The sequence below is a fragment of the Cobetia sp. LC6 genome (assembly GCF_030264805.1).
Lineage (GTDB): Bacteria > Pseudomonadota > Gammaproteobacteria > Pseudomonadales > Halomonadaceae > Cobetia.
The window spans coordinates 173,015-229,392 of sequence record NZ_JASSPL010000006.1 but is presented as its reverse complement, the minus strand read 5'-3'; the positions used below and the strand labels follow the sequence as shown (position 1 = coordinate 229,392).

The 56,378-nt window shown below is 63.6% G+C and carries 48 protein-coding genes; 27 read left to right on the top strand and 21 right to left on the bottom strand.

Annotation, left to right across the window (positions count from 1 at the left end):
* Nucleotides 1-669 precede the first annotated feature (669 nt).
* Nucleotides 670-3,219 (bottom strand): heavy metal translocating P-type ATPase, encoded by a 2,550-nt coding sequence (locus QQF40_RS09730; RefSeq protein ID WP_285461185.1) that lies wholly within the window; start codon nucleotides 3,217-3,219, stop codon nucleotides 670-672.
* A gap of 257 nt (nucleotides 3,220-3,476) precedes the next feature.
* A complete protein-coding gene (locus QQF40_RS09725; protein ID WP_285461178.1) occupies nucleotides 3,477-3,932 on the bottom strand; it encodes a MerR family DNA-binding protein in 456 nt (151 codons plus the stop codon).
* Nucleotides 3,933-4,375: 443 nt separating this feature from the next.
* Here QQF40_RS09725 and QQF40_RS09720 point away from each other — a divergent pair, with 443 nt between their 5' ends.
* Nucleotides 4,376-5,629: an OmpP1/FadL family transporter gene (locus tag QQF40_RS09720; RefSeq protein WP_254627089.1), complete on the top strand. Its 1,254-nt coding sequence runs from the start codon at nucleotides 4,376-4,378 to the stop codon at nucleotides 5,627-5,629.
* Between the two features lie 169 nt (nucleotides 5,630-5,798).
* Here QQF40_RS09720 and QQF40_RS09715 read toward each other — a convergent pair whose 3' ends face one another.
* The 6 genes from QQF40_RS09715 to QQF40_RS09690 all read right to left on the bottom strand — a co-directional run bounded on the left by QQF40_RS09715 (nucleotide 5,799) and on the right by QQF40_RS09690 (nucleotide 14,324).
* On the bottom strand, nucleotides 5,799-6,881 hold the full coding sequence (locus tag QQF40_RS09715; RefSeq protein ID WP_285461177.1) for a porin: 1,083 nt from the start codon (nucleotides 6,879-6,881) through the stop codon (nucleotides 5,799-5,801).
* Nucleotides 6,882-7,234: 353 nt separating this feature from the next.
* On the bottom strand, nucleotides 7,235-8,830 hold the full coding sequence (locus QQF40_RS09710) for an ABC transporter ATP-binding protein (protein ID WP_285461184.1): 1,596 nt from the start codon (nucleotides 8,828-8,830) through the stop codon (nucleotides 7,235-7,237).
* Nucleotides 8,831-8,977: 147 nt separating this feature from the next.
* Nucleotides 8,978-9,901, bottom strand: coding sequence for an ABC transporter permease (locus tag QQF40_RS09705; RefSeq protein WP_285461176.1), 924 nt, complete (start codon nucleotides 9,899-9,901; stop codon nucleotides 8,978-8,980).
* 14 nt (nucleotides 9,902-9,915) lie between these two features.
* Nucleotides 9,916-10,842, bottom strand: a complete 927-nt coding sequence (gene oppB, locus QQF40_RS09700; RefSeq protein WP_285461175.1) for an oligopeptide ABC transporter permease OppB — start codon at nucleotides 10,840-10,842, stop codon at nucleotides 9,916-9,918.
* Between the two features lie 59 nt (nucleotides 10,843-10,901).
* A complete protein-coding gene (locus QQF40_RS09695; protein WP_285461174.1) occupies nucleotides 10,902-12,548 on the bottom strand; it encodes a peptide ABC transporter substrate-binding protein in 1,647 nt (548 codons plus the stop codon).
* A 150-nt stretch (nucleotides 12,549-12,698) separates the two neighbouring features.
* Nucleotides 12,699-14,324 carry a peptide ABC transporter substrate-binding protein gene (locus QQF40_RS09690; RefSeq protein ID WP_285461173.1) on the bottom strand — a complete coding sequence of 542 codons (1,626 nt, stop codon included), beginning with the start codon at nucleotides 14,322-14,324 and terminating at the stop codon, nucleotides 12,699-12,701.
* 419 nt (nucleotides 14,325-14,743) lie between these two features.
* On the opposite strand from QQF40_RS09690, the gene prfB reads away from it, so the two are divergent.
* From prfB to QQF40_RS09660, 6 genes are all read left to right on the top strand, one after another.
* A protein-coding gene (gene prfB, locus QQF40_RS09685; RefSeq protein WP_175089705.1) for a peptide chain release factor 2 occupies nucleotides 14,744-15,842 on the top strand; the annotation gives its coding sequence in 2 pieces (ribosomal slippage) (nucleotides 14,744-14,818 and nucleotides 14,820-15,842; 1,098 coding nt in all).
* 164 nt (nucleotides 15,843-16,006) lie between these two features.
* The gene (gene lysS, locus QQF40_RS09680; protein ID WP_175089704.1) at nucleotides 16,007-17,545 is read left to right on the top strand and encodes a lysine--tRNA ligase; all 1,539 of its coding nucleotides are present in this window, start codon (nucleotides 16,007-16,009) and stop codon (nucleotides 17,543-17,545) included.
* Nucleotides 17,546-17,912: 367 nt separating this feature from the next.
* Nucleotides 17,913-18,296 carry a hypothetical protein gene (locus tag QQF40_RS09675; protein WP_043336300.1) on the top strand — a complete coding sequence of 128 codons (384 nt, stop codon included), beginning with the start codon at nucleotides 17,913-17,915 and terminating at the stop codon, nucleotides 18,294-18,296.
* Nucleotides 18,297-18,525: 229 nt separating this feature from the next.
* Nucleotides 18,526-18,837 (top strand): BolA family protein, encoded by a 312-nt coding sequence (locus tag QQF40_RS09670; RefSeq protein WP_043336297.1) that lies wholly within the window; start codon nucleotides 18,526-18,528, stop codon nucleotides 18,835-18,837.
* 2 nt (nucleotides 18,838-18,839) lie between these two features.
* Nucleotides 18,840-19,808 carry a hypothetical protein gene (locus tag QQF40_RS09665; protein WP_175089702.1) on the top strand — a complete coding sequence of 323 codons (969 nt, stop codon included), beginning with the start codon at nucleotides 18,840-18,842 and terminating at the stop codon, nucleotides 19,806-19,808.
* The gene (locus tag QQF40_RS09660) at nucleotides 19,805-20,323 is read left to right on the top strand and encodes a GNAT family N-acetyltransferase (RefSeq protein ID WP_285461172.1); all 519 of its coding nucleotides are present in this window, start codon (nucleotides 19,805-19,807) and stop codon (nucleotides 20,321-20,323) included. Before QQF40_RS09665 ends, QQF40_RS09660 begins: the two co-directional genes overlap by 4 nt.
* Before the next feature lie 184 nt (nucleotides 20,324-20,507).
* Here QQF40_RS09660 and zapB read toward each other — a convergent pair whose 3' ends face one another.
* Nucleotides 20,508-20,768 carry a cell division protein ZapB gene (gene zapB, locus QQF40_RS09655; RefSeq protein WP_175089700.1) on the bottom strand — a complete coding sequence of 87 codons (261 nt, stop codon included), beginning with the start codon at nucleotides 20,766-20,768 and terminating at the stop codon, nucleotides 20,508-20,510.
* Between the two features lie 182 nt (nucleotides 20,769-20,950).
* Nucleotides 20,951-21,625, bottom strand: a complete 675-nt coding sequence (rsmD, locus tag QQF40_RS09650) for a 16S rRNA (guanine(966)-N(2))-methyltransferase RsmD (RefSeq protein ID WP_285461171.1) — start codon at nucleotides 21,623-21,625, stop codon at nucleotides 20,951-20,953.
* A gap of 397 nt (nucleotides 21,626-22,022) precedes the next feature.
* On the opposite strand from rsmD, the gene ftsY reads away from it, so the two are divergent.
* The 5 genes from ftsY (at nucleotide 22,023) to QQF40_RS09625 (ending at nucleotide 29,143) form a co-directional block, all read left to right on the top strand.
* Nucleotides 22,023-23,438, top strand: a complete 1,416-nt coding sequence (gene ftsY, locus QQF40_RS09645) for a signal recognition particle-docking protein FtsY (protein ID WP_438940924.1) — start codon at nucleotides 22,023-22,025, stop codon at nucleotides 23,436-23,438.
* Nucleotides 23,435-24,103, top strand: coding sequence for a cell division ATP-binding protein FtsE (gene ftsE, locus QQF40_RS09640; RefSeq protein WP_043336289.1), 669 nt, complete (start codon nucleotides 23,435-23,437; stop codon nucleotides 24,101-24,103). The genes ftsY and ftsE overlap by 4 nt, the downstream gene beginning before the upstream one ends.
* Complete coding sequence (gene ftsX / locus QQF40_RS09635; RefSeq protein WP_285461170.1) at nucleotides 24,100-25,182, top strand: permease-like cell division protein FtsX; 1,083 nt, start codon at nucleotides 24,100-24,102, stop codon at nucleotides 25,180-25,182. Before ftsE ends, ftsX begins: the two co-directional genes overlap by 4 nt.
* A 258-nt stretch (nucleotides 25,183-25,440) precedes the next feature.
* Nucleotides 25,441-26,316: an RNA polymerase sigma factor RpoH gene (gene rpoH, locus QQF40_RS09630; RefSeq protein WP_175089696.1), complete on the top strand. Its 876-nt coding sequence runs from the start codon at nucleotides 25,441-25,443 to the stop codon at nucleotides 26,314-26,316.
* A gap of 196 nt (nucleotides 26,317-26,512) precedes the next feature.
* A complete protein-coding gene (locus QQF40_RS09625) occupies nucleotides 26,513-29,143 on the top strand; it encodes a putative bifunctional diguanylate cyclase/phosphodiesterase (RefSeq protein ID WP_285461169.1) in 2,631 nt (876 codons plus the stop codon).
* A gap of 132 nt (nucleotides 29,144-29,275) precedes the next feature.
* Here the strand turns inward: QQF40_RS09625 and slmA are convergent, their stop codons facing one another.
* The 5 genes from slmA to coaBC all read right to left on the bottom strand — a co-directional run bounded on the left by slmA (nucleotide 29,276) and on the right by coaBC (nucleotide 34,510).
* Complete coding sequence (gene slmA, locus QQF40_RS09620) at nucleotides 29,276-29,893, bottom strand: nucleoid occlusion factor SlmA (RefSeq protein WP_175089694.1); 618 nt, start codon at nucleotides 29,891-29,893, stop codon at nucleotides 29,276-29,278.
* Nucleotides 29,894-30,005: 112 nt separating this feature from the next.
* Nucleotides 30,006-30,923: an acetylglutamate kinase gene (gene argB, locus QQF40_RS09615; protein WP_043336279.1), complete on the bottom strand. Its 918-nt coding sequence runs from the start codon at nucleotides 30,921-30,923 to the stop codon at nucleotides 30,006-30,008.
* Between the two features lie 230 nt (nucleotides 30,924-31,153).
* Nucleotides 31,154-32,536, bottom strand: a complete 1,383-nt coding sequence (locus QQF40_RS09610) for a phosphomannomutase/phosphoglucomutase (protein WP_285461168.1) — start codon at nucleotides 32,534-32,536, stop codon at nucleotides 31,154-31,156.
* 171 nt (nucleotides 32,537-32,707) lie between these two features.
* Nucleotides 32,708-33,166, bottom strand: coding sequence for a dUTP diphosphatase (gene dut, locus QQF40_RS09605; protein ID WP_043336274.1), 459 nt, complete (start codon nucleotides 33,164-33,166; stop codon nucleotides 32,708-32,710).
* A complete protein-coding gene (gene coaBC, locus QQF40_RS09600) occupies nucleotides 33,167-34,510 on the bottom strand; it encodes a bifunctional phosphopantothenoylcysteine decarboxylase/phosphopantothenate--cysteine ligase CoaBC (protein WP_175089692.1) in 1,344 nt (447 codons plus the stop codon).
* A gap of 298 nt (nucleotides 34,511-34,808) precedes the next feature.
* On the opposite strand from coaBC, the gene radC reads away from it, so the two are divergent.
* The 11 genes from radC (at nucleotide 34,809) to QQF40_RS09545 (ending at nucleotide 45,706) form a co-directional block, all read left to right on the top strand.
* Nucleotides 34,809-35,483, top strand: a complete 675-nt coding sequence (radC, locus tag QQF40_RS09595) for a RadC family protein (protein WP_043336272.1) — start codon at nucleotides 34,809-34,811, stop codon at nucleotides 35,481-35,483.
* A gap of 441 nt (nucleotides 35,484-35,924) precedes the next feature.
* Complete coding sequence (gene rpmB / locus QQF40_RS09590) at nucleotides 35,925-36,161, top strand: 50S ribosomal protein L28 (protein WP_043336270.1); 237 nt, start codon at nucleotides 35,925-35,927, stop codon at nucleotides 36,159-36,161.
* A 92-nt stretch (nucleotides 36,162-36,253) separates the two neighbouring features.
* On the top strand, nucleotides 36,254-36,409 hold the full coding sequence (gene rpmG / locus QQF40_RS09585; protein WP_016417370.1) for a 50S ribosomal protein L33: 156 nt from the start codon (nucleotides 36,254-36,256) through the stop codon (nucleotides 36,407-36,409).
* Nucleotides 36,410-36,565: 156 nt separating this feature from the next.
* The gene (mutM, locus tag QQF40_RS09580) at nucleotides 36,566-37,381 is read left to right on the top strand and encodes a bifunctional DNA-formamidopyrimidine glycosylase/DNA-(apurinic or apyrimidinic site) lyase (protein WP_175089691.1); all 816 of its coding nucleotides are present in this window, start codon (nucleotides 36,566-36,568) and stop codon (nucleotides 37,379-37,381) included.
* Nucleotides 37,382-37,512: 131 nt separating this feature from the next.
* Entirely contained in the window at nucleotides 37,513-38,703 is a 1,191-nt protein-coding gene (locus tag QQF40_RS09575) for a class I SAM-dependent rRNA methyltransferase (RefSeq protein ID WP_175089690.1), read from the top strand.
* Between the two features lie 192 nt (nucleotides 38,704-38,895).
* Nucleotides 38,896-39,252 carry a putative signal transducing protein gene (locus QQF40_RS09570; RefSeq protein WP_175089689.1) on the top strand — a complete coding sequence of 119 codons (357 nt, stop codon included), beginning with the start codon at nucleotides 38,896-38,898 and terminating at the stop codon, nucleotides 39,250-39,252.
* Nucleotides 39,249-39,755, top strand: coding sequence for an acyl-CoA thioesterase (locus tag QQF40_RS09565; RefSeq protein WP_175089688.1), 507 nt, complete (start codon nucleotides 39,249-39,251; stop codon nucleotides 39,753-39,755). The genes QQF40_RS09570 and QQF40_RS09565 overlap by 4 nt, the downstream gene beginning before the upstream one ends.
* 143 nt (nucleotides 39,756-39,898) lie before the next feature.
* A complete protein-coding gene (ald, locus tag QQF40_RS09560) occupies nucleotides 39,899-41,020 on the top strand; it encodes an alanine dehydrogenase (protein WP_285461167.1) in 1,122 nt (373 codons plus the stop codon).
* 186 nt (nucleotides 41,021-41,206) lie between these two features.
* Nucleotides 41,207-42,220 carry a tryptophan--tRNA ligase gene (locus QQF40_RS09555; protein ID WP_285461166.1) on the top strand — a complete coding sequence of 338 codons (1,014 nt, stop codon included), beginning with the start codon at nucleotides 41,207-41,209 and terminating at the stop codon, nucleotides 42,218-42,220.
* A 250-nt stretch (nucleotides 42,221-42,470) separates the two neighbouring features.
* The gene (locus QQF40_RS09550; RefSeq protein ID WP_285461165.1) at nucleotides 42,471-43,715 is read left to right on the top strand and encodes a YeeE/YedE family protein; all 1,245 of its coding nucleotides are present in this window, start codon (nucleotides 42,471-42,473) and stop codon (nucleotides 43,713-43,715) included.
* A 311-nt stretch (nucleotides 43,716-44,026) separates the two neighbouring features.
* Nucleotides 44,027-45,706 (top strand): NAD-dependent malic enzyme, encoded by a 1,680-nt coding sequence (locus tag QQF40_RS09545; RefSeq protein ID WP_175089685.1) that lies wholly within the window; start codon nucleotides 44,027-44,029, stop codon nucleotides 45,704-45,706.
* Between the two features lie 118 nt (nucleotides 45,707-45,824).
* Here QQF40_RS09545 and acnA read toward each other — a convergent pair whose 3' ends face one another.
* On the bottom strand, nucleotides 45,825-48,584 hold the full coding sequence (gene acnA, locus QQF40_RS09540) for an aconitate hydratase AcnA (RefSeq protein WP_285461164.1): 2,760 nt from the start codon (nucleotides 48,582-48,584) through the stop codon (nucleotides 45,825-45,827).
* 377 nt (nucleotides 48,585-48,961) lie between these two features.
* On the opposite strand from acnA, the gene QQF40_RS09535 reads away from it, so the two are divergent.
* The 3 genes from QQF40_RS09535 (at nucleotide 48,962) to trxB (ending at nucleotide 51,524) form a co-directional block, all read left to right on the top strand.
* On the top strand, nucleotides 48,962-49,327 hold the full coding sequence (locus tag QQF40_RS09535; protein WP_175089683.1) for a zinc ribbon domain-containing protein: 366 nt from the start codon (nucleotides 48,962-48,964) through the stop codon (nucleotides 49,325-49,327).
* Nucleotides 49,328-49,613: 286 nt separating this feature from the next.
* A complete protein-coding gene (locus QQF40_RS09530) occupies nucleotides 49,614-50,216 on the top strand; it encodes a peroxiredoxin (RefSeq protein WP_043333044.1) in 603 nt (200 codons plus the stop codon).
* A 351-nt stretch (nucleotides 50,217-50,567) separates the two neighbouring features.
* A complete protein-coding gene (gene trxB, locus QQF40_RS09525) occupies nucleotides 50,568-51,524 on the top strand; it encodes a thioredoxin-disulfide reductase (protein ID WP_176678057.1) in 957 nt (318 codons plus the stop codon).
* Nucleotides 51,525-51,658: 134 nt separating this feature from the next.
* On the opposite strand, the gene QQF40_RS09520 is transcribed toward trxB, so the two are convergent.
* Nucleotides 51,659-51,910 carry a SlyX family protein gene (locus QQF40_RS09520; RefSeq protein WP_285461163.1) on the bottom strand — a complete coding sequence of 84 codons (252 nt, stop codon included), beginning with the start codon at nucleotides 51,908-51,910 and terminating at the stop codon, nucleotides 51,659-51,661.
* Nucleotides 51,911-52,512: 602 nt separating this feature from the next.
* Between QQF40_RS09520 and QQF40_RS09515 the strand changes: the two genes are divergently transcribed.
* Complete coding sequence (locus tag QQF40_RS09515) at nucleotides 52,513-52,977, top strand: cold-shock protein (RefSeq protein WP_043333039.1); 465 nt, start codon at nucleotides 52,513-52,515, stop codon at nucleotides 52,975-52,977.
* 96 nt (nucleotides 52,978-53,073) lie between these two features.
* On the opposite strand, the gene QQF40_RS09510 is transcribed toward QQF40_RS09515, so the two are convergent.
* From QQF40_RS09510 to QQF40_RS09495, 4 genes are all read right to left on the bottom strand, one after another.
* A complete protein-coding gene (locus QQF40_RS09510; RefSeq protein WP_043333036.1) occupies nucleotides 53,074-53,487 on the bottom strand; it encodes a hypothetical protein in 414 nt (137 codons plus the stop codon).
* Nucleotides 53,484-54,683 carry a succinyl-diaminopimelate desuccinylase gene (gene dapE / locus QQF40_RS09505; protein ID WP_282627907.1) on the bottom strand — a complete coding sequence of 400 codons (1,200 nt, stop codon included), beginning with the start codon at nucleotides 54,681-54,683 and terminating at the stop codon, nucleotides 53,484-53,486. Before dapE ends, QQF40_RS09510 begins: the two co-directional genes overlap by 4 nt.
* Nucleotides 54,684-54,839: 156 nt before the next feature.
* On the bottom strand, nucleotides 54,840-55,865 hold the full coding sequence (gene dapD / locus QQF40_RS09500) for a 2,3,4,5-tetrahydropyridine-2,6-dicarboxylate N-succinyltransferase (protein WP_285461162.1): 1,026 nt from the start codon (nucleotides 55,863-55,865) through the stop codon (nucleotides 54,840-54,842).
* Nucleotides 55,866-55,905: 40 nt separating this feature from the next.
* The gene (locus QQF40_RS09495) at nucleotides 55,906-56,262 is read right to left on the bottom strand and encodes an ArsC family reductase (RefSeq protein WP_043333033.1); all 357 of its coding nucleotides are present in this window, start codon (nucleotides 56,260-56,262) and stop codon (nucleotides 55,906-55,908) included.
* Between the last annotated feature and the right edge of the window lie 116 nt (nucleotides 56,263-56,378).

Here is a 56,378-nt window from a genome sequence, read left to right as displayed (position 1 = left end):
CTCCATGTGAGAGTAGGTCATCGTCAGGCACTTATACTGAACCGCCCCTGTAGCCTTGCTGCAGGGGCGGTTCTCTTTGTGCTCAGGAAAAATCATAGGCGCGAAGGTCATGCGTGGGAGAAGCCATGTGTGACATGTGTGGAAAGGCATGCATAGAGACGTCAGCAGATCCGCTGTGCAGAAAGAAGGCCAAAGGAAGCGCCCCTGTCACTGATGTGGCAGGGGCGTTTTTGCATTAACGGCACCTTGATCAAGCGGGATAAATAAGAGGCACGCGGGGTAAAGTAGAGCAAAGCGGCTGTGGAAAACTCAAGACTCGGCAGTGCAGGAGCTATCCATACGAACTCGCGACAGCTATTTTCCCTCCAGTGTGCTGCCGGGGGCCCAGGCCTCGGAGTTGCCGGGCGGCATGCCATGAGCACTCTCGTTGCGAGTCTTGCGAGAGCCGTCTGGTGCTCTTTTAGGCAGGAAGAGGTCACGAAAAAAGCCCTGCCACACAGCGTGTGACAGGGCTTGGAGGTGATAATCTGATTGCCTTTGTGCGATCGCCTTGCGCAACTACAGGACTACAGAGCAAGGCTGGGAGTGTGTTTCATGACTTGGCGAGCCAGAACCACCAGACAATGGCGGCAATCAGGCCGAGTCCTAGCAGATTGATGGCCATGCAGATCATGCTGACGCTCCTTGTGAGGTGGTGGCGGTATTCTCGGGGCTACCCGTTGCGGATCCAGCTGCGCTCGGGGGCGTATATCGACGCAGACGATTGGCATTGGTCACGACGGTGACCGATGACAAGGACATGGCCAGCCCCGCGATGACCGGCGACAGCAACATGCCCGTGAAGGGGTAGAGGATGCCCGCGGCAATCGGGATGCCGATCAAGTTGTAGCCGAAGGCTCCCACCAGGTTCTGCTTGATGTTGCGCAGGGTGGCCTGGCTGATCGCGATCGCATCCGCGACCCCGCCCAGCGACGGATGCATCAACGTGATACCGGCGGTCTCGATGGCAACGTCAGTACCTTCGCCCATCGCGAAGCCGACATCGGCCAGCGCCAGCGCCGGCGCATCATTGATGCCATCGCCGACCATGCCCACTACATGACCTTCCTGCTGCAGCCGCGCGATCTCATCGTGCTTGTCATCCGGTGAGACGCCAGCACGGTAATCATCGATACCTGTCTCGCGCGCCACGGCCGCTGCCGTGTGAGGGTTGTCACCGGTCAGCATGATCACCTTGAGGCCGATGGCATGCAGGCGAGCAATGGCATCGCGACTATCGTCACGCAGCGGGTCGGCCAGCCCGAAGACGGCGAGCAATTCATCGTCGCGAGCCATCAGAATCAAGGTGCGCGCATTGTCTTCCAGCGCCGTGATCTGCTCGCTGAGGGGAGCAAGGCTGATGCCTGCCTCTTCCAGCATGGCAGCGTTGCCCATGCGCCAGGTGCGACCTGTATCGTCCTGGGCCTGAATGCCGCGCCCGCTGATGGTCTGGTAGTCATGGAAGGCCTTGCTGCGCGAGGCATCGGGGCGTCTGGCTTCGATATGTGCCAGCAGCGCCGCGGCCAGCGGGTGCTCGGAGCCCCGCTCCAGTGCATATGCTGCATCCAGCACGGCTTCCTCGTCTTCCCCTTCGAGGAGCGAGACCTCGGTGACTTCCGGCTTGCCGCGCGTCAGGGTGCCGGTCTTGTCGACCACCAGTGCGGTCAAGCGACTGGCGGTCTGCAGTGCCTCACCACTGCGTACCAGCACGCCATGCTCCGCTGCCTTGCCTACCCCGATCATGGTCGAGATCGGCGTCGCCAGACCCAGTGCACACGGGCAAGCGATGACGAGTACCGCCGTCGCGACCACCAACATATGGACGCCGGTCGGCGCAGGCCCGAAATTGAACCACACCAGCGCCGCGACGATGGCGATGATCATCACGCTGGGCACGAACACGCCGGAGATGGTGTCAGCCAGCCGGCCAATCGGCGGGCGCGAATTCTGCGCCTGACGCACCTGGCTGATGATGCGTCCCAGGCGCGTCTCGCTACCGACGCGCTCGACCTCGAAGACCAGGCTGCCACGCGTATTGAGCGTGCCGGCGGCTACTTCATCGCCGATACCGCGTGACACGGGCAGCGGTTCACCGCTGAGCATCGATTCATCGATATGGCTCTGGCCCTCGATGACCCTGCCGTCCACCGGAATGCGCTCACCGGGGCGAATGCGCACCTGGTCCCCGCTGCGGACCTCGTTGATATCGATCTCGTGCTCTTCACCGTCGCGGATCACGCGGGCAGTGCGAGTCTGCAGATCAAGTAGCGCGCGCAGCGCCTGCTGAGTACGGCCCCGGGCGCGGACTTCCAGCGCCTGCCCCAGGCTGATCAAGCCGATGATCATGGTCGAGGCTTCAAAGTAGAGTCCGCGCGCCGCCGCGGGCACGCTGTCGGGGAACAGCAGCACGCCCATGGAGTAGATCCATGCCGCTCCGGTACCGAGCGCCACCAGCGTGTCCATGTTGGCCTGATGGTGCGTGAAGGCCTTCCAGGCGGTGGTGAAGAAGCTGCGTCCTGCCGTGGCGAGCACGCCTAGCACGGCGACGCCGATCGCCAGCCACACCCCGCGCTCGAGCCCCTCGAAGCCGGGGTGATGGAAGAACATGCTGATCATCAGGGGGACACCGATGCCCAGCGACAGCACGCTGTCGCGGACACGAGAGCGATACTCCTGATCGGCGTCTTCCTGCTGTTGCTGCTCACCGGCCTGCGCGTCTTCCACCAGGCTTGCCCCGTAGCCGACACCTTCGATGGCAGAGACGATCTCGTCGGTAGCGAGGCGGCTCGTGACCTGGGCGGTGCGTGAGGCGAAATTGACCTGCGCCTGCTCCACACCGTCCAGGCCATCCAGTGCCTTCTGGATCGTCGCCACGCAGCTGGCGCAGGTGACGCCGGACAGTGAGAACTCGGTGCTTGCGCTATCGGCTGGCTGGCTCGCAGTCGCTGCCTTGTTTGCAACGGCCGGGGTATCAGCAGCCGACGCGACTTGAGCTTCATCCTCCTCGGCGGGGGCCTCAAGCGAATAATCCGTCTCGAGGATGATGCTCTCGAGCAGTCCGCGCGGCAGACAGGTGTCCACGTCGAGAATGTCTTCTTCTGGCGTACCACTGACTTTTGCAGCCTCATCCCAGTGCTGGATGGCCTCGCGCAATCTGGCGACGCACTTCTGGCAGTGCATGCCGTACACCGACAGATCGTGATGGGCGCGTTCCGGCAGGGCTTTCTCCTTGAGGGGGTAGCCGCAGTCTTCCGCGACTTCCTGCAGTGCCGTGGATGATAGCTGGCTTTGCATCAGCAACAGCTCCGCGTCAGGCGCGCCGAGCAACTCGGCCTGCGGGTCCTGCGCCTGCAAGGCACGACGAATCCTGCTGACACAGCCCTGACAATGGACGCCTGGTGCCTGCATAAGTCGCGTCTCGGGAAGTGACGGGGTCATCATGACTGCCCCCCGTCGCGATGTTGAGAAGTGGAAGCGGTGTCGGGCACGTCCTGTGGAAAGCCTTCGATAAGACAGCACACGCTGTTGCCGTCCGGCACGCCATCCGGCAGGTCCTGCCAGCAATCCAGCGCATGCTCCATGCGCCCTGCCAGGGCTTCCAGCTCACGAATTCGCTCGCGCACTCTCGGCAGGTGCTGCCGCAGCAGGTCACGAACCAGTGGGCACGGCGAGTCGTGCTGATCCGCCTGCTCGAGAATCTGTTTGATGTCGGCAAGGCTGAAGCCCAGCTGGCGTGCCTGACTGATGAATTTGAGGCGTACCAGCGCCTGCTCATCAAAGCGCTGATAGTTGTTGACGGGATCACGTCGGGCCGTGATCAGCCCCTGGCGCGTGTAATGGCGAACGGTTTCGGCGGTGACGCCCCCCGCGCGGGCCAGTTCGGCGACTTTCATTGCATCATCTCCTGGTGATCGAGAGTGGCGGAGAGCGCATTCGGCTGCCCTGTAGGTCTGTCGGCAGCCAATGTTCCGTGACTGATCATCAGTGTAAGACTTATGTGTTGCACATAGGTCAAGCGAGCCGATACATACGAAAAATCTGATGTTCGACCAATAGGCTAGAGGGGGGAGAAGAGGGGGCTGTCGTGTTTTAAACGCTGGCGACAAGGCACTAAATCGTCGTCAGGTCATGGGCTTAGCAGCACGTGACAGTGCAGGCATGAATGAAAGTTCCCTGAATACTAGAAACCTCCCTATTCAAACAAACGTTCGCCCTTGACTTGAACGCACGACTCGCCCAAAACGTAGATGACAGAGCTATGCATCAACGAATGATAACAACAACATGCGGCTCTCCAGCCACCTGCAATGGGACGCCATCCATAATGAAAAACAAGATGAACAAACTCACCCTCGGGGTCGCTCTGGCAACGGTAGCCACGGCTTATGCCGGTGGCGTTCACGCGGGGGCCTTCCAGCTGAACGAGCAGAGTGTCAGTACCCAGGGCACCTCCTTCGCCGGGCGCGCCTCGAATGCCAATGATGCCTCCACCGTGTTCGGCAACCCCGCCGGCATGTCCTTCCTGGATCGTGCCCAGATCACCGGCGGTGTGACCTATCTTGACGTCAATACCGATATTGATGTCGCCAGCGCGAATGATGCACTCGGTCGGCCAGTCTCTGGCGGAGATGACGGCGACATGGTGCCGGGGGCGGCAGTGCCTTCCTTCTATTACGTGCAGCCGATGAATGATCGGGTAGCACTGGGCTTCGGGGTCTACGCACCCTTTGGCGTGATCACCGATTATGGTTCTGATTTCCGCGGCCGTTATTTCGCCAATTACAGTGAAGTCGAGGTGGTCACCGCCCAGCCGACCATCTCCTACCGCATCAATGACAAGTGGGCCATCGGTGCCGGTGTGACCTACAACAGCATCAAGGGTGAGCTGACGTCAAATACTCTCGATGTCGGCGCAGGCGATGGCAAGGTCAAGATCAAGGGCGACGATGCCGCCTGGGGCTATAACGTCGGGGTCATCTTCCAGCCGGTGGAAAGTACCCGCCTCGGTCTGTCCTATCGCTCCAAGGTGGATTACAGCCTGGAAGGCGAGGCCAAGTACAACAATGTCTTCACTGGCACGGGCTTCGTTAATACCGAGCAGGATGCGTCGCTGGATGTGACCCTGCCGGAAAGCATCGACTTCTCCGTGACGCACAAGCTGGATGATCGCTGGACGCTGATGGCAGGCGTGACCTGGGTGCACTGGAGCCGCTTTGACGAGATCGCGGTGGAAGTCGACAACATGAGCGACATCGTCGAGGAGCAGGGCTACGAGGACAGCTGGCAGTATGCGGTGGGTCTGAGCTATCAGCTCAATCCGCAGTGGGTGCTGCGCACCGGCATGGCCTTCGATGACAGCCCGACCGTGGATGAGCATCGCAGCGCGCGTATCCCGTCCGGGGATCGCACCATCTTCTCGCTGGGGGCCGGCTGGACGCCGATGCCGGAGCTGACCATCGACATGGCCTACACCTACCTGTGGGAAGAGACGGCCACCGTCAGCCTGAGCGAGCCCAACCGTGGTACCTATGAAGCCGATTATGAGAATGAAGCGCATGGCTTCGGTCTCGGCGCGACCTATCGCTTCTGAGTACGTAAGCGGCTGAAACGCTGAGCTGATCTCGGGACAATCGATACAAAGAACGCCCGGTCATATGACCGGGCGTTTTCTTGTCGTCCTGCCGGGTTCATCAGGCAAGGGCGGAACTATCGCCTCAGCGCGAGCATTGGCGAACCGTCACCAGCGTCTGACATGACGATCAGAAGTCGTAACGCGCCAGGAACATCAACTGGTCGCGGTCGGCGCTGTACTCGCTTCCGTCTGACTGGCGGCTGTTGTCGAAGCGATACTCGGTGGCCAGCGTCAGGTCCTTGACACGCCAGGCTGCGCCCAGAATCTGATAGGCGTAGCGTGCTTCGCTGTCGGCGTCTTCCAGGTGGTTCAGGCCGCCATAGAGCTCGACACTGTCATCACCCCAGATGACCTCCTTGAACTTGTAGTTGACCACGAATTCCGCGCCGCGCGCCTTGTCGACGAAGCTTTCCGAGGAGTCCAGGGTGCTGCCGGCGATGTGATTGCGATATTCCCCGCCGACGAGGGCGATGTACCAGTTGCCCGGCGACCAGTGACCACCGAGCAGCCAGGCATCGATATCGCCGTTCTCGCTGTTGCCGCTCTCGTAGTCGCTCAGCTCCGTATGGTGGAAGACCCCGCCTACCGTGAAGTCCTCGTTCGGGTGCCAGTTGAGCGCGGCTTCATAGCTGTAGTCACGCTCATACCCCGAGTACTCGGTCTCGGTGGTGAAGACGCCATCCTCGAAGAGTGAGGCCTCGTTGCTGTGCTGGCCGTTATGGCCGAGCTGGTAGAGCAGGCCGACAGTGACGTCGTCGAAGCCTTTCTTCCAGTACAGCGAGTTGTCCGGCCGCCCCGTGCCATGCAGGCCACCATCACCGCTGCGGCCTTCGAATGTCCCTGACGCCTCGCCACCATTGATCCAGAACCAGTCGGTGTTGACGGCCACCATGTCGTACCAGGGGCCATACTGCTTGCCGACTGTGAAGCTGCCCCATTTCTCGTGGGCCGCTCCGGCGTAGATCATGCGCTTGTAGTGAGCATCGGTGCCGTCCTTGAACCAGGGATCGAAGCCCCATTCGGCGCGGATGATGGAGCTCCAGCCCTGCTCGAACTGATGCTCGTGGATCAGGCGCACCCGTGAGCCGCCGTTGTAGATCTCGTCGTGTGCGCCATCCTGGATCACCGCAAACGCCGCCAAGCGGCCACTGAACTCGACGCGGTCGGTATCCGTCTTGTAGACCTCGATGGCCTGGGCCATGGGGCTCATGCTCAGCAGTCCCGTGCCGAGCAGGGCTGCGCCAATCGCGTGACGCAGTCGTGAGTGAGTGTGAAGGGGGATGCTGGCTGTTGTTGTAGGTTGCATCGTCATCCTGTGCATGTCTTTCCATCGGCGTGGGTCATGCCGGAGCGTCCTGCTCCGGCCTCGGTCGGGTGCAAGCACCCGGTTGGCAGCCAATGTCGATCCGCGTGATCGACCCGGCTGCCCTTGCCCGGGGCGAGGCCGGGTGCTCATCGCCACCCTTCAGGCAGGCAGTAATGAGGCCCTGCGCCTTTTCCCAGGCAAAGTGGGGGCTTGATGGGCGCCGCAGCGCCCATCAGGCATGTCGTCTTTTCAGGGTGTCAGTGGTGCGTCTGGCCCAGGTCCGGGGCGAAGGCGGCCTGCATCAATTCACGCGTATAACGCTCCCGGGGCGCCTCGAAGATGGCGTGGGTACTGCCGCTTTCCACCACCTCGCCCTCCTTCATCACGATGAGGTGGTCTGACAGCGCACGCACGACCGCCAGGTCATGGCTGATGAACAGATAGGTCAGGCCGTGGCGCGCCTGCAGGTCGCGCAGCAGGTCGATCACCGTGACCTGCACCGAGCGGTCCAGCGCCGAGGTCGGCTCGTCCAGCAGCAGGAATTCCGGCTTGAGCACCAGGGCGCGCGCGATGGCGATGCGCTGGCGCTGGCCGCCGGAGAACTCATGCGGATAGCGATTGCGCATGCCGGGGTCGAGGCTGACCTCGCTCAGGGCGTCGCAGACCCGGGCATCGCGCTGGGCGCGATTGAGCTCAGGGTGATGCACGCGCAGACCTTCGCTGATGATCTCGCCCACGGTCAGGCGGGGCGACAGGGAGCCGAAGGGGTCCTGGAAGACGACCTGCATGCGCGAGCGCAAGGGGCGCATGCCTGACTTGTCCAGCGGCATGATATCGGCGCCATCGAAGCTGATCTGGCCCTGGCTCTTGAGCAGGCGCAGCAGGGCACGCCCCAGCGTCGACTTGCCGGAGCCGGACTCGCCGACGATGCCGATGGTCTGGCCGCGTCGGACCTCGAGATCGATGCCGCGCACCGCCTCGAAGGCGACCTTGGGGCCGAGCAGCGGACGCTTGATGGTGAAGCTGACACGCACATCGCGCGCCGACAGCAGCACTGGTGCATCCGCGGCCACCGGGGCCTTCTCGCCGGCCGGTTCGGCATCGATCAACATGCGGGTGTAGGCGTGCTGCGGGCGCTCGAAGACGTCGTGGGTGGCGCCGGTTTCCAGCAGCTCGCCGTGACGCATCACGCAGACGCGGTCCGCGAAGTGGCGCACGATGCTCAGGTCGTGGGTGATGAACAGGATCGCCATGCCGTAGCGCTGCTGCAGCGACTTGAGCAGCCGCAGGATCTGCGCCTGCACCGTGACATCCAGTGCGGTAGTCGGTTCATCGGCGATCAGCAGGTCCGGCTCGCAGGCCAGCGCGATGGCGATCATCACGCGCTGACGCTGGCCACCGGACAGCTCGTGGGGATAGCTGTCGATACGTCGCGCCGGCTCCGGAATGCCGACCTGCTCAAGCAGTTCCAGCGCCTTGTGGCGAGCCGCGCGACCCTTGAGGTCACGATGCAGCGCCAGTACCTCGATGATCTGGCGTCCGATGCGGTGCAGCGGATTGAGCGAGGTCATCGGCTCCTGGAAGACGGTGGCGATGCGGTTGCCGCGCAGCTCGCGCATACGCCGCGTCGAGGCACTCAGCAGGTCTTCGCCGCGCAGGCGGATGGCGCCCTTTATCTCGGCGAGTTCCGGCAGCAGGCGCAGGATGGCGGTGGACGTGACCGACTTGCCGGAGCCGGACTCGCCGACCAGCGCCAGCGTCTCGCCCTTGTTGAGGGTGAAGCTGACGCCCTTGACGGCGGGTACCGCGCCGTCCGGCAGCTGGAAGTCGACCTTGAGATCATCGACCTCCATCAGCGGCGGCGTGCCCGGCGCCTCGGCGGCCAGGCCCAGGCGAGTCAGGGTGTCGGCGCGCGCCTGGTCGGCGGCGTTGCGTGCTGGCGGCAGGCTGGAGGAGGTGCCGGAGGTAGAGGGTGAAGAAGTCATGATCAGCGCTCCGGTTCAGCGAGTCTTGGGGTCGAGGGCATCACGCAGCCCATCGCCGAGGAAGTTGAGGCAGAACAGGGTCGCGGCGAGGAAGGCCGAGGGCACCAGCAGCATCCAGGGCGCGGTCTCCATCATGTCCTTGCCTTCGGAGATCAACACGCCCCACGAGGTCAGCGGTTCCTGCACGCCGAGACCGAGGAACGACAGGAAGCTTTCCAGCAGAATTACCTTGGGCACCGTCAGCGTGACGTAGACGATCACCGGGCCCAGCGCATTGGGGATCAGGTGGCGGGTGACCACCTGCAGGTCGCGCACCCCCAGCGCATGCGCCGCCTCGACGAATTCGCGCTTCTTGAGCGCCAGCACCTGGCCGCGCACGATGCGCGACATGTCCAGCCACTCCACCGCACCGATGGCGGCGTAGATCAGGAAGATGTTGCGACCGAACACCACCATCAGCAGGATCACCAGGAACATGAATGGCAGCGAATACATGATGTCGACGAAGCGCATCATCAGGTTGTCGGTGCGTCCGCCGAAGTAGCCGGAGACGGCGCCGTAGAGCACGCCGATCACCAGACTGACGAAGGTGGCGACCAGCGCCACCGACAGCGAGATCTGGCCGCCATGCAGGGTGCGGGTCAGCAGGTCGCGGCCGTTGACGTCGGTGCCGAAGACGTGGCCGGAGGCCAGGTCCGGGCCGGTGCCGATGGCGTTCCAGTCGACTTCATCGAGTTCGAAGGGCGTCAGCCACGGGCCGATCAGGCAGGCCAGCACGATGATGGCCATCACCACCAGGCTGCACATGGCGGCGCGATTCTGCTTGAGGCGACGCCAGGCGTCGCGGGTCAGGCTGTCGCCTGCCGGCGCGGCAGGGGGCTGGCCGTCGAAGGCACTGGCACCGCCGGTGCCGTGGGGGGCGGGAGTTGTCAGTGACATGTCAGGGCCTCGGGTCAGTCGTCGTAGCGGATCTGCGGGTCGAGCATGCTGTAGAGCAGATCGACGATCAGGTTGAGCAGCAGGATCAAGGCGCCATAGAAGACCACCGTGCCCATCACCAGGGTGTAGTCACGATTGAGCGCCCCCTGCACGAAATAGCGCCCGATGCCGGGAATGCCGAAGATCTGCTCGATCACCACCGAGCCGGTGATGATGCCGGCGATGGCCGGGCCGAGGTACGAGACCACCGGCAGCATCGCCGGTCGCAATGCATGGCGCAGAATCACCTTCCACTCGCTCAGGCCCTTGGCGCGGGCGGTGCGGATGTAGTGACTGCCGAGCACCTCGATCATGCTGGCGCGCATCATGCGGGCGATGTAGGCGATCTGCTGGATGGAGAGCGCCACCACCGGCAGCAGCAGGTTCTGCCAGGCGCCGCCGTTCCAGCCGCCGGCCGGCAGCCAGCCAAGCAGCACGCCGAACACCAGCGCCAGCAGCGGGGCGATCACGAAGTTGGGCACCGCGATCCCCGCCAGCGCAGTACTCATCACCACATAATCTGCCGTCGAGTTGCGCCGGATGGCCGCGATCACCCCCAGCGGCACCCCGATCAGCAGCGCGGCCAGAATCGCCCACATGCCCAGTTCCAGGCTGGCCGGGAAGCCCTGGCTGATCAGCTCGCTGACATCGAAGTCCTTGTACTTGAAGGACGGGCCGAGATCGCCCTGCACCAGATCACCCAGATAGCGCAGATACTGCATCGGCAATGGCTCATCCAGGTGATAGGCCGCGCGCAGGTTATGCTCGATTTCCGGGGGGAGACGGCGCTCGCCATCGAAGGGGCCGCCCGGAGCGACCCGCATCAGGAAGAACGATAGGGTGATCACGATCAGCAGGGTGGGAATCGCCTGCAGCAACCGTTTGAGGGTGTAGCTCAGCATCCAGTGCTCCGTCCGGGCCGCTGCCCGGGTGTGTCGTTGTTATTGGTGACTGTCGTCTGTCAGCGCGAGGTATCGATCTGCAGATAGCGACTCGGGTGCACGTCCAGCGCATTGGGCGCCCAGCCGCTGATGGCGGGGTCGACAAGACTGGAGGTGACATAGTCGTAGAGCGGCAGCACCACATCGTGGTCGAGCAGATACTGCTCGGCGTCATGGAGCTGGCGCTGGCGGGTGCCAATGTCTCCTTCACGCGCCGCCGTCTCGATCAGCGCATCGTAGGTCGGCGAGCTGAGCCCGGGCGCGTTGGAGGTGTTGTCGCTGCTGAAGGCGTTCAGGAAGTCGTATGCATCGGCGATGGTGGCGATCATGCCGTAACGCCCGACTTCGAAATCGCCCAGCGCCAGATCGCGGTAATGCACCGCGGCCTCGGTGTTGGTCAGCGTCACCTTCACGCCCAGCGGTTTCCACATCGCCCCGAGGGCCACGGCGATCTTCTTGTGGTCTTCCAGGGTGTTGTAGCGCAGGGTCAGCTCAAGCGGGGTTTCCGGGCCGTAGCCCGCGTCGGCCATCAGTTCGCGGGCCTTCGCCATCCTCCGGTCCATCGACCAGTCAGCGAAGTCGAAGCGCGCGCCCTGATGTTCACTCAATGCCTTCGGCACGAAGTGCCAGGAGGGAATCTGGCCCATGCCGAGAATGCGCTCGGTAATCACCTCACGGCGCGTGGCCAGATTCAGCGCGCGACGAATGCGCTGGTCGGCCACGGGTGAGCCCTCGCGCAGATTGAAGACATAGAAGTACTCGCCGAGGATCGGGTAGGTGTGCAGGGCAGCGGCCAGATTGTCCTGAATCCAGGCGTAGTGGCTGGCGGGCACGCCGTAGGCGATCTCGACTTCGCCGGCGCGAAAGCGATTGAGCGCGGCATGACTCTCCTCGATAGGCAGGTAGTCCACCTCATCGAGCGCGACCGTGTCTGCCGCGTGATAGCGAGCATTGGGTGACAGTGTGATATGCGACTGTGGCGCCCATTCGTTGAGCACGAAGGCACCCGAGGTGACCATGTTGGCCGGCCGCGTCCAGTCAGCGCCCTTGGCCGCGATCACATGGCGTGGCAGCGGGGCGGCTTCGCTCATCGCCAGCGTCTGCGCCAGCGTCGCCGAGGGATGACTGAGCGTGATGGTGAGCGTCTGCGCATCGGGCGCGGTCACGCCGAGTTGCTCCGGTGCCAGCGCGCCGGTATTCACCGCGCGAGCATTGACGATCGGGTAGTAGAGCGTGGCGTTGTGGGCCGCGGTGGCGGGTGTCAGCAGGCGGCGCAGCGCGAAGACGGCATCCTGGGCGGTCAACGGCGTGCCGTCTGACCACTCGAGCCCCTCGCGCAGATGAAAGGTCCATCTCAGCCCATCGGCGGACGACTCCCAGCGCTCTGCCAGCCCGGGAATCAGCTCGCCGTCGGCGGAGTAGGCGATCAGCGGCTCGAACAGATCACGCGTTATGCGTGTCTCCCAGGTGCCGCTGGTCTGCTGCGGGTCCAGCGACGCCGGCTCGGCGCCATTGGCGATACGCAGGATCTGTTCGCCTTGGCTTGCAGGGCTTGTGGATTGTGCGGCCATGGCACTGGCGGAAGCGCCGAAGGAGAGAGAAAGAGCGGACAGCAGCAGGCCTGCGCTGAGGCTTGCCGCGCATTGCATCGGTGAGGTGGGGGACATGCATGAACTCCTTGTCACGCCCGTGGGGCGCGACGTCATCTTCTGGTGCCATCCTTGGCAGATGCCACGCTCCTGCCCTGCCGGACACGAGCGTGGACCCATGACGATCTAGAGAACCGCGAACCAGGTCAGAGGCTCACAGGGCTTGCCTCACTCGGAGAACGAGACCCAGCGCGAGCGGTGGGTATCCTCGATGTTGTCCTGCCAGCCTCTGAGCTTGGGGTTCACCAGATTGCGCGACACGTAGTAGTAGATCGGCAGCACTGCGTAGTCATCCAGCGCCTTGCGCTCGGCGTCCTGCATCAGTGCCTCGCGATCCTCCATATCGAGCGTATTGGCAGCCTCTTGCATGTCGTCATCCAGCGCACTGTTGGAATAGGCGCCGTAGTTGTTGGGCACGCCGCTTTCCAGCAGGTTGAGGAAGTTCTGGGCGTCGTTGTAGTCGCCGATCCAGCCGGCGCGGCCGACATCGAACTTGCCCTGGCGCATGTCCTCGTAGTGCACCGCGACTTCGGCGTTCAGCAGATTGACCTTCACGCCCAGCGGCTTCCACATCGCGGCGGCGGCGATGGCCACCTTCTTGTGGTCTTCGCTGGTGTTGTAGCGCAAGGTCAGCTCCAGCGGGTTGTCCGGGCCATAGCCGGCGTCTTCCATCAGGGACCTGGCCTTCTGCATGCGCTCATCCATCGACATGTCCTTGAAGGCCATTTCCTGGATGTCGTAATGGTTCACGCCGTTGGGCACGAAGCTGTAGGCCGGCACTTCGCCGGTGCCGAGGATCTTGTCGGTGATGATGTTGCGGCGGATGGAGAGGTTGAGCGCCTCACGCACGCGCGGGTCTGCCGTGGCATGGCCATCGCGCGAGTTGAGCACGTAGTAGTAGATGCCCAGGTAGGGCGCGACGTGGGTGGCGTCCGGCAGGTTGTCCTTCAGCCAGCCGTATTGCTGGGTCGGGAATTCGCGCGCGATGTCGATCTCGCCGGCGCGGAAGCGCTTCAGGGCGCTGTTGCGCTCCTCGATGGGGTAGTAGATCACCTCATCCAGCGCGACCTCTCTGGCATCGTGGAACTCAGGATTCTTGAGCGCGACGATGCGGGTCTGCGGCTGCCACTCGCTCAGCTCGAAGGCACCGTTGGAAACCATCTTGCCGGGGTCGGTCCAGTCCTTGCCGTACTTCTCCACCACATGTTTCGGCAGCGGATAGGCGGTGTAGTGCGACAGCTGATCCAGGAAGTAGGGCGTCGGACGCTCGAGGGTGATCTCGAGGGTGTGATCATCCACGGCACGCACGCCGAGGGTGTCCGGCTCGGCCTCGCCGCTGTTGATGGCCTTGGCATTCTTGATCGGATACAGGATGTAGGCGTAATCCGAGGCATTTTCCGGCGTCATGATGCGCTTGAGCGCGTACACGAAGTCCTCGGCGGTCACTGGCTCACCGTCTGACCACTTGCCGTCCTCGCGTAGCGTGAAGGTGTAGGTCTTGCCATCGTCGGAAATCTGCCATGACTCGGCCGCACCGGGGATGCGCTCGCCATCGGCGGCTTCAGTGACCAGCCCCTCGAAGAGGTCGCCCACCACGTCATTTTCCCAGGTGCCGGAAATCTGCTGCGGGTCCAGCGAGGCCGGTTCGCCCATGATCGCCAGCTTGAGCGTGTCGGCCATGATGCCCTGGGAGGCGACGATGCCCCCGGCCAGCAGCAGAGAACCTGCCAGGCGTTTGAGCGCGAAGCGTCTGGGCAGTGCGGGGGTGTGAGAGGGGGAGTGCAGTCGTGCCATGATAGGGAGGCTCGCTATTGTTGTTAGGGGTGACACCAGTGTCGCCTTCTACCATCGAATCTTTTCCTGCCCGCTGTCCATGTTAAAAAATGGATGGCTTATGCATGCATTCGATAAACGTCATGCAAGGCGCGGAAAATCGGGCCATTCGAGGCTGACGGACGTTTGAATGACTTTGGTCGTATTCGTCGCCTGCCCGCTGATGGGCGGCATGTCTGGCAGCCGAGAACCGTCGCTGGCCAGCTGGCCACGGATGATGGGCCGGGCATGGTCGGCAGGCCGAGAAATGGCTACAATATCGGGCTTTGCGCGCTGTCGATCTGCACATGCACCTCCGGGTGGCATGTAGCGGAGCCCGTCGCTTGCGACAGGATCGCCGCGCACCCATTCACGCATCATCGCCTCAAGACAGGACGACCATGCAAGAGATCAATCCGATCACCAACCTCATCAAGGACCTGTCCGAAAGGGCAGAAGTCCTGAGGGGGTACCTTTGACTATGCCGAAAAGCAGGATCGGCTAGAGGAAGTCACTCGCGAGCTCGAGAATCCGGATGTCTGGAATGACCCGGACTACGCGCAGAAGCTCGGCAAGGAGCGTGCGTCGCTGGAGCTGATCGTCAAGACCCTCGACGACATGAGCAACGGTCTGTCCGACTGCTCCGATCTGCTGGAAATGGCGGTCGAGGAAGAGGACGAAGGCACCGTGGACGAAGTCGTCCGCGAGCTGGACCAGCTCAAGGCCAGTCTCGAGAAGCTCGAGTTCCGCCGCATGTTCTCGGGTGAGATGGACGCCAACAACGCCTACCTCGACATCCAGGCAGGCTCCGGCGGTACCGAAGCGCAGGATTGGGGCAACATGTTGCTGCGCATGTACCTGCGCTGGGCCGAGCATCACGGTTTCAAGACCGAGATCGTCGAGGCGAGCGCCGGTGAAGTCGCCGGCATCAAGTCCGCGACCATCCACGTCGAGGGTGATTACGCCTTCGGTTGGCTGCGCACCGAGCTTGGCGTGCACCGTCTGGTCCGCAAGAGTCCCTTCGACTCCGGCGGCCGTCGTCACACCTCGTTCGCGTCCGTGTTCGTGTCGCCGGAAATCGATGACAACATCGAGATCGACATCAACCCGGCCGACCTGCGCACCGATACCTACCGCTCCTCCGGCGCCGGTGGTCAGCACGTCAACACCACCGACTCCGCGGTACGTATCACCCACGTGCCGACAGGCATCGTGGCGGCCTGCCAGACCGAGCGTAGCCAGCATTCCAACCGTGACCGCGCCATGAAGATGCTTAAGGCGCGTATCTACGAAGCCGAGATGCAGAAGCGCAACGCTGCCAAGCAGGAACTCGAGGACTCCAAGTCCGATATCGGCTGGGGCAGCCAGATCCGCTCCTACGTCCTCGATGACCAGCGCATCAAGGACCTGCGGACCAGCGTCCAGTCGAGCAACTGTGACAAGGTGCTCGACGGCGACCTCGATGACTTCATCGTCGCCAGCCTCAAGATGGGGCTCTGAGCGCGAGTACCCTCGCGGCCCAGCGCCTATTCGCCTCCGTCGGTATCGCCGGCGGAGGCCACGAATCCCCGTATCGCGGTCAGCACTGATGGTCACTACCGTCAGGCTGATCATGATCTGTCGTGGCCCAGGCCATGACCCTTTGACACGAGACAGGCCCCTCCATGTCGACAGAGCAGACCCCCGCCATTGATGAGCAGCAGGCCGCCGAACAGGCTCAGGAAGAGAACCGTCTGATCGCCGAACGTCGCGCCAAGCTGAACGCCCGCCGCGAGCAGGCCGCCGCCGAAGGCAAGAGTGCCTTCCCGAATGATTTCCGTCGTGACAGCCTCGCCGCTGACCTGATGGAAGAGCTGGGCGAGAAGGACAAGGCCGAGCTGGAGACGCTGGACCGCAAGGCCGCCGTCGCCGGGCGTATCATGCGCAAACGTGGCCCCTTCATCGTGCTGCAGGAAGTCTCCGGCCAGATTCAGCTCTACGTCGACAAGAAGGGCCTGCCGGAAGCGCTGCTCGAGGACATCAAGAGCTGGGATATCGGTGACATCGTCGGTGCCAGTGGCCCGGTGCACAAATCCGGCAAGGGCGATCTGTACGTCATGATCGAAAGCGCCCAGCTGATGACCAAGAACCTGCGTCCGCTGCCGGACAAGTTCCACGGTCTGTCCGATCAGGAAATGCGCTACCGCCAGCGTTATGTCGACCTGATCATGAACGAGCAGTCACGCCGTACCTTCGCGCTGCGTGCCGGCATCGTCGCCTCCATCCGTCGCTTCCTCAGCGATCGCGGCTTCATGGAAGTCGAGACGCCGATGCTGCAGCAGATCCCGGGTGGCGCGACCGCACGTCCGTTCATCACGCACCACAATGCGCTGGACATGGAAATGTACCTGCGCATCGCGCCGGAGCTGTACCTCAAGCGTCTGGTGGTGGGTGGCTTCGAGCGCGTGTTCGAGATCAACCGCAACTTCCGCAACGAAGGGCTGTCGACGCGTCACAACCCCGAGTTCACCATGCTCGAGTTCTACTGGGCCTACGCGGACTACCGTGACCTGATCGCGCTCACCGAAGACATGATCCGCACTGCCGCCCAGGAAGTGCTCGGCACCACGCAGATCACCTGTCAGGGCAGCGAGTACGACCTGAGCCAGCCGTTCATCCAGATGACCATGCGCGAGTCGATCATCAAGTACGGCGATGGCATCACCGAAGCTGACCTGGCAGATTACGACGCCGCCCGCGCCACGGCGGAGCGTCTCGGTATCCAGGTCAAGCCGATCTGGGGTCTGGGCAAGCTCGAGACCGAGATCTTCGAAGCCGTCGCCGAGCACCGTCTCGACCAGCCGACCTTCATCACCGAATATCCGGCCGAAGTCAGCCCGCTGGCGCGCCGCAACGATGCCAACCCGCACGTGACCGATCGCTTCGAGTTCTTCGTCGGTGGCCGCGAGATCGCCAATGGCTTCTCGGAGCTCAACGACGCCGAAGACCAGGCCGAACGCTTCCAGGCCCAGGTGGCCGAGAAGGACGCCGGTGATGACGAAGCCATGTTCTATGACGCCGACTACGTACGCGCGCTGGAATACGGCATGCCGCCGACCGCCGGTGAAGGCATCGGCATCGACCGTCTGGTGATGCTGCTGACCGACAGCGCCTCCATCCGCGACGTGCTGCTGTTCCCGGCCATGCGTCCGCAGCAGGGCTGAGCAGCAGGCCGCCAGCCCCTCATGATGTGTCGGCGTGATGCGCCATCGTGATGGGCCACGCTGGTGGCACCCACAACGCCTCCGATCCCTGATCGGGGGCGTTGTGGTCTCTGGCTCACACGAATGACTGACGACGAGTGCCTCGCGGGGCATGATCGGGGCCGATGAGGCAAGGTGGCGCTTGGCTTTGTTGCCCGCGAGCGGCCATAATGGTCGGCGTCCGGTCTGCTGGCGCCCTGGCACTGCCAGGGTGACGCGCTGGACGCCTCGAGGCTCACCCGCATCGCGTGCCTGCTTTCTGAGCGGCGCTGCCATCCACGGTGTGTCCTGTCTCGGAATTGTCCCTGAATGTCCTGGAGAGTGCAGAATGAAGCTGCTTAACCGTTCCGCCCTGAGCGTCAAGCCGACCCAGGCGTTTGTCGACTGGATCAACTCGCTGGAATCCGAAGGCGAGGGAGGTGAGGATCTGGCGCTGGAGGATGTCAATCAGGAGAGCACCGTCTACCTGATTCCCGAGATGGACACGCGTGAGGCGCTGGACGGCTTCGTCTCCGAGCGCTGGCTGGACGTGCTGGAGAGCGAGCTGCGCGCCTGGGAAGAAGACACCCGCCATTGGCCGGAGCCGATGGACAAGGCACTCTTCGAGCGCTTCCTGACCGTCGAGCACAGCTATCTGGCGGTCGACCTGGACGACGAGGCACCGCTGGAAGTCAGCGAAGTCGATGACGAGCTGCTGGCCGATCTGGACTGACCCTCTGTCATGCTTGTGCAGATCGTCAGGCGCGTGATGGGCGCCGTCGCCGCACTTTTCGCAAGAGCTGTCAGCAAGCGCCGTCAGCAATGACTGTCAGTGATGGCGACAGACGCTACAATGGCCTCGGGCAAAATGCCCGAGGCCATTTGCGTTGTGGCGATCGCATCGTCACCCTCAATTTTCCGCATGCCCGTCGTGCGGCTTCACCCTTTCAAGGAGATTGCGCATGAGCATCCAGACCCAGATAGACACCAAGCTCGCGACGCTTGACCCGTTGATGGTCGAAGTCGTCAACGAGAGCCATATGCATAGCGTGCCGGCCAACTCCGAGACCCACTTCAAGGTGACCCTGGTCAGCGATCGCTTCAGCGGCCTGTCGCGGGTCAAGCGTCACCAGCAGCTGTATGCCTTGCTCAGCGAAGAGCTGGATGGCCCGGTACATGCACTGGCACTGCACCTGTACACCGCGCAGGAGTGGGCGGCACGCGGCGGCGAGATTCCGGACTCCCCCAACTGTCTGGGCGGCGGCAAGCACTGACCATGACCCCTGAACCGCAACGCCTGCAATATCTGGACGCGATGGGACTGACCGCCTGGGTTGGTCGCTATCAGCTGCCCAATGCCTTGCCCACCCAGGCGTGTGACTGGCCCGAACCGCAAGCGGCGGAGGCGGTCGCGCCCCAGGCGCGCCTGCACGCGCTGATCGATGAGGCGCCGCGTCCGCCTGCTGCCCACCAGACGGCGGATGCCAGCCATGGCTCCTCCGCTCAGGCTGGCGGCATGGCCGGCAGCGCTGTGCCACGCCCGCCAGGGCCTTCTCCGGCCTCGAGTGCACGCGCCTTGCTGGGCATGGCGCCGGCGGCGGTCGAAGCCCCCGCTGCGGCCTCGCCGACGTCCGGCGCTGCCGAGACCAGCAGCACCGCCTCGTGGGGCACGCCGCCGACGCAGGTCTCGGCCGAGGCGCCGGCAGTAGATGAGGCAGTGACACCGCCAGCGGCAGACAAGCCGCCACTGCGCTTCAGCGTTCAGCTGGCGGCGCTGGAAGGACGCTGGTTGATCATGCTGCCCGGCGACGAGGCACCGCACCTGGAAGGGGAGGCCTTGCTCAAGGCGTTGTGGCGCGCTGCCGGTATCGAGACGGCATCAGGGCTCACCTTCAGCCACTTCCGCTGGCCGCTGCTGCCCCATCTCAAGGCCAGTGCGCCACTCGAGGAAGCCCGCGAAGGATTGCAAGCCTTCCTGAGTGGCCCGGCGCGTCGTGGTTGGCAGCCGGAGCGGCTGTTGATCTTCGGCAATGATGAGGCAAGCCAGACGCTGCACGAGGTGCTCGGTATCTCTACCTCCGAGCGCGGCGAGGCGACTACCAGCCTGCTGAACCTGCCGGTCTGGCAGGGGCCTGCGTTGTCGGCGCTGGCGCGCTCCAGTGAGGCCAAGCGCAAACTGTGGCCGCTGTTGATCCGCTGGGGACGCGAGTGGCAGTCGGCATCGCCGCAGACGGACGCCTCATGAGCGGGCCAGTTTCTCGGTGCCTCGAGCTGCGTGAGCTGGCCGATGATCAAGCGACCCTGGCGGCGCTGGAGGCCATCGAGGCCAGCCAGGCACACGGCCTGAGCCAGTCACAGCTGATCGATGTGCTCAACGATGACGCGCGCTGTGTGCTGGGCGCCTGGTGGCAGGCCTGTGAGCCGTCGGACGGTGAGACGCCGACTGCAGAGTTGATCGGCTTCGTGGTGTTGGCGCGCGGGCCCTTCGAGGCCGAGATCGAGGCGATCACCGTGCAAGCCGCGCAGCGCGGGCAGGGCGTTGGTGCACGCCTTTTGGCCGCCGCCATCGCGCAGGCGCGTGACTGGCAACGTGACTCGGGGCTTGAGCGTCTGCTGCTGGAGGTACGCGCCAGCAATGCCGCCGCCGCAGCTCTCTACGCGAAAGTCGGTTTCACCCGGGATGGAGTGCGCAAGGGCTACTACCCGATGGTGGATGGCGGGCGTGAAGATGCCTGGCTCATGTCGCTGCCGCTGATGTGAGAGCCGTATCCAGCGCAACCCTGGGTTCCGACGACAACTCTGGTGCTGGCACCGATACGAAAACGCCGCTGACAGTCTCCTGTCGGCGGCGTTTTCATGAGGCCCTGTTCATGCACTCTTGTTCAAGCGCTCCTGTTCAAGAGTGCATGTTCACGCGGCCCAGCGCTCAGGACACGCGGGAGCATCAGGCGCTCTGGGTTTCGCTCTCGGTCTCGCTGAAGCGTGCGACCAGCGCTTCCAGACGGCTCGCCCACTGCTCACGCTCTTCCTGCAGTTGAGCGTTGGTCTGGCGCAGCTGCTCCAGCTCTTCGCCCTGACCTGTCTTGGCTTCGGTCAGGCGCTGGTTCTCTTCCTTCAGCTCTTCGACTTCCATCTTCAGCATCTCGATGCTGTCGATGGCCTGGCCGACTTTCTGCTCAAGTTGGGTAAAGAGTTCGGTGCTCATGCTATCTCCTTGTCGAGTCACGGTCGTGGCCCGAGGGGGTTCGTTGAGGGCGGTAAAGATATACGGTAAATGCTGGTGCGATGAATATCGGCCATGTCGGGAATCCTTGCCGGATGGCGCAGCGATACCCGCCTGCAGGCAGACTACGACGCCGCCTGAGTCGACACAAGTGGGAAGGTGGCTCAGGCGGGCGGATGGCGCCGATACAGGCGGCCATGACTGTCGCCGGCACGGCTTTCCCGGTGCAGCTGCCAGTTGGCGGGCACCACGGGGTCGAGGCCGGATTCCACTTCCAGATAGATCATGGCGTCATCGCTCAGCCAGCCATGCGCTTCGAGCAGTGCGCAGCTCGCGGCGGCCAGCTCGAGCCGGAAGGGCGGATCGAGCAGCACCAGATCCATGCCGCCCGCGGCGGGAGTGGCCGTCTTGAGCCAGTGCAGGACATCGCCGGTCACCACCTGTGTTGGCAGACTGTCACCGTTGGCGAGGGTCGCGAGATTGGCTTCGAGCGCACGCGCGACGCGGCTGTCGCGTTCCACGAAGGTGACATGCGTCGCCTCACGCGACAGCGCCTCGAGGCCCAGCGCGCCGCTGCCGGCGTAGAGGTCAAGCACGCGGGCGCCGCCGACATGAAAGCCCAGCCAGTTGTAGAGCGTCTCACGCACGCGGTCGGGTGTCGGGCGCAGGCCCGGTGCGTCGATCACGTTGAGCAGGCGGCGCTTGAAGCGCCCGCCGATGATGCGCAGGCGACCTGGCCCACCGGCGGCCTGGCCACGCTTGCCGCTCTGTTTGTCAGCGCGCGAGGGCGCGTTGGATCTGCCCCGTGCGGGGCCTTGGGAGGATGCGCGTTTTTTCATGCCGCGAGTCTAGCATGTGCGACGCCGGATGCCGCGCGGTGCGTACCTTCAGCCCCGAAGGGATGGTAGGATGACGCCACTTTCACGAGTTCAGGACTGTCTCGCCATGTTCGGTTTTTTCAAGCGCAAGAAACACAAGGCTCAGGAGCAGAAAGCCTCCGAGCAGCAGGCCCTCGAGCAACAGGCTCTTGAACAGACACAAGACGCCACGCCTCACGAGCAAGCCGATGCCGAGCAGGCAGCGCGGCTCGAGGCGAAGCGTCTCGAGGCCGAGAAGGTAGAGGCAGAGCGCCTTGCCGGTGAAGAGGCCGCTCGGGACGAGGCTCAGAAGGTCGAAGATCAGCAGGCCGAGGCTCAGAGGCTCGAAGAGCAGAGAGCCGAAGCTGAAGCCGAGCGCATCGCGCAGGAACGCGCAGCGCAGGAGCAGGCCGCTCAGGAACAGGCAGCCCGAGACGAAGCCGAGCGCATCGCCCAGGAGCAGGCCGCTGCAGAACGCGTCGCCGCCGAAAAGGCCGCCCGGGAAGAGGCACAGCGTCTGGCTGCCGAGCAGGCCGCTCAGGCAGAGGCCGAGCGTATCGCTGCCGAACAGGCCGCTCAGGCCCGTGCGGAAGAAGCCGCCAGTGAAGCGCGTGCCGAAGAGGCGCGTATCGCGGCTCGCGAGGAAGAAGAGCGTCAGGCCGCCGCGCAGCTGGCCGCCATCGAGGCCGAAGAGCAGGCCGCGCTGGAACAGGCTCGCCAGGAAGAAGAGGCACGTGCCGCCGAGGCTGCCGCCGCTGGCGCAGACGCCGTGGTCGAGGACGACGAGGCGCGTGAAACGGCCCGCGACGGGCGCGAAAAGCCACGTCGTGGCTTCTTCGCGCGCATCAAGGCCGGCCTTGGCAAGACGCGCGCCAATCTGACCGAAGGCGTCGCCAGCCTGTTCCTCGGCAAGAAGCAGATCGATGATGAGCTGATGGAAGACCTCGAGACCCAGCTGCTGATGGCAGACGTGGGCATCGAGGCGACCACCGAGATCATCGACAACCTGACCGCGCGCATCTCGCGCAAGGAATTGAAGGAGCCGCAGGCGCTCTATGAAGCTCTGCAGGAAGAGCTGCGCGTGATGCTGGCACCGGTCGCCAAGGACCTGGAGCTGCCGGCCAAGGGCAGCGGCCCCTTTGTGATCCTGATGATCGGTGTCAACGGCGTCGGCAAGACCACCACCATCGGCAAGCTGGCCAAGCGCTATCAGAGCCAGGGCCGCAGCGTGATGCTGGCGGCGGGCGATACCTTCCGCGCCGCGGCGGTCGAGCAGCTCAAGGTGTGGGGCGAGCGCAACAAGGTGCCGGTCATCGCTCAGCATACCGGCGCCGACAGTGCCTCGGTCATCTATGACGCTCTGGAAGCCGCCAAGGCGCGCAACGTCGATATCCTGATCGCCGATACCGCGGGCCGCCTGCACAACAAGAGCCACCTGATGGAAGAGCTCAAGAAGGTGCAGCGCGTGATGGCCAAGCTGGATGTGTCCGCGCCTCACGAGGTGATGCTGGTACTGGATGCCGGTACCGGGCAGAACGCCCTGTCACAGGCCTCCACCTTCCATGAAGCGGTCAACATCACGGGCCTTACGCTGACCAAGCTGGATGGGACCGCCAAGGGCGGCATCATCTTCGCGCTGGCCAAGCAGCTCAATCTGCCGATCCGCTATATCGGTGTCGGGGAAGGTGTCGATGACCTGCGTCCCTTCGCGGCCGATGACTTCGTCAGTGCCCTGTTCGCACGCGCGGGCGATGAGGCAAGCGAAGAGGCCGACGCCGAGTCGCGCGAGGCATGATTGCCTTCGAGCATGTCGGCAAGCGCTATGGAGGGCGCTTCGATGCACTGGCCGGGCTCGACTTCAGGGTCGAGCGTGGCGAGATGGTCTTTCTGACAGGCCATTCCGGTGCCGGCAAGAGCTCGTTGCTCAAGCTGATCATGCTCCTCGAGCGCCCCTCGCGTGGGCGCATTCTGGTGGCGGGGCATGATATCGGGCGGCTGCATACCTCCCAGGTGCCGTATTACCGCCGCCAGATCGGCGTGGTCTTCCAGGACCACCAGCTGCTGACCGACCGCAACATCTTCCACAACGTGGCCCTGCCGCTGATGATCCAGGGGGTGCCGCCGCGTGAACAGGCACGGCGGGTGCGGGCGGCGCTCGACAAGGTCGGTCTGCTGCATCGTGAGAAGGCGTTGCCGATCGAGCTGTCCGGTGGTGAGCAGCAGCGGGTCGGCATCGCACGCGCCGTGGTCAACAAGCCCGCGCTGCTGCTGGCCGATGAGCCGACCGGCAATCTGGACCCGGCGCTGTCCGCCGACATCATGCGTCTGTTCGAGGACTTCAATCGCATCGGAACCACGGTGATGATTGCCAGTCACGATCTGGCGCTGATCGCCCGTCTGCACCATCGCACGCTGGAGCTGTCCGATGGTCGTCTGATCGCCGACAAGGATGCCCGATGAGTCCCCCGCGTTCCCGCAACGATTCCCCCTCTTCTTCACGCGAGCGTGGCCAGTCCCGCGCCGAGACACGTGCCCGCAAGGCCGCCGCGCAGGCGCCTGAATCGCCGGAGGCCGCCGAGCGTGCAGCGCGCAAGGGCGCGCGCTCCAGTCGTGTCTCGGTCGAGAGCCGCTATCGCAGCTGGCTGCGTCATCACGCTGCCATGGCGCGCGACAGCGCACGCCGCCTGCTGGCCGCGCCCATCGCCAGCCTGCTGACCATGCTGGCCATCGCCATCGCGCTGACGTTGCCGGCGGCGCTGTGGCTGGCACTGGACAGCGCGCGTCTGCTCGATAATGAACTCAATGACAGCGCTCAGCTCACCCTCTATCTCGAAACCTCGGTCGATGAGAGCCAGGCGCTGACGCTGTCGGACTCGCTGCGCGACGCCGCCGGTGTCGGAGGAGTGCGTCTGATCACCGCCGCCGAGGGCATGCAGGAATTCGCCCAGGCGCTGGACCTCAAGCGCTCACTGAGCCTGCTGGATGACAACCCCTTGCCGGCCAGCATCGTCATCACGCCACTGGACACCACGCCGGAGTCTGTCCGTGCCCTGGCCACGCGTCTCGAGAGCGAGCCGGGTGTCGCCAGCGCACGCCTGGACCTGGCATGGCTCGAGCGTCTGCGTCAATTGGGTGAGCTGGGTCAGAAAGTGACGCTGGGTCTCGCGCTACTCTTCGGGCTGGGCGTGTTGCTGGTGGTGGGCAATACCATCCGCCTGTCCGTGGAGAGTCGCCGCCAGGAGATCGAGGTCGTGACGCTGATCGGGGCGACCCACGCCTTCGTGCGGCGTCCCTTCCTCTACAGCGGTGCCTGGTACGGTCTGGGGGGGGGGCTGCTGGCCTGCGGGATCCTGGCGCTTGGCGGCAACTGGCTGGCGGCACCCGTGACGGCTCTTGTACAAAGTTATGGCGGCAACTATGTGTTGCCCGCGCTGGGCATTGCAGGGGGTGCCACGCTGCTGTTTTCGAGTACAATACTGGGCTGGATAGGGGCCTGGATCGCGGTCGGACGTCATCTGGCGAGTATTTCTCCGCGCTGATTCCGATTATTTTTCGCGGTTTTCAGCCATTATTTCTGCCCAGGAAGGTCAACAGTTACGTTCTGACAACATTCACGTCGGGCGTCAGTGAAGGGGTCTGGTGGGTGGTTAAACGCACCACACACCCGACAGCGTTACGAAGTGCTACTCGTCATGACAATTGTACACGTCATGTACAGCTATTGACGGGAACCTGTCCCAACCTTCACAGTCTCACTACTTGCATGCGTGTTAGGCAACCATGGAGACATCTGCACTATGAGCACCAGTCTTCAGCCACTTGGCCACCTGTCACCGGGTCAAGATCTAAACGGCTATATTCAGTCGGTGAACCGTATCGCTGTGCTTACTGCCGAAGAAGAGCATGAGCTGGCCCTGCGGTTGCATGAAGAGAATCATCTGGAGTCGGCCCGTCGACTCGTCATGTCGCACCTGCGCTTCGTCGTGCACATCGCGCGCAGCTACAGCGGCTATGGCTTGCAGCAGGCGGACCTGATCCAGGAAGGTAACGTCGGTCTGATGAAGGCGGTCAAGCGTTTCGATCCGCATCAGGGCGTGCGCCTCGTCTCCTTTGCCGTGCATTGGATCAAGGCCGAGATCCACGAGTTCGTGCTGCGTAACTGGCGCATCGTGAAGGTCGCGACCACCAAGGCTCAGCGCAAGCTGTTCTTCAACCTGCGTGGCGCAAAGAAGCGCCTCGCCTGGTTGAACAACGATGAAGTGGATGCCATCGCAGGCGATCTGGACGTCAAACCTTCCGTGGTGCGTGAGATGGAAAGCCGTCTCTCCGCCCACGATGCTGGCTTCGATGCCGGCCCCAGCGATGACGAAAGCTCGGCCTATCAGGCGCCGGCCAACTATCTGGAAGATCACAGCCTCGATCCGGCTGCCCAGGTGGAACAGCAGGACCTGGAAGACGACTCCCACGATCGTCTGCTCAAGGCACTGGCGGCACTGGATGAGCGCTCGCGCGACATCCTCCAGCAGCGTTGGCTGAGTGACAACAAGTCGACTCTGCACGAGCTTGCTGACATCTATGGCGTCTCTGCCGAGCGTATCCGTCAGCTCGAGAAGAACGCGATGAAGAAGCTGCGTGAATCAATGGGTGACATGAGCGAAGGCTTCGCTGCCTGAGTCTGATGGCCCCATGGCATGAGCCCATGACCTTCCGGCTCGCTGTCACGTGAAAAATGCCCCGCCGGGTTTCCCGGTGGGGCATTTTCGTTGAGGGAGAGTGGATCCCGAGGAATCCGTCGTTATTGGTTGAACAGTGCAACACAATGTTTCATTCTGTCACACTAAGACATGAAACATTTCTACTGGTGGCCCCGTGGACCCGATTTCCTCGCACGTCAATGGCACACATTCGCTGTGGCGAATCTTTGGGCTCAATGCGGCCTTGATGGTGGTGTTGGGTGGCCTGTTTCTGGCCAGCCAATGGTTTGATGTGCGTGAACAGGAAATGCGTCGCCTGGAGCTGCTGGATACCCAGCTGCATATCTCCACCGAGCAGCTGATCGCCAATGTCTCACGCGAGATGATGGTGCTGGAGCGCGTGTTGGGCAGTGAAGGCAAGGAGCTGTGGCGTGGCTCGCTGGATAGCGCGCTGGGTCGTCATCCTTCTCTGGTCTCGCTGATGGTGGTGCCGTTTGCCGATTACCGCGGCAGCAGCCTGCGTCAGATCGGCGTGGGGCGCAGTTGCAGCTGGCAGCTGACCCAGCCGGAAGCCCAGGCGCTGCCCGGACGCAGCAGCCTGCTGTTCGGCTCCGCACTGCCGCTGGCATCCGGTCAGCCAGGCTTGCCGTTCTATCGGCATATGGATATCGAAGGCATGTCCTGGCTGCTGATCGGCTGCCTGGATTTCTCCGAGTCACGTAGCCTGCTGGCCAACCCGAATTCCGATGATGGACAGCGCCTGCGTCTGTTTTCCACCAACGGCCTGCTGTTGTTCTCGAGCCCCCAGGAGCATGCGCTGGGCGTGACCGGCAAGCTGCCGCTGTCCTCGATGGCCAACATGGGCAAGTACATCTCCGAGCGTGGTGTGCGTCGCTACCATGTGCCGGGCTTCGACGGCCAGCCGCGCATGGCGGCGGGTAGCTATATCGCACCGCTCAAGCTGTTCAGCGTCGTGAGTCAGCCGATCTCCAGCCTGTGGTGGCTGTGGTGGCATCGTATCTGGTTCGGCATGCTGCTCGGCGGCATCTTCCTGGTCGTGCTGGTGGTCGTGGTGGCGCGTGCAGAGCGCAAGCGCGCTGAGCGTCATGATGAGCTGGAGGGGGCGCTCGAGTCGATGACGGCGCGTTCTCGCACCCTGGTGACGCTGATGGATAACCTGCCGGGCGTGGTGTATCGCATCGAGGTCAACACCGGAGTGCTGACCTTCATCAGCAACGGCTCGGCCGAGCTGTTCGGCCGCTCGGCCGAATCGCTTGTCGGGGCCGGCATCACCCTGACCGAGCTGATCCATCAGGAAGACCGTCAAGCCGTCAGCGCCGCCCGCCACTGGGCGATGTGCGCGCAGATGCGCCATGAGCAGGTCTTCCGCATCATCGCCGACCATGAGCGTTGGGTGCTTGACCGCAGCGTGATGATCGAGGGCGAGGATGGCGTGCGCTACTGGGAAGGCCTGCTGCTCGACATCAGCGCGCACAAGGAGTCCGAGCGTCAGCTCGATTTCCTGGCGCGCCATGACGCCCTGACGGGGCTCTATAACCGCAAGGCCTTCATGGCGGCGGCCGACGAGCGCGTCGCGGCGGGTGGCTTGATGATCTACGCCGATATCGACCGTTTCTCGACCGTCAACGATGGCCTGGGCCATGAAGCCGGTGACCAGCTGCTGGTCGCGGTCGGCGAGCGTCTGCGTCGTCTGCTGCCGCCGGGCGGACTGGTGGCGCGTCTGGGGGCCGATGAGTTCGGCCTCTATCTGCCGCATGGCAATGGTGATCCGGCGCAGGTGGTGGACAAGATCCAGCAGAAGGTCGAGCGTCCCTTCACGATTCTGGGTCGCCCGTTGATCATCAGTCTGACGGCAGGGTATGTGCTGTCCGAGACCAATGGCGATGCCCAGGCGCTGATGCTGAATGCCGATGTGGCGCTCTATCACGCCAAGTCGCGCGGCGATCATGCGCTGCGCTGGGAGTCCTCGCTGGACAAGCATGTCGCCTCGCGCATGACGCTGGAGCAGGATCTGCGTCAAGCCATCGGCAGCGAGCAGCTCTATCTGCATTACCAGCCGCAGCTGGATAGTCATGGTGAGCTGCAGGGTGTCGAGGCGCTGCTGCGCTGGCAGCACCCGGAGCTGGGCATGATCTCGCCAGCCCAGTTCATTCCGCTGGCCGAGGAGACCGGCCTGATCTTCCGCCTCGGGCGTTTCGTGCTCGAGGAGGCCTGTGCCCAGATGGTGCGCTGGCAGGAAGCCGGCCTTCACATGCCGCGCATGGCGGTCAATCTGTCGGCGCGCCAGCTGACCTCGGGCTACGAGAATGAAGTCTTCGGCGTGCTGGAAAGCCAGAAGCTGTCACCGACCCGGCTGGAAGTCGAGGTGACCGAGACGCTGCTGATCCAGGACATGGAAGGGGGGCTTGCCGTGCTCGGCGCGCTGCGTGAGCTGGGGGTACGTGTGGCATTGGATGACTTCGGGCAGGGCTATTCGTCGCTGTCCTATCTGTCATCCCTGCCGCTGGATGTGCTCAAGGTCGACCGCAGCTTCGTGATGAAGATGGATGCGGTCGCCGGCTCTGATGGCGGTATCCGCTGCCCCAATCAGCAGGCCATCCAGCTGGTCGGTGCCGTGATCAGCCTGGGGCACTCGCTGGGTCATGAGATCGTCGCCGAGGGAGTCGAGACGGATGTGCAGTTCGAGGAGCTCAAGCGTCTGGGCTGTGATACCTACCAGGGCTACTTGCTGGCGCGGCCGATGTCCGCCGAGGCCATACTGGAGCGCTTCAGCGTCAACGCCTGAGGGGCCGTCCGTGCAATCCGGCCTCTCCAGGTCGTGACATGAGATGGCCTGACCTGGAAAAATGCCCCGCCTGCAATGACTGCAGGCGGGGCATTCGTTCTGGTGCGGCTCATACGCGCCAGGCAAGGCCTCTCAGACGGCAATGCGCTCCTGACTGCTCAGCAGCAGGTCGCGGCTCAGCAGCTGCCACTGGTCTTCCCAGTGCTCGGTCGGGCGCTTGCGATAGTCGCTGCGCACGTACTGGCCGATGCGGCCTTCCGCACATGCCATCAGCAGGTTGGCCGCTGCCGTGACGGTGATGGCCGGTCGCAGTCCTTCGCGAGGTTCGGCTTCGCGCAGTACCTGCTTGATCTGCGTCTCGAGGCGCTCGAACAGCTGCGCCATGCGCGTGCGCAGGCGTGCCGTCTCGCCGGTGAGGGCATCACCGTTGAGGAGACGACACAGGCCCGGATTCTTCTCGGCAAAGCCCAGCAGCAGGCTCAGGATGTGGTGCACCCTGGCATGCGCGGTGTCGTTGTCCTGAATGATCAGCGCGATACGCTCGAACAGCGTGCTCTCGATGAATTCGATCAGTCCTTCGAACATGCGCGCCTTGCTGGGGAAGTGACGATAGAGCGCCGCCTCCGAGACACCGACCTGTCGTGCCAGTGCTGCAGTCGTGATGCGTTTGCCGCTGTCCTCTTCCAGCATCAGGGCGAGTGCCTGGAGGATCTGTTCGCGACGTGATTGTTTTGGATTCGCCTGCGTCATGGAATCTTGTCGTTTATCGCGGCCTGCAGCAGTGTGCTACGGGCGGGTCCGTGTCCTGAGGCGTGTCGCTTGCCTCGCGCGAAATACCGGGGCCGAGCCCCGGCTTGTCACCTTACGCCTTGTCAGTGTCCGCTTCCGCGTTGCTGATCAACGTGCCGACCCCGGCATTGGTGAAGATTTCCAGCAGGGTCGCATGTGGCACGCGGCCATCGATGATGTGGGCACTGCGCACGCCTTGCTTCACGGCGTCCAGTGCACAGCTGATCTTGGGCAGCATGCCACCGTAGATGGTGCCATCCTCGATCAGGCCATCCACCGCCTCGGTGGTCAGGCCGGTCATGACTTCGCCTTGTGCGTTCATCAGGCCAGCCACGTTGGTCAGCAGCATCAATTTCTCCGCGCCCAGTGCCTCGGCGACCTTGCCGGCGACCAGGTCGGCATTGATATTGTAGCTGCGGCCCTCGGCATCGACCCCGATGGGCGCGATGACGGGAATGAAATCGTTGCGTGTCAGCAGTTCGATCAGGTCCGTGGAGACATGTTCGACTTCACCGACATGACCAATGTCGATGATTTCAGAGGCATTCATGCCCGGTGTCTGGCCGCTGACCTTGAGCTGGCGGGCGCGAATCTGACCGCTGTCCTTCCCGGTCAGGCCAATGGCCTTGCCGCCACTCTGGTTGATCAGGTTGACGATGCCCTTGTTGACCAGGCCGCCCAGCACCATCTCGACCACGTCCATGGTCTCGGAATCCGTGACGCGCATGCCATCGACGAAGCGCGATTCGATGTTCAGCTTCTCGAGCAGCGCGCCGATCTGCGGGCCGCCGCCATGCACGACCACCGGATTGATGCCGACTTCCTTCATCAACACCATGTCGCGAGCGAAGGAGTCGATCAAGGCTTCTTCGGTCATGGCGTTGCCGCCGTACTTGACCACCACGGTCTTGCCCGAGAACTGCTGGATATAGGGCAGGGCTTCGGACAGGACCTCGACCACCTGATGCGGGTCGCGGTTGGCGTGGCTCATCAGCGTATCACTCCACAGAAAATGGTCCGGAAAGAGAGTCCGGACACTGTCACTCGAAACGGTCTTTCAGCACGCGCGGTGCGCGCTGTCATGCAAATCGGTTGCTTCAGGCACCTGATGCGCCCGGATGAGCGGCTGCAGTGCCTGGCAAGACAAGGGCGGCGATCAAGCGGTAGACCGCCGCCCCGTTGCGACTCATGCCATCCTGTCGATGGCGAGCCAATGCGGGATCAGAACGGTGCCTGGAGGCTCGGCTCGGCCTGCTTGAGCGCAGCGCGGAAGCTGTCCTTGATGCGCTCCAGTGCGGCTTCCGACTTGCCTTCGAAGCGCAGCACCAGCATCGGGGTGGTGTTGGAGGCGCGGCACAGGCCCCAGCCATCGGCGTAGTCGACACGAATGCCGTCCAGCGTTGTCTTGACACCATCGCTGCCGAAGTCGCCTTCACTGGCCAGTCGCTCGACGATAGCGAACTTGTTCTCGTCGGTCACTTCCACATTGATCTCGGGGGTGCCGAGGTCCTGCGGGAAGCGGGCGAAGAAGGTGTCGGCATCGACATCCTGCTTGGCGAGGATTTCCAGCAGGCGCGCGGCACCGTAGATGCCGTCATCGAAGCCGAACCAGCGCTCCTTGAAGAAGATGTGGCCGCTCATCTCGCCGGCCAGTGCCGCGCCGGTTTCCTTCATGCGTGCCTTGATCAAGGAGTGGCCGGTGCGCCACATTTCCGGTGTGCCGCCGGCCTTCTCGATCACGGTCGCCAGATTGCCGGTGCACTTGACGTCGAAGATGATGCGCGCGCCCGGTACGCGTTCGATCAGGTCTTCCGAGAGCGCCATCATCAGGCGGTCCGGGTAGAGGATCTCACCCTTGGGCGTCACGACACCGAGACGGTCGCCGTCACCATCGAAAGCCAGGCCGATGTCCGCGCCGGTTTCTTGCATGGTCTTGATCAGGTCCTGCAGGTTTTCCGGCTTGCTCGGGTCCGGGTGGTGATTGGGGAAGTTGCCGTCGATCTCTTCGAACAGCGGCACGGTTTCGACGCCCAGGCGGCGGATCAGCTCCGGGCCCAGCTCGCCGGCCACGCCGTTGCCGCAATCGACCACGGCCTTGAGCGGACGCTTGACGACCACATCACCGGTGATCTGCTCCAGATAGCGCTCACGCACGTCCTCTTCACGCAGGCTGCCTTCGCCTTGCGCCAGATCGCCTTCCTGCAGGCGACGATAGAGGTCGGTGATGGTGTCGCCGGACAGGGTCTCGCCGGCCAGCACGATCTTCAGACCGTTGTAGTTGGCCGGGTTGTGGCTGCCGGTCAGCATCACGCCGGAGCGTGTGCCTTCCAGGATATTGGTGGCGTAGTAGAGCACCGGTGTCGGCACCATGCCGATGTCGACGACATCACGGCCGGCATCGCGCAGACCCGCGATCAGCGCCTTGGACAGGCGCGGGCCGGAGAGACGGCCGTCGCGCGCGACCACGACGGTAGATTCACCGCGTGCCGCGGCTTCGCTGCCGATGGATTGGCCGATGGCGCGCACGCCGTCTTCGGTGAGGGTCTCATCCACGATGCCACGGATATCGTAGGCGCGGAAAATTGAAGCGGGTACCTGACTCATGGTGCATCCCTGTCGGTTGAATCAATCGTGAAGTCGCTTGAGGCGTCATGCGTCTCGAACGCTATCGCTGCATGACGATCAGTGTGGAAATCTGCCGGGCTTCCTTGTGACCGGAAGCCCGGCAGCCGGTGCGAGCCTGCCGCTCGGCTGCCCTGTGGCATGACGGGGCAATCAGTGGCGACCGGAGTGGCCGAAGCCGCCTTCGCCGCGCTGGCTGGCCTCGAATTCAGAGACTTCCACCAGCTCCGCCTGTACCACTGGCACTAGCACGTACTGTGCCAGACGCTCGCCGGGTTCCAGCACGAACTCGCTCTCGCCGCGGTTCCAGACCGAGATCATCAGTTCGCCCTGATAGTCGGAATCGATCAGTCCGACCAGATTGCCCAGCACGATGCCGTGTTTGTGCCCCAGACCGGAGCGCGGCAGGATCATGCCGGCCAGCGCGGGGTCGGCGATATGGATCGCCAGCCCTGTGCGCACCAGCTCACAGGCGCCCGGCGCCAGGGTCAGCGGCGCGTCGAGCAGTGCGCGCAGGTCCATGCCGGCGCTGCCGGGAGTGGCGTGATGCGGCAGCGGGTAATCGCGAACGCGCTCGTCGAGAATCTTGAGTTCGAGCCGGGGGCGGGTCATCTAAGGTGCTTCCTGATCGTCGGTGACAGTCGGTGTAACGGTCTGGATGGCAGGGTCGAGGCTGACCCTGTGCTGATGGAGTGCCAGGGCGCGCTTCAGAATCGCGCGCGCCAGTTCCGTCTTGGGACAGGCCGCGATGGCCTGTTCGTGTTGCGTGTTCTGATCGAGCGGTTGCCACAGCAGGGTGGCGGCATTGCTGTCGCTGCCGAAGCCAAGGCCAGGCGTGCTCACATCATTGGCGACGATCATGTCGAGCTGTTTACGCGCGAGCTTGTCGCGTGCATAGCGCATCACATCGCGGGTCTCGGCGGCGAAGCCGATCACCAGTGGCGCCCGCTGGCCGGCGGCGCGGCGTGCCTGCGTCTGGGCGGCGATGCCGGCGATGATATCCGGATTGCGGATCAACGTGACCTGCATCTGCTCTTCGCCTGACTGCTTCTTGAGCTTGTGGTCGGCGACCGTGGCCGGGCGGAAGTCGGCGACTGCCGCGCAGCCGATGAAGAGGTCGCTCTCGCCGGCGGCCGCCTCGGCGGCGGCCTGCATGTCCAGCGCGGATTCGACATCGATGCGCTCGACGCCAGTCGGGGTCGTCAGTGCCACCGGGCCACTGATCAGGCGCACGCTGGCGCCCAGCGCCGCGGCCTCTGCGGCCAGCGCATAGCCCATCTTGCCGGAGCTGTGGTTGCTCAGGTAGCGCACCGGGTCCAGTGGCTCGCGGGTCGGGCCGGCGGTGATGGTCACCGTCAGGCCTGCGGCCGGCAATGACATCTCATTGCTCTGGCCGCTGGGGTCGCTCTGGCGCATGAGATCGCCCAGCGCCGCGACGATCTCTTCCGGCTCCAGCATGCGGCCCGCTCCCACGTCGCCACAGGCCTGTTCGCCGCTGGCCGGGCCGAGCAGCGCCCAGCCATCGGCACTGAGCTGGCGGGCATTGCGCTGGGTGGCGGGGTGCGCCCACATGGCCTGATTCATCGCCGGGGCCATTACCCAGCGCGCGCTGTTGGCCAGGCACAGGGTAGTGAGCAGATCATCGGCATGGCCATGCACCAGGCGGGCCATCAGGTCGGCGGTGGCGGGCGCGATCAGGATGACCTCCGCCCAGCGGGCCAGCTCGATATGCCCCATGCCGGCCTCGGCCTCGGGGTCCAGCAGGGAGGTATGCACCGAATTGCCCGACAACGCCTGCAAGGTCAGCGGTGTAATGAAGGCTTGAGCTCCTTCGGTCATGGCGATGCGCACCTCACAGCCCGCCTTTTTCAACAGGCGGGTGATCAGAGCGGCCTTGTAGGCCGCGATGCCGCCACTGATGCCCAGCAGAATGCGCCTTCCGGCGAGTGAATGCATGGTGTGTCCTGCGTCCCTGATGCGTCGATTGCTACGCTCGCGCGTTTGCCCTCTACCATATCACCGTGATGCAACCTTGCGTAGCGCCGCTGGCCCGCGACGCCGAGTGTCGCTTTGGTCCATGCGAGCGCTCGCTTCATGGGGCGGGGCTGTCATCTGATGGCATGCAGGGACCAGACGCAGGCCCTCAGGGCGGCAAGCGTTGATGCTCGCGATGGCGAAAGAGACCGCATGTGACCACGCTTCTCATGCTTTGGACTGTCAGCCATTCGGGCGGCAGGGGATGGGAGAAGAGTGCATGGGGATTCGAGAGTGGCCGGTCGGAGAGCGTCCGCGTGAGAAACTGTTGTCGTCAGGGGCAGGGGCCTTGTCAGATGCCGAGCTGCTGGCCATCTTTCTGCGCGTGGGTATAAAAGGGCGTTCGGCGGTGGATCTGGCGCGCGACCTGCTGAACACCTTCGGCGGTCTCAGGCCGTTGCTGGAGGCAACCCAGCAGGACTTCTGCGCAGCGCGCGGACTGGGTGACGCCAAGTATGTGCAGCTGCAGGCTTCGCTTGAGCTGTCGCGTCGCCATCTGGAGAGCCTGTTGATGCGCGGGGCCGCCCTGACATCGCCCCTGCTGGTGCGGCGCTATCTTTCCTCGCATCTGCGCGACCTGCCGCATGAGGTATTTGCCGCGCTGTTTCTCGACAGCCAGCATCGCGTCATCCGCTTCGAGACACTCTTCACCGGCACGCTGGATGCCGCCGCCGTCTATCCTCGCGAAGTGGTCAAGCGGGCGCTGGCGCTCAATGCCGGCGCCCTGATTCTCGCTCACAACCATCCCTCTGGCGTCGCGGAGCCCAGCGAGGCTGACCGGCGCATCACGCAGCGACTGGAAGAGGCGCTGGGACTTTTCGATATTCGTGTGCTGGATCACTTCGTGGTCGGGGACGGCGAGGTGGTCTCGTTTGCCGAGCGCGGCTGGCTGTAGCTGAGGCGTCCACGAAGCTGAGTCGCTGAGTGCCCGATGACGGCACAGCCCCCGCCAGATGCGGTCGCCACTGGCGTGAGAAATGCGCAGGGATTGCAAACCAGGGCACTGGTTGTGGTAATGTTGCGCCTCCCGTATCACCCACCACAGAATTCGCGACCACTCTGGCCGACATTGGCTGAGTGAAGCGTTTGGCTGAGAAGCGTCTGTACCGATGCGACACCTCGGGCATGGGCGTGCTGGCGAAAAAAATCCGTATAGGACGTGCTTTCACGTTCCTCTTCGGGTAAAATGCTGCGCCTGCACGTTCCAGCACCCGAAAGCTTGTCTTCCGGAACGGACGTAAACACTTTGAAATCAGGGCATGAGGCGGCGCCTGCCACTTCCGGTTTGCCCGACAGGTTTTGAACAACTTAGCCAACGCAGCGGTTGGAGGCTCCAATGTCCAAAGTATGTCAGGTTACCGGCAAGCGCCCGGTGACTGGTAACAATGTTTCTCACTCCCAGCGCAAGACTCGTCGCCGGTTCCTGCCGAACCTGCACACCCATCGTTTCTGGGTTGAATCCCAGCAGCGCTTCGTCAAGCTGCGCGTCTCTACCAAGGGCATGCGCATCATCGACAAGAAGGGTATCGACGAAGTCCTCAAGGACCTCACTGCACGTGGCGAGCGCTTCTAAACACTAGAAGACAGCCCCTGTAGCAATGGCAACCGAGCCGAGGGCAACGCTCTCAATCGCTCGGTGAATGCGACTGTGGAAGGAAACTGAAAATGCGTGACAAGATCAAGCTGGTGTCAAGTGCCGGTACTGGCCACTTCTACACCACCGACAAGAACAAGCGTAACACTCCGGACAAGCTTGAATTCAAGAAGTACGATCCGGTCGTTCGCAAGCACGTGATGTACAAGGAAGCCAAGATCAAGTGATCTTGTCTCCCGCCAGCGTGCTGTCGGAACCCTCGAAAACCCGGTCCTGACCGGGTTTTCGAGTATCTGGATGTCGCTGTTCTGGGCATCCTGCAACAGGGTGGCGGCTTCTGTCGTCACCCTGTTGTGCGTCTGGCGGTCAGTTGAGGAGAGAACATGCCCGAATTACCGGAAGTCGAGACGACCCGTCGCGGTATCGCGCCGCTGGTCGAGGGCCAGGAGGTCACCGAGGTGATCGTGCGTCAGCCGCGTCTGCGTACCCCCGTGCCCGGCGAGCTCGCCGAGTGGCTGGTGGGTCAGCGTTTCGGCACGCTTGCGCGTCGCGCCAAGTACCTGCTGTTGCCGATCGCCGATGGCCATCTGCTCTGGCACCTGGGCATGTCCGGCAGTCTCAGGCTGGTGCCTATCGGCACGCCGCCACGTACGCATGATCATGTCGATGTCGTGCTCGGCAATGGCCATGTGCTGCGCTATCACGACCCACGTCGCTTCGGCTTCGTCGACTTCGTGCGCGGTGACCCGCATGCCGATAAGCGACTGGTACGACTCGGGCCGGAGCCGTTGTCCGATGCCTTCAATGGCGAGCACCTCTTTGCGCGCTCCCGCAAGCGCCGTGTGGCGATCAAGCCGTTTCTGATGGACAACGCCAATGTGGTGGGCGTGGGCAACATCTACGCCAGCGAAGCGCTGTTCATGGCCGGTGTCGACCCGCGCCGTCCTGCCGGTGAAGTGACGCGCGAGGAGTGCGAGCGCCTCGCCAACGCTGCCAGCAGCGTGCTGGCAGCGGCGATCGACCAGGGCGGCACCACGCTGCGTGACTTCGTCGGCGGAGATGGCAAGCCGGGCTACTTCGCGCAAAGCCTCAACGTCTACGGACGGGGTGGCGAGCCATGCCGCGAATGCGGCCACGAGATCATGAGTCTGGTACTGGGCCAGCGCGCCAGCTGCTTCTGCCCTTGTTGTCAGCACTAGCGGCGAGCCGCATCAGACCACTGCTAGACCGGGGGGCTCCGTGACCGGGGCCGCCATGACGACTAGAATAGGCCCGTTCGGGCGCGTCCTGTCGTCGTCCTGTCCCTTCCTCTGCTTTCTGGATATTTCCCGTGACTGAACGTCTGCGCCTGAAGAAGAATGCTGATCGCCGCCTCAAGGCCGGCCATTTGTGGCTGTACTCCAATGAAGTCGATACCGTCGCGACACCGCTCAAGAACTTCGAACCGGGCGCCCAGGCCATCATCGAGGCCAGCAATGGGCGTGCGATGGGTGTTGCCTACGTCAACCCGAACTCGCTGATCTGCGCGCGCATCGTGTCGCGCAACCCGGAGCAGCGCCTGGATCGCTCGCTGCTGGTGCACCGCTTCAACCAGGCGCTGTCGCTGCGCGAGAGCCTCTATGACAAGCCGTTCTATCGCCTGGTCCACGGCGAAGGCGACCTGCTGCCGGGCCTGATCGTCGATCGCTTCGGCGATGTGCTGGTCTGCCAGCTCAACACCTTCGGCATGGAGCGTCTGGCGGAAGTGATCGTCGATGCGCTGCTCAAGGTCGTCAAGCCGACAGCCATCGTGTTCAAGAACGATTCCAGCGGTCGCCGTCAGGAACAGCTCGAGCGCAACGTCGAAGTCGTCTATGGCGAGCTGCCGGAAAGCGTGCTGCTGGAGGAGAACGGCGTCCAGTTCACGGCACCGGTGCTCGACGGCCAGAAGACCGGCTGGTTCTACGACCACCGCGCCAACCGTGACTGGTTGAACCGTCAGGTCGAAGGCAAGCGCGTGCTGGACCTGTTCAGCTACGTCGGCGGTTGGGGCGTGCAGGCGGCGGCGCATGGCGCCAGCGAAGTGCTGTGTGTCGATGCTTCCGGCGCGGCGCTCGAGCGTGTGTCGGACAACGCCGTGCTCAACGGTGTCGAGGATCGCGTCTCCATCGCGGAGTCGGACGTCTTCGAGGCCCTCTCGGCCCTGCGTGCGGAAGGCGAGCAGTTCGACGTCATCATCGCGGATCCGCCCGCCTTCATCCGCAAGCGCAAGGACATCACCAACGGCGAGCGCGCCTATGCACGCCTCAACCGTGAAGCCATGCGCCTGCTGGGCCGTGACGGTCTGCTGATGTCCGGCTCCTGCTCCATGCATCTGGCGCCGGAGCGCCTGATGGATGTGGTGCGTGGCGCCGTGCGTCACCAGGACCGCCACGGTCAGGTCATCTTCCAGGGCCATCAGGCCAGTGACCACCCTGTGCACCCGTCCATTCCCGAGACGTCCTACCTCAAGGCCCTCGGTGTGCGCGTCTATCGCGACTGATGACGCCTGACGGATATCAGGACTGATGGCTGTGCCATCCGGCATCGATGACAACGCCGCCCTTCGGGGCGGCGTTGTCGTCTGTGGAATGTGGGGCGTCTGTGGAATGTGGGGCGTCTGTGGCTTGTCTATCGACTGCGGCTCGCTTTTGGCTAATCGTCCATGGCTCATGGACTCTGATAGTCTGACGGCATGTATAGACGACTGACATCTCATCACAATCTCGTGCTGCTCGATCACTGGCGCAACCTGCTGGAAAGCGAGGGCATCCCCTGTGAGCTGCGCAATCGCCTGCTCGGCTCGGCCGCGGGCGAGTTGCCCGTGCTCGACTGCGAGCCCCAGCTGTGGGTGGCAGAGCATGACCTTCCACGTGCCCGCCGCCTGCTGGCGAGCATCGAGGCCGCGCCGCCCCTGCCGGATTGGCAGTGTGCCTGTGGCGAGCGTCTCGAGGGCAGCTTCAGCGAGTGCTGGGCGTGTGGGGCAAGCGCGCCGCAGCAGCCCGCACCACAGGCGCCCCCGCGCGATGAGGACCCGGAGTTCGTGGCATGAGCAAAGGCGCCCCGAAGGCGAGCGACGCGCCGCCGTTGACGCAAGATTTCCCCGGCTGGGCGCTGCCACGGCCGTTCCTGTTGCCGATCAGCGTGAAGAAGAAGGCGCTGGATGGTTATGGTCACGTCAACAATGCCGAGTATGTGCGCTGGCTGGAGGACATCAGCTGGGCACACTCTGAAGCGTTGGGGCTTGGTCTCGAGCACTACCGTGAGCAGGACCGCGGCATGGCAGTACACCGTCACGAGATCGACTATCTGGCCAGCGCACGACTTGGCGATTCGCTGATGCTGGCGACCTGGCTGGTGGATTGCGATGGTCGCCTGAGTCTGACGCGTCGTTTCCAGCTGCGCCGTTGCGCTGATGGCCAGACACTGCTGGAGGCGCGTACTCGCTTTGTCTGCATCGAGCTCTCGAGCGGACGTGCCCGACGCATGCCCGGAGCCTATCGTGAATGCTATTCGGCGGCGCTGGTGAGCGAGGAAACTGTCAGTCAGCGATGATTCCTCGCATTCCACTGCATCATTGGCGTGTTTTGGTGAATCTTGCTGGTATCTGATTGGCAAGACGCTGACGAGTCTGCTGTGCTTGTAGCAGGCGTCGTGATGACGTCAGTGTATTCCGCCAGCAGTGCAAGGAGTTCACCATGCAGATTGCCGTGCCGAAGGAAATCAAGAACCACGAGTATCGCGTCGCCCTCACGCCTGCCGGCGTGCGTGAGCTGATCGCCCAGGGCCATGAGGTGATCGTCGAGTCTGGTGCCGGGGAGGGCAGTGGCTACCCCGATGCCGAATACCAGGGCGTGGGCGCGCGTCTTGAGTCGGACGTCGAGCGGGTCTTTCGCGACGCCGAGCTGATTCTCAAGGTCAAGGAGCCGCAGCCGGCCGAGGTCGCCCGGCTCGCCCGCGGCCAGACCCTGTTCACCTATCTGCATCTGGCCGCCGCCCGTGAGCTGACCGAGGGCCTGCTGGAGAGCGGCGTGACGGCCATCGCCTACGAGACCATCACGGATGCCGACGGAGGCCTGCCGCTGCTGGCACCCATGAGTCGTGTCGCCGGACGCATGGCGATCCAGGCCGGCGCGCACGCGCTGGAGAAGGCGCAGGGTGGCATGGGCGTGCTGTTGCCCGGCGTGCCCGGTGTGCCGCCGGCGCGGGTCACGGTGATCGGCGGTGGCGTGGTGGGGGAGAACGCGGCACGCATGGCGCTGGGGCTGGGCGCCGAGGTGGTGATTCTCGATACCTCACTGGCGCGTCTCGAGACGCTGGACCATCGCTATCAGGGCCAGATTCGTACCGTCTACTCGACCTCCGAGGCGCTGGAGGAAGCGGTGCGGCAATCGGCATTGATCATCGGTGCCGTGCTGGTGCCCGGGGCGGCGGCCCCCAAGCTGATTCGCCGCGAGCATCTGCGCAAGATGACGCTAGGCGCCGTGCTGGTGGATGTCGCCATCGATCAGGGCGGCTGCTTCGAGACCAGCCAGGCGACCACCCACGCCGAGCCGACCTACGTGGTGGATGGCATCGTGCATTACTGCGTGGCCAACATGCCCGGCGCGGTGGCACGTACCTCGACCCAGGCGCTGACCAGCGCGACGCTGCCGTATATCGTGCGCCTCGCCAATGGCGGCTATCGCGAGGTGCTGAGCCGGGACAGCCACTTTGCCGCGGGCCTCAATGTGCACGCGGGGCAATTGATCCTGCCGGAAGTCGGCGAGGCCTTCGACATGCCGGTCACTGCGCTCGCCGAGGCGCTGGCGAAGGAGTGAGTCAGGCGCGCCGGCCCTTACGAAGGCTGCACGCCTCAGGGTAAGATGTGGGACATATAGCGACAGGTCATGGTGGCTGCGTTCGAGGGATTCGAGCGGGCGTTGCCGCGACCTGTCGTGATCCATTGTGAGCGAGTGCGGCCCCGCGGCACGACCTCCCGACCCAGACGCCCAAGAAGTGCATCCATGACCAAGACCCGCGTTCTTACCGGCATCACGACCACCGGCACCCCTCATCTCGGCAACTATGTCGGCGCCATCAAGCCTGCCATCGAAGCCAGTCAGGACCCGACGGTCCAGTCCTTCTACTTCCTCGCCGACTTCCACGCTCTGATCAAGTGCCAGGACCCGAAGCGCGTGCAGGAGTCGCGTCGTGAGATCGCCGCCACCTGGCTGGCACTGGGTCTGGACACCGACAATGCCATCTTCTACCGCCAGTCGGACGTGCCGGAAATCCCGGAGCTGATGTGGCTGCTCAACTGCGTGTGCGCCAAGGGCTTGATGAACCGTGCGCATGCCTACAAGGGCGCCGTGGCCGAGAATGAGGAAGCGGGCATCGATGATCTCGATCGCGGCATCAACATGGGTCTGTTCAGCTATCCGGTGCTGATGGCGGCGGATATCCTCATGTTCAATGCCCACAAGGTGCCGGTGGGGCGTGACCAGATCCAGCACATCGAGATGGCGCGCGACATGGCTGGACGCTTCAACCACCTCTTCAAGGGCAACTACTTCACCATGCCCGAGGCGGTGACCGACGAGAAATCCCAGCTGCTGCTGGGCCTCGATGGCCGCAAGATGTCCAAGAGCTACAACAACACCATTCCGCTGTTCGGCACCGAGAAGCAGCTGCTCAAGAGTGTGCGCAAGATCAAGACCAACTCGCTGGAGCCGGGCGAGCCGAAGGACCCGGATACCTGTTCGCTGTTCCAGATCTATTCGGCCTTCGCCACCGAGGCGGAAGTCGCTGCCATGCGTGAGCAGTACGCGGCCGGCATCGGCTGGGGCGACGCCAAGAACCAGCTGTTCGAATACCTGAATGATCACCTCAAGGCGCCGCGCGAGCGTTACGTCGAGCTGATGGAAGACCCGGCGCACGTCGAGGCGATCCTCAAGCGTGGCGCCGAGCGTGCCCGTGAAGAGGCCGCACCGATGATGGAGCGTCTGCGTCGCGCTGTAGGTCTGGGCAACTTCCTCTAGATCGCCTGTCCACGCTGCTCGATCGGCCCCCGTCATCTTCCCGGATGGCGGGGGTTTCTGTTACTGGCGCCGTCGCTTCAGAGGGCGGCGTCATCGGGGCTGTCGTGCTGATGGCATCCGGGGCGTGATGTCAGGTATATACCTGAAGGGAATGAAAAGCATGCTGTAAATTCATTCACAGCTATAAAGCGAAGCGTTAGGCTTGCCGCATCAATGCTCGAAGCATGCTGAATACACAAGGGGGTACGACATGAGTCAACACGCGATGCCGGGCAAGGCCAGTGAGCCTGTCCAGCCAACTACCGCCATCAATCCTCGCGCCGTCTGGGCGGGTGGGCTGCTGGTCATTGCCTCCGTGCTGCTGAGTCTGGTCGCCGGCTGGCGCCAGGGCCTGCTGTTGCTGATCGGTGGCGCGCTGGGCGTGGTGCTCTATCACGCGGCCTTCGGCTTCACCTCCGCCTGGCGAGTGTTCATCACCGAGCGTCGTGGTCGCGGCCTGCGTGCCCAGATGCTGATGCTGGCGATCGCCGTGGTGCTGTTCTTCCCGGTATTGGCAGCGGGCAGCCTGTGGGGGCAGGACGTCTCCGGCTTCGTCTCGCCGCTGGGCACCTCCGTCGTGGTCGGCGCCTTCCTGTTCGGCCTCGGCATGCAGCTGGGTGGCGGTTGCGCCTCGGGCACGCTGTTCACCGTCGGCGGCGGCAATGCGCGCATGGTGGTCACCCTGATCTTCTTCTGCGTCGGCTCGGTGATCGGCACCGCGCACTTCAGTTGGTGGCAGAGCTTGCCGTCGTTGCCCGCCGTCTCGCTGGTGGACAGCTTCGGTGCACTGGGCGGCATCATCGTCAGCCTGGTGCTGTTCGCCATCATCGTGCTGGTGACACGCACGCTGGAGAAGCGTCGTCACGGTGAGCTCGAGAAGGCCGCCGTGACCGATAGTCAGCCGCGTGGCCTGTCACGTTTCCTGCGCGGCCCCTGGCCATTGCTGGCGGGTGCCGTGGCGCTGGCGCTGCTCAACTTCGCCACCCTGGCACTGGCCGGGCGTCCGTGGGGTATCACCTCGGCCTTCGCGCTGTGGGGCACCAAGGTCTACACCACGCTGGGCTTCGATGTCAGTGACTGGGGTTACTGGCAGGCGGCGGGCAATGCCAAGGCACTGGCGGCACCGCTCTACACGGACATCACCACGGTAATGAACATCGGCATCGTGGTGGGGGCGCTGGCGGCGGCGCTGCTGGCCGGCAAGTTCGCACCGAAGTGGAACATTCCGCTGCGCTCGCTGGTGGCTGCCGTGCTGGGTGGCCTGCTGCTGGGCTACGGCGCGCGGTTGGCCTTCGGCTGCAACATCGGCGCCTACTTCGGCGGCATCTCCTCCGGTAGCCTGCATGGCTGGCTGTGGCTGGTGATGGCCTTCGTCGGCAACATGCTGGGCGTGAAGCTGCGTCCCTTCTTCGCCCTTGCGCCGCGCAAGCCGGCATCGCGTGCCGATCTGGCCTGAGCCATTCCTCGCACGTGACCGCGAACGCCTCGCTCCTTCCCCGTCAGGGGGATGAGCGAGGCGTTTCTCGTCATGCAGTACCCTTGTCTGCGCAACGCACGCCGACCTTGCACAGGCTGCCGGAGATAGCACTGCGCGTGCTATCATCATGCCTTGTTCGCACGTGGAAACTGCACGTCGAAAGGTCCCTCGGACGCCCGGTTGCCAGCAGGTCTTCTGCGGTGCTTCAGCGGGCATGCTGCGCTTGTCTGCCGGCATGCCGAGAAGCTTGCCGAGCGTGAGGTCGTCCCCACTGATTCAAGAGTCTCGCCATGACGGATACTTCCAAGCGCGCCCTGTATGTTCCTTACGCCGGCCCGAGCCTGCTCGAGATGCCGCTGCTCAACAAGGGCAGCGCCTTCAGCCTCGAGGAGCGTGTCAGCTTCAATCTGATGGGCTTGCTGCCGCAGAATGTCGAGAGCATCGAAGAGCAGGTCGCGCGCGTCTACAGCCAGTATCAGCAGTGCGCCACCGACCTCGACAAGCATATCCTGTTGCGCTCGGTGCAGGACGACAACGAGACCCTGTTCTTCCGCGTGATCGAGGAACACCTCGAGGAGATGATGCCGATCATCTACACCCCGACCGTCGGTCAGGCGTGCGAAGAGTTCTCCAACATCTACCGCAACCACCGCGGCCTGTTCATCTCCTACCCGGACCGCGAGCACATGGATGACATCCTGCGCTCCGCGACCAAGGACAACGTCAAGGTCATCGTCGTCACCGATGGCGAGCGTATCCTGGGGCTGGGCGATCAGGGTATCGGCGGCATGGGTATCCCCATCGGCAAGCTGTCACTGTACACCGCCTGTGGCGGCATCAGCCCGGCCTACACGCTGCCGATCTCGCTGGATCTTGGCACCAACAACCAGAAGCTACTCGACGACCCGCGCTACATGGGCTGGCGTCACGAGCGCGTCACCGGTGAGGACTACAACGCCTTCGTGGCCGAGTTCATCACTGCCGTGAAGCGCCGCTGGCCGAAGGCCATGATCCAGTTCGAGGACTTCGCGCAGGCCAACGCCATGCCGCTGCTCGAGCGTTACCGCGATGAAGTCTGCTGCTTCAACGACGACATCCAGGGCACCGCCTCCGTCGTGGTCGCGACCCTGATGGCTGCCTGCAAGGCCAAGGGCGAGAAGCTCTCCGACCAGCGCGTCACCTTCCTGGGTGCTGGTAGCGCCGGTTGCGGTATCGCCGAGATGATCGTGGTGGCGATGGTCAAGGAAGGCATGGACGAGGCCGAGGCCCGCAAGCGCGTCTTCATGGTCGATCGCTTCGGTCTGCTGACCAGCGACATGGAAGACCTCTACGACTTCCAGAGCCGTCTGGCCCACGACGTCGACAGCGTGACCGACTTCGGTGACCGCGGCCTGCTGGATGTGGTCAAGGCCGCCAAGCCGAGCGTGCTGATCGGTGTGTCCGGCCAGCGTGGCCTGTTCAGCGAAGACGTGATCCGTGCCGTGCAGGCCGGCTGCGAGAGCCCGCTGGTGATGCCGCTGTCCAACCCGACCTCGCGCGTCGAAGCGACACCGGCGGAAGTCATCGAGTGGACCGACGGCAAGGCGCTGGTCGCCACCGGCAGCCCGTTCGCGCCGGTCGAGCACAATGGCCACACCCACGCGATCGCTCAGTGCAACAATGCCTACATCTTCCCGGGCATCGGTCTGGGTGTGCTGGCGTCCAATGCCTCGCGCATCACCGACAACATGCTGATGGCCGCCGCCAACGCGCTGGCCAATAACGCTCCCATCGTCCTGAAGGGCGAGGGCGCGCTGCTGCCGTCACTGGGCGACATCCAGGATATCAGCCGCCAGATCGCCTTCGACGTGGCGCGTCAGGCCCAGGCCGATGGCGTGGCGCTGACCTCCAGCGACGAGATCATCCAGGCCAACATCGAGAAGAACTTCTGGCAGCCGCGTTACCGCGCCTACCGTCGCAAGGCGTTCTGATCGCGCCTGCGCCGTCATTGAGCGCATGGTACAGATTGCGTAAATGAAGAAGCCCCCGCAGGCCATGCCTGCGGGGGCTTTTGTGTGGCAGTCAGCGCTGCGGTGAGCGGCTGGCGGGTTACAGCATGCCGCGCAGCACGTAGTGGAGGATGCCGCCGTGGCGGTAGTACTCCAGCTCGTTGTCGGTATCGATGCGGCACAGCGCCTCGATCTTCTGCTCACCCTTGTCGCTCTTGAAGGTGACCTGGACCTTGCCGCCGGCCGTCAGGTCATTCAGGCCGCTGATGCTGATTTCCTCATTACCGGTCAGCCCCAGCGACTGGCGGCTCTCGCCTTGTGGGAACTGCAGCGGCACCACGCCCATACCGATCAGGTTGGAGCGGTGGATGCGCTCGTAGGACTCGGCGATCACCGCACGCACGCCCAGCAGCAGGGTGCCCTTGGCGGCCCAGTCACGTGAGGAGCCGGTGCCGTACTCCTTGCCGGCGACGACCACCAGCGGCGTGCCTTCCTCGGCGTACTTCATGGCGGCATCGTAGATGGCCATCTGCTCGCCGGACGGCACGTGGCGGGTCTCGCCGCCCTCGACACCATCGAGCATCTCGTTGCGGATACGCACGTTGGCGAAGGTGCCGCGCATCATCACTTCGTGGTTGCCGCGACGCGAGCCGTAGGAGTTGAAGTCCTTGACCTCGACCCCGTTCTCCTTGAGGTAGCGACCCGCCGGGCTGTCCGGCTTGATGGCGCCGGCCGGCGAGATGTGGTCGGTGGTCACCGAGTCACCGAGCATCGCCAGCACGCGGGCATTCTCGACATCCTGAACGGCTTCGGGCTCACGCTGCATGCCTTCGAAGAACGGCGGATGCTGGATGTAGGTGGAATCCTTCCACTCATACACTTCGGCTTCCGGCACGTCGATGGCCTGCCAGGTCTCATCACCGTCGAAGACCTCGGCGTACTCCTTGCGATACATCTCGGTACGCACCTGCTCGACGGCCTCGGCGATCTCGGCCTGACTCGGCCAGATGTCCTTGAGGAAGACGTCATTGCCCTCGGTGTCCTTGCCCAGCGGCTCCTTGGAGAGATCGACCCGCACGGTGCCGGCGAGAGCATAGGCGACCACCAGGGGCGGCGACGCCAGCCAGTTGGTACGCACGTTGGGATGCACGCGTCCCTCGAAGTTGCGGTTGCCCGACAGCACCGAGGCGACCGTCAGGTCGCGCGCATTGATGGCGTCCTCGACCGGTTCCGGCAGCGGCCCGGAGTTGCCGATACAGGTGGTGCAGCCATAGCCGACCAGGTTGAAGCCCAGCTCGTTGAGGTCATCCTGCACGCCGGCAGTCGCCAGGTAGTCGGTGACGACCTTGGAGCCCGGCGCCAGAGAGGTCTTGACCCACGGCTTGCTGCTCAGGCCTTTCTCACGCGCCTTGCGTGCCACCAGGCCTGCCGCCAGCATCACGCTGGGGTTGGAGGTGTTGGTGCAGGAGGTGATGGCGGCGATGACCACATCGCCGTGGTCGAGGCGGAAGGTCTCGCCATTCAGCTCGCTGTAATCGCCGTTCTTCACCTCGCTCTGCTTGTCGTAGCTCTGCTCGACATCGACGGCGGTCTGGCCACCTTCGGACAGCCACTTGCCGTCCTCGATGTCCGGCACTTCTCCCAGTTGATCGCCGAGAATCTTCTCGAAGGTCTGCTTGATGTCAGTGAGCGCGACGCGGTCCTGCGGGCGTTTGGGGCCGGCGAGGGAGGCGACGACATCAGTCATGTCCAGCTCGAGCGTATCGGAGAAGACCGGCTCGTGACCCGGCTCGCGCCACAGGCCCTGCTCCTTGGCATAGGCCTCGACCAGCGCGACCTGCTCATCGGAGCGACCGGACAGACGCATGTAGTTGAGCGTCTCGTCATCCAGCGGGAAGAAGCCGCAGGTAGCGCCATACTCCGGCGCCATGTTGGCGATGGTCGCGCGGTCGGCCAGCGGCAGGTCATCCAGGCCATCACCGTAGAACTCGACGAATTTGCCGACCACGCCACGGCTTCTCAGCATCTGGGTGACGGTCAGTACCAGGTCAGTCGCGGTGATGCCTTCGTTGAGCTTGCCGGTCAGCTTGAAGCCGACCACTTCCGGAATCAGCATCGAGACCGGCTGACCGAGCATCGCGGCTTCCGCCTCGATACCGCCGACGCCCCAGCCGAGAACGCCGAGGCCGTTGATCATGGTGGTATGGGAGTCGGTGCCGACCAGGGTGTCGGGGTAGGCGAAGGTCTTGCCATCCACTTCGCGGGTGAAGACAGCGCGGCCGAGGTATTCCAGGTTCACCTGATGGCAGATACCGGTGCCTGGCGGGACGACGGAGAAGTTGTCGAAGGCCTGCTGGCCCCAGCGCAGAAACTCGTAACGTTCGCGGTTGCGCTCCATCTCGATGCGCACGTTGTCCTTGAAGGCGCTCGGATCGCCGTAGTGATCCACCATCACCGAGTGGTCGATGACCAGGTCCACCGGAGTCAGCGGATTGACCTTCTCGGGGTCGGCGCCGAGTTTCTTGACGGCATCACGCATGGAGGCCAGGTCGACCACACCGGGTACGCCGGTGAAGTCCTGCATCAGCACGCGCGCTGGACGATAGCCGATCTCATGGGTGCTGGAGGCGGTCTTCTGCCAGTCGGCCAGTGCCTTGATGTCTTCCTTGGTCGCGGTTTCACCGTCCTCGAAGCGCAGCTGGTTTTCCAGTAGCACCTTGAGCGTGAAGGGCAGTCGTGTCAGGTCGCCAAGCGTGTCGGCCGCCTTCTTTAGCGAGTAGTAGTGATAGCGCTTGTCTCCGACTTCCAGCTCGGAGAGGGTGTCAAGCGAATCCAGTGACTGAGAGCGCTGGGAACCCATGATTCTCCTCCTTGTCGTTGTCTTCACCGGCCAGACTGCTGAAGTGTCATCCAACAGGCGCGTCAGGTGCCTTGGCCGGATGCGACGCGTCGCGAGAGCGACTGCCAGGTCGCGTATGGTTACCTGTATAAGGCTATGGTCATCATGTGACAGGAATTCAAGCGCACACCATCATCGAGGATAGTGTGACGCAAGGAACCCTGCGTCGCGTTCGCTGCCATAGAGTTTGCCGCCACGACTCTCATGCGGCGTGAATGCGGCCTCTGAGGTATCCGGGTCAGTGGTATCCGGGGCAGGGGTATCCAGAACGGTGGCACCCCAGACGGGCCCGTCCGCAACGTCCGTCGCGTTCACCATCAGGCACAATGGAGGCTGTCATGAATGAACAAGGGCGCAGACCGAGCGAGTCCGGTGAGCTGCCGGAAGATGATGAGGTTCTGGATGCGGCGGTCGAACAGTGGCTGGCGGAGCATTCCTCGGGACAGTCCGATGAATGGCCGGGCCATGAGTTGCTGGAAGACAGGCAGGAAGGAGCGGTCAATGAGGCGCTGCATGAGGCGGAAATCCACTGCCCCTACTGCGACACGCCTTTCACGGTGTTCCTGGATCTGGACGAGGGCAGTCTGACCAACATCATCGACTGCGAGCGTTGCTGTCAGCCGATCCAGGTGCGCCAGCAGGTCGACCCGGTCAGCGGTGAGCTCGAAGGGCTGGATATCGGCCAGGATGACGACGTGCTGTGACGGCATCTCGCACTCACGCCACGCAGGAGCCGGTGCCGGCAGGCGTCAGTGGCGCAAAGTGACAGGCTTGCAGGGGGCAGGGCGCGGTAGATGCTGTATTCTGCAGCCAAGGTCACTTATGATCCCGACACTCGCTGTTGGCGTCATCGAGCTGCCATAGGCAATCTCTATGGTGACGATTGCAGCAAACATTTGGCATCTGCCACACGTGGCGATTAGTCTGTGTGGCGATTCATCACAAAGGCGGTCCGCTGCCTTTATCATCATTATTCCTCAGGAGATCACCATGAGCGTATTGGTCGGACGTCAGGCCCCGGATTTCGAAGCCGCAGCAGTGCTGGGCGACGGTACCATCGTCGACAACTACAAGCTGTCTGATTCCAACGGCAAGCTGCGCGTGCTGTTCTTCTGGCCGCTGGACTTCACCTTCGTTTGCCCGTCTGAAATCATCGCCCACGACAACCGTCTGGCGAAGTTCAAGGAACTCGGCGTCGAGGTCATCGGTGTGTCCATCGATTCCCAGTTCACTCACCACGCATGGCGCAAGACCTCTCCGGACGCTGGCGGCATCGGTGAAGTCGGCTTCCCGATCGTGGCTGACGTCAAGCACGAAGTCACCCAGGCATACGGCATCGAGCACCCGGAAGCTGGCGTCGCTCTGCGCGCTTCCTTCCTGATCGACGAAGATGGTGTCGTTCAGCACCAGGTCGTCAACAACCTGCCGCTGGGTCGTAACGTCGACGAGATGGTCCGCATGGTCAAGGCCCTGCAGTTCCACCAGACCAACGGCGAAGTCTGCCCGGCAGGCTGGGAAGAAGGTCAGGAAGGCATGAAGGACACCGCTGAAGGTGTTGCCAAGTACCTGGCAGGCCACTCCAGCAGCCTGTAAGTCGCTACTGGACGAGATCAGTGCATGCATTCCATGGCTGACTGATCGAGCGCCTGCCTTCGACACCTCTGCGTGAGAGTATCGACAGGCAGGCGAACCCGAAGCCGTCGCCCCTGGCGGCGGCTTCCGTGTATCTGAAGCTTGCGTCATAAGCATCTGCGATGCCGGTCTGAGCGCAGTGCTGAAAGCCTGGCCCGTCTGCGCTACTCTGCGCAGTCCTCCGTTCCATCACCACCGTGTCCTGAGCCATGCCGATCGCGCTCGCTGTCCGTATCGCTCAGCACATTGATCATCAGCCGTCGCTGCGGCGACTGGTGAATTTCTCCGCCTTTATCTGTCTCGAGGTCATCCATGAGCAATGTCCGTCACGAACGTCTGATCATCCTTGGTTCCGGCCCGGCGGGTTACACCGCTGCCGTCTATGCCGCGCGTGCCAATCTCAAACCGCTGTTGATCACCGGCATGCAGATGGGTGGCCAGCTGACCACTACCACCGATGTCGACAACTGGCCGGGTGATGATGCCGGCGTGCAGGGGCCGGAGCTGATGGAGCGCATGCGCCGTCACGCCGAGCGCTTCGAGACCGAGATCCTGTTCGATCACATCAATGAAGTGACCCTCGGTGAGCGCCCCTTCCTGCTCAAGGGCGACAACGGCAGCTACAGCTGTGACGCCCTGATCATCGCTACCGGCGCCAGCGCGCAGTACCTGGGGCTGCCGAGTGAGCAGCAGTTCATGGGCCAGGGCGTCTCGGCCTGTGCGACCTGTGACGGCTTCTTCTATCGCAATCAGGAAGTCGTGGTGGTCGGTGGTGGCAACACCGCTGTCGAGGAAGCGCTGTACCTGTCCAACATCGCCTCCAAGGTCACGTTGGTGCATCGCCGTGACAGCCTACGCGCCGAGAAGATCCTGCAGGACAAGTTGTTCGACAAGGTCGAGAACGGCAACATGGCGGTCGAATGGCACCACACCCTCGACGAAGTGCTGGGCGACAACTCCGGTGTCACCGGCGTGCGTCTGCGTCATGTCGAAAGCGGCGCCACCAAGGAGTTGAGCTCGATGGGCGTGTTCATCGCCATCGGCCACCGTCCGAATACCAGCCTGTTCGAAGGCCAGCTCGAGATGCAGGGCGGCTATCTCAAGGTCCAGTCCGGTCTGGAAGGCAATGCCACCCAGACCAGCATCCCCGGCGTCTATGCCTGCGGCGATGTGATGGACCATGTCTACCGTCAGGCGATCACCTCTGCCGGTACCGGCTGCATGGCGGCGCTGGATGCCGAGCGTTATCTGGACGGCCTCATCGCCTGAGATCGCCCAGTCTGTAGCAACACTGACTGATTCAAGAAAGTCTGATTCAGCACTGCCCGACCGGCCCCGCAGCCTCGCTGCGGGGCCGGTCTGCGTTCAAGGCCCTGTCAGGAATTGGCTGGGAGGGCTGAGGCTCAGTAATGGGGTGGCAGCTCGTCGTGTGGCTGCGCACTGAAAGTTGCTGTCGAGTCTGCATCGCCTTGCTGTTCGCGCAGGGTGCGGAGCTGGCTGGCCATCAGCGCGGTGAGGCGCTCGAGGGTATCTATCTGGCGCTGCTGGGCGATGACGGTGCGATCGAGGGTCTCGAGCCAGTCATCCTGATGCGCGAGGCGCGATTCCAGTGCTTCCAGTCGGGCTTCCAAGTTGGGATCAGTCGAGGTTGTCATGCATCTGGGCTCCAGAGGGTGAGGTAATGGTCCGTGTGGGCGGTGGGACAAGAGGGGGAAACGGCCGCCGTTGGATGACGACTCATGCCAGGATTTCTGAACGATGGCACGCCGAATCGTTGCTGCGGTCGTTGCCGGGAACATTGCCAGGATCGTTGTCGAAGTGCCGCAAAGTGTTTAAGGATTGTCACTGAGTTGCCTCAGACGCATCAGGAAGAGGCGTGATAGACTGTTGACAGTGCGATTGACTTGTTTTTCGTATATCGCACCCATTGACGGCCTTCGATCGCCTGCGCTTCGCGCGTCATTGACAGGGCCGGTTCCATCGACTGATGTGGAGTTACCTGCATCACGAGCCACGACGTCACCAGAGCGATGCACAGGTATCTTCGCGTGTATCGGTGACGGTGACGGTGACGGGCACCGCCGTGAGGCGCTGCATTCAGGCAGTTTCCCGACTGACGATAGCTGCTGTAACCCTGTCGTGCGGTCAGGCGCTGTCCATTGCGATCAAGGGCAGAACATTCTGATAGGGATCATCCGAAGCACTCATTTCTGCCCTCGCGTTACACCTCCACCCATTACCTAGAGAGTTTATCTTGATGAGTTCCAAGACGTTCTTCCGTTGTTTCATCATCAGCCTGCTGCTGGCACTGCCGGCACCATTGCTGATTGCTGTCTTCATCACCCTGACCGGCGGCCAGCTGGCCGACACCCTGAGCCAGGCGCTTAGCGTCGAGGGCTTCGAGCTGGCGTACGCGGCTGCCGTCGCGGCCGTGTTCATCCTGCTGTTGATCGCGACGCTTGCCATTCCGGTGCTGTCTCCGCGCTCTGCGGTACTGGCTGAAGTCGAGGACGACGATCGTGAGATCGGCGAGGTCAAGTGGTTCAACGTCAACAAGGGCTACGGTTTCGTGACCCGTGAAAGTGGTGAAGATGTCTTCGTTCACTTCCGTGCCATACGTGGCAAGGGCCACCGTACCTTGGCCGAAGGTCAGAAAGTGCGTTACCACGTCATCAGCAATGAGCGTGGCCTGCAGGCGGATGACGTGACGGTCATCACCTGATCGCTGACTCGCTCAGTGAAAGACGACAACGCCCCGCAGGCCAGCCTGCGGGGCGTTGTCGTTTCAGGGCTTGTCTTGCCGGAAGGGACGGGTCACTCAGCCCTTGTCCGGCCAGGTGAAGGCCTCTTCGCTGCCATCAGCCATGACGCGGAAGAAGCGGTCCGGCTCATCACCGGGCTGCCAGCTGCCCAGCGAGCAGCGCGTCTCGACCTGCAGGGCCCGAGCGGCGGCGCGTGCGCAGTCGACATCGCGCGCCCAAGGGGTGCTGGCGCTGTCGAACCACAGGCTGGCAAAGCCATCGGCGACTTTCTCGACAACCAGCACCGCGATCTCGGCGCCATCTCGCGTGAGGCGCGTACGGTGTTGCAGCTTGCCGGCCGGCTGGAAGACGACGACCTGACCGAACTGCTCGCCCAGCCAGGCGCCCAGTGCTTCCAGGCTCAAGGGCTTGAGGTAGATCTCGATGTCCGGATATTGCTCATCGGCGTCATTGTGCGGGGTGTCGCTCATGCCGTGGTCTCTTGGGTCGCGGGGACAAACAGATATTCCAGGATGTGCTCGTAGGCGCTGGAGAGTCGGTCCAGATCGCTGGCCATGACGCGTTCATCGATCTTGTGGATGGTCGCATTGACCGGCCCCAGCTCGACGACCTGAGTGCCGAGAGTGGCGATGAAGCGACCATCGGAGGTGCCGCCTGAGGTGGACAGGACAGGCTTGCGTCCCAGTGCGCGTTCCACGCCGTGCACGGCCGCATCGACCAGCGCGCCTTCCGGCGTCAGGAAGGGCTCGCCGCTCAGGTTCCACTCGATCTCGACGTCCAGACCGTGCTTCTCGAGGATCTCATAGGTGCGGCGCTTGAGGTCATCGGCGGTCAGCTCGGTGGAGTAACGGAAGTTGAAGACCACTTCCAGCTCGCCGGGGATGACGTTGGTCGCGCCGGTACCGCCACGGATGTTGGAGATCTGGAAGCTGGTCGCCGGGAAGAAGTCATTGCCGTTGTCCCAATGCTCGGCAGCCAGGTCAGCCAGGGCCGGGGCGGCATCGTGGATCGGGTTGCGCGCCAGATGCGGGTAGGCCACATGGCCCTGGATGCCCTTGATGTGCATGACTGCACCCAGCGAGCCGCGACGGCCATTCTTGATCACGTCCCCGGCGTAGTCGGTGGAGGACGGTTCGCCGACGATGCAGTAATCGAGGCGCTCATGATGCTCACGCAAGTACTCGACCACTGCACGAGTGCCGTGAACCGCCGGGCCTTCCTCGTCGGAGGTGATCAGGAAGGCGATGCGTCCTTCGTGGTCCGGGTTGGCGGTCACGAAGCGCTCGGTGGCAGTCAGCATCGCGGCCAGTGAACCCTTCATGTCGGCGGCGCCACGGCCACACAGGAAGCCGGCATCATCGATGCACGGCGAGAACGGCGGATACTGCCAGTTGGCTTCCGGGCCTGTCGGCACGACATCGGTGTGGCCGGCGAAGGCCAGCACCGGACCATGATGTCCACGTACTGCCCAGAAGTTGTCGACATCGCCGAAGGGCAGCCGCGTGATGGTGAAGCCCAGCGCCTCGAGGCGTTCGATCATCAGGGTCTGGCAGTCCAGGTCGTCCGGCGTGACCGAGGGGCGTGAGATGAGATCGAAGGCCAGCTCCAGCGTCGGAGACAGATCGGCGGGGCGTGGCGGAAGCGGTGCGTTTGAATCAGTCATCATGGGCCATCGCTGCAGGCGTCATCGCGAGGAGCGACAGCGCGAAATTCGGGGAGAGGCGAAGTGTCTTCACGCCGGCCCAGACGCTGCTGCCCGAGCCGGGAAATACCATGACGGCCTGCCAGAGAGGGAGTCTCCGGCAGGCTGTCGTCACACGCCTCAGTTGTGGGCGTGCAGGGCATCATTGAGCGCGATGGCGCTCTTGTTGGTGCGGCACTCGACACGGCCGGTGACGGAGTTGCGGCGCAGCAGCAGGTCGTCCTGGCTCGCCAGCTCACGGGCCGCAACCGTCTCGACTTCCTGGCCTTCGTTGTCGAAGACCATGACCTTGGTGCCGGCGGTGATGTAGAGGCCAGCTTCCACGGTGCAGCGATCGCCCAGCGGGATGCCGATACCGGCATTGGCGCCGATCAGGCAGCCTTCACCGACCTTGATGACGATGTTGCCGCCACCGGACAGGGTGCCCATGGTGGAGCAACCGCCGCCCAGATCAGACCCCTTGCCGACGAAGACGCCCGCGGAGATGCGGCCTTCGATCATGCCCGGACCTTCGGTACCGGCATTGAAGTTGCAGAACCCTTCGTGCATCACGGTGGTGCCTTCGCCCAGGTAGGCGCCCAGGCGCACACGCGCGGTATCGGCGATACGAATGCCGGTCGGCACCACGTAGTCGGTCATCTTCGGGAACTTGTCGACACAGTCCACGGACAGGGTCCGGCCTTCCAGGCGGGCCTTGAGGCGACGCGCCGGCAGTTCTTCGATGTCGATGGCGCCTTCGCTGGTCCAGGCGACATTCTTGAGCAGACCGAACATGCCGGTCAGGTCGATGCCGTGCGGGCGCACCATACGGTGAGACAGCAGATGCAGCTTGAGGTAGACCTCCGGCACGCTCTGCGGGGCGGCATCTTCCTCGATGAACATGGCGACCAGCGGGCGCTGGCTGGCGGCCAGGCTCTCGGCCAGTTCGGCCTGGGCGCTGTCACCGGCGTCGCGCAGGGCGCTGGCCAGGGCGGCGCAGTGTTCCGGCAGGAAGCTGGTGGCGGTGGTGCCAGCCGGTGCGTCCAGTGCCTTGCGAGCGGCGTCAACAACGGCAGCGGTCGGCTTGAACAGCGGGGCAGGATAGTAGACTTCCAGCCAGTCGCCGGTGGTGTTCTGGGTGCCGATTCCGAGGGCAAGGCTCAACATCGTGTCAATCTCCGGGGTGTCCAGTGGTGTAAGGGGTAACTCAGTCCTGCGGTTCGTAGACCGCCTTGTCATAGCCGATCACCAGATCCATCTCATTGTCGGCGGGATGACGCTCGAGAATGGGACGCTTGATCAGGGTCGGGTGCTCCAGCATCAATGCGCGTGCCGAATTGGCATCGAGGCTGTCACGTTGTTCATCGCTCAGGTTGCGCCAGCTGGTGCTGCGCTTGTTGAGCAGGCTGCTCCAGGCGGTCTGCTCCAGCCAGGATTCCAGCAGGCTGGCGGAGAGACCATCCTCGCGCAGGTCATGCCAGCGGTAGGGCACGCCCCGGTCGTCGAGGGCGCGGCGCGCCTTGCGGCAGGTATCGCAGGTCTTGATGCCGTAGAGCACGTGCATGGCGGTCTCCTTGAGCCAATCCGCCCCGCCGGGCGGGGCTGTCATCCAGTGTCGGGCTGCTGTCCAGTACGCTGCTGATCTGCCAGTGCAACGCTGTCAGTGCGGCGCTGTCAGCC

Bases quoted from the DNA above. Each gene is read 5' to 3' on its own strand.
- QQF40_RS09730 (WP_285461185.1), bottom strand. From the start codon at position 3,219: ATGCACTGCCAGAAGTGCGTCGCCAGATTGCGCGAGGCCATCCAGCAC.
- QQF40_RS09725 (WP_285461178.1), bottom strand. From the start codon at position 3,932: ATGAAAGTCGCCGAACTGGCCCGCGCGGGGGGCGTCACCGCCGAAACC.
- QQF40_RS09720 (WP_254627089.1), top strand. From the start codon at position 4,376: ATGAACAAACTCACCCTCGGGGTCGCTCTGGCAACGGTAGCCACGGCT.
- QQF40_RS09715 (WP_285461177.1), bottom strand. From the start codon at position 6,881: ATGAGCCCCATGGCCCAGGCCATCGAGGTCTACAAGACGGATACCGAC.
- QQF40_RS09710 (WP_285461184.1), bottom strand. From the start codon at position 8,830: ATGGAGGTCGATGATCTCAAGGTCGACTTCCAGCTGCCGGACGGCGCG.
- QQF40_RS09705 (WP_285461176.1), bottom strand. From the start codon at position 9,901: ATGTCACTGACAACTCCCGCCCCCCACGGCACCGGCGGTGCCAGTGCC.
- oppB (WP_285461175.1), bottom strand. From the start codon at position 10,842: ATGCTGAGCTACACCCTCAAACGGTTGCTGCAGGCGATTCCCACCCTG.
- QQF40_RS09695 (WP_285461174.1), bottom strand. From the start codon at position 12,548: ATGTCCCCCACCTCACCGATGCAATGCGCGGCAAGCCTCAGCGCAGGC.
- QQF40_RS09690 (WP_285461173.1), bottom strand. From the start codon at position 14,324: ATGGCACGACTGCACTCCCCCTCTCACACCCCCGCACTGCCCAGACGC.
- lysS (WP_175089704.1), top strand. From the start codon at position 16,007: ATGTCGACAGAGCAGACCCCCGCCATTGATGAGCAGCAGGCCGCCGAA.
- QQF40_RS09675 (WP_043336300.1), top strand. From the start codon at position 17,913: ATGAAGCTGCTTAACCGTTCCGCCCTGAGCGTCAAGCCGACCCAGGCG.
- QQF40_RS09670 (WP_043336297.1), top strand. From the start codon at position 18,526: ATGAGCATCCAGACCCAGATAGACACCAAGCTCGCGACGCTTGACCCG.
- QQF40_RS09665 (WP_175089702.1), top strand. From the start codon at position 18,840: ATGACCCCTGAACCGCAACGCCTGCAATATCTGGACGCGATGGGACTG.
- QQF40_RS09660 (WP_285461172.1), top strand. From the start codon at position 19,805: ATGAGCGGGCCAGTTTCTCGGTGCCTCGAGCTGCGTGAGCTGGCCGAT.
- zapB (WP_175089700.1), bottom strand. From the start codon at position 20,768: ATGAGCACCGAACTCTTTACCCAACTTGAGCAGAAAGTCGGCCAGGCC.
- rsmD (WP_285461171.1), bottom strand. From the start codon at position 21,625: ATGAAAAAACGCGCATCCTCCCAAGGCCCCGCACGGGGCAGATCCAAC.
- ftsE (WP_043336289.1), top strand. From the start codon at position 23,435: ATGATTGCCTTCGAGCATGTCGGCAAGCGCTATGGAGGGCGCTTCGAT.
- ftsX (WP_285461170.1), top strand. From the start codon at position 24,100: ATGAGTCCCCCGCGTTCCCGCAACGATTCCCCCTCTTCTTCACGCGAG.
- rpoH (WP_175089696.1), top strand. From the start codon at position 25,441: ATGAGCACCAGTCTTCAGCCACTTGGCCACCTGTCACCGGGTCAAGAT.
- slmA (WP_175089694.1), bottom strand. From the start codon at position 29,893: ATGACGCAGGCGAATCCAAAACAATCACGTCGCGAACAGATCCTCCAG.
- argB (WP_043336279.1), bottom strand. From the start codon at position 30,923: ATGAGCCACGCCAACCGCGACCCGCATCAGGTGGTCGAGGTCCTGTCC.
- QQF40_RS09610 (WP_285461168.1), bottom strand. From the start codon at position 32,536: ATGAGTCAGGTACCCGCTTCAATTTTCCGCGCCTACGATATCCGTGGC.
- dut (WP_043336274.1), bottom strand. From the start codon at position 33,166: ATGACCCGCCCCCGGCTCGAACTCAAGATTCTCGACGAGCGCGTTCGC.
- coaBC (WP_175089692.1), bottom strand. From the start codon at position 34,510: ATGCATTCACTCGCCGGAAGGCGCATTCTGCTGGGCATCAGTGGCGGC.
- radC (WP_043336272.1), top strand. From the start codon at position 34,809: ATGGGGATTCGAGAGTGGCCGGTCGGAGAGCGTCCGCGTGAGAAACTG.
- rpmB (WP_043336270.1), top strand. From the start codon at position 35,925: ATGTCCAAAGTATGTCAGGTTACCGGCAAGCGCCCGGTGACTGGTAAC.
- rpmG (WP_016417370.1), top strand. From the start codon at position 36,254: ATGCGTGACAAGATCAAGCTGGTGTCAAGTGCCGGTACTGGCCACTTC.
- mutM (WP_175089691.1), top strand. From the start codon at position 36,566: ATGCCCGAATTACCGGAAGTCGAGACGACCCGTCGCGGTATCGCGCCG.
- QQF40_RS09570 (WP_175089689.1), top strand. From the start codon at position 38,896: ATGTATAGACGACTGACATCTCATCACAATCTCGTGCTGCTCGATCAC.
- QQF40_RS09565 (WP_175089688.1), top strand. From the start codon at position 39,249: ATGAGCAAAGGCGCCCCGAAGGCGAGCGACGCGCCGCCGTTGACGCAA.
- ald (WP_285461167.1), top strand. From the start codon at position 39,899: ATGCAGATTGCCGTGCCGAAGGAAATCAAGAACCACGAGTATCGCGTC.
- QQF40_RS09555 (WP_285461166.1), top strand. From the start codon at position 41,207: ATGACCAAGACCCGCGTTCTTACCGGCATCACGACCACCGGCACCCCT.
- QQF40_RS09550 (WP_285461165.1), top strand. From the start codon at position 42,471: ATGAGTCAACACGCGATGCCGGGCAAGGCCAGTGAGCCTGTCCAGCCA.
- QQF40_RS09545 (WP_175089685.1), top strand. From the start codon at position 44,027: ATGACGGATACTTCCAAGCGCGCCCTGTATGTTCCTTACGCCGGCCCG.
- acnA (WP_285461164.1), bottom strand. From the start codon at position 48,584: ATGGGTTCCCAGCGCTCTCAGTCACTGGATTCGCTTGACACCCTCTCC.
- QQF40_RS09535 (WP_175089683.1), top strand. From the start codon at position 48,962: ATGAATGAACAAGGGCGCAGACCGAGCGAGTCCGGTGAGCTGCCGGAA.
- QQF40_RS09530 (WP_043333044.1), top strand. From the start codon at position 49,614: ATGAGCGTATTGGTCGGACGTCAGGCCCCGGATTTCGAAGCCGCAGCA.
- trxB (WP_176678057.1), top strand. From the start codon at position 50,568: ATGAGCAATGTCCGTCACGAACGTCTGATCATCCTTGGTTCCGGCCCG.
- QQF40_RS09520 (WP_285461163.1), bottom strand. From the start codon at position 51,910: ATGACAACCTCGACTGATCCCAACTTGGAAGCCCGACTGGAAGCACTG.
- QQF40_RS09515 (WP_043333039.1), top strand. From the start codon at position 52,513: ATGAGTTCCAAGACGTTCTTCCGTTGTTTCATCATCAGCCTGCTGCTG.
- QQF40_RS09510 (WP_043333036.1), bottom strand. From the start codon at position 53,487: ATGAGCGACACCCCGCACAATGACGCCGATGAGCAATATCCGGACATC.
- dapE (WP_282627907.1), bottom strand. From the start codon at position 54,683: ATGATGACTGATTCAAACGCACCGCTTCCGCCACGCCCCGCCGATCTG.
- dapD (WP_285461162.1), bottom strand. From the start codon at position 55,865: ATGTTGAGCCTTGCCCTCGGAATCGGCACCCAGAACACCACCGGCGAC.
- QQF40_RS09495 (WP_043333033.1), bottom strand. From the start codon at position 56,262: ATGCACGTGCTCTACGGCATCAAGACCTGCGATACCTGCCGCAAGGCG.